This is a genomic window from Peptoniphilus sp. SGI.035 (assembly GCF_050315115.1).
Lineage (GTDB): Bacteria > Bacillota > Clostridia > Tissierellales > Peptoniphilaceae > Peptoniphilus_A.
On record NZ_JBNPOJ010000013.1, the window covers coordinates 1 to 48234 of the forward strand.

Consider the following 48234-nt stretch of genomic DNA (forward strand, 5'->3'; position numbering starts at 1 on the left):
TTACTTTTAAAACCGTCGCGAGCTTTTAAGTTGTTATCCATAATTATTCTCCTTAAAATAGGGTAATACCCCTTTTTGCAAGGGGTATTTAATATTAAATTTTAATTAAGTTCATTATTTTTCATCTTCAGAAGGTTCATAAGTTTCTAGGAATGCGTGGAAGTGACGCATTGGAAGATTCTTGCCCTTTACTATTCTAATATTAGGAATAGTAGCGCGATCTTCGTAAAGAGCTTTTACAGCTGCAATTACATAATCCATGTGTTCCTTAGAAAGTTGACTTCTGTTTATTGCAAAACGAACTACATTAGCAACTTCAGCTTGTTGTTCTGGAGTTTTTAAATCGTATTCCATAGAATAGTTTCCAAGTTCAGCAGTTCTTATTCCATATCTTCTTATTAATTCAACAGAAAAGCCTTGACCAGCAAAAGTTTCTGGAGCTCTCTTATTGTCGAAAAATTCATCCATATTGATGTATACTCCGTGACCACCAGCAGGGAGTACAACGCCCTTTACTCCAGCCTTATAGAATCCTTGTGCAAGGTATTCGCATTGTTTTACACGAGCGTCAAGGTAATCGAACTTAGCAGCTTCATAAAGTCCAGCAGCAAGTGCCATAATATCTCTACCGCTCATTCCACCATAAGAGTCGTTTCCGTAAGAAGAAATTTGTTTAACCTTTAATAAAATACCAACGTCAGTTTTTACTGAGCCATCTTCGTTAAAGTCGGAGAATTTTTTCCAAAATAGTCCTTTATCTCTGAAGGCAAGAACGCCACCCATATTTGCATGTCCATCTTTTTTAAGGGAAGCTGTGAATCCATCACAATAAGAAAACATTTCCTTTGCGATTTCAGGGATTGATTTGTCAGCGTATCCATCTTCATTTACTTTAATGAAGTAAGCATTTTCTGCCCATCTAGCAGCGTCAAACATATAAGGAATTTCATATTTGTGTGCTATTCTAGAACATTCTCTAATATTTGCCATGGAAACAGGTTGACCACATACAGTATTATTAGTAATAGTTGTGTAAATTAGAGGCACATTTTCAGGTCCTAATTTTTCAATTAATTCTTCTAATTTTACTGTGTCCATATTGCCCTTAAATGGATTCTTTTCGTAGTGACCATTTTCAGGAACTTCCCACAAAAGTTTTTTGTTGTATAAATTTCTTGGTATAGAACCCATTTGTTTAATATTTCCTTCAGTCGTGTCAAAGTGACCATTTGAAGGTATTGTGTAAGTCTTTCCAGGTTCTCTTTCGTTTAAGATTTTTTTAACTAGTTCAAATAAAACAGACTCAGCTGCACGACCTTGTTGGATGATAAAAGTATTAGGTCTTTCCATTTGTGCAGATCCACCGTTAAATAGTCCGCCTTCATATTCACAAAGATATACTTCGTCCATCATTTTTTCTACATCAGTACAATCAGTTCTTACAAGGTCGATAATTCTTTTTTGATCATCGCCTCTTTCAAAGACATCTCTAAAGGCATCTAAAAGAACATAATAGCCCTTGTTTCTTCCATAGGATTCATCACCTAAAAACATTGCAGACCATTGAACATCTGTCATAGCAGTAGTTCCAGAATCTGACAACATATCGATAGTTAACATTCCTGCAGGGAAAGCAAATTCATTGTAGTGAGTAGCTTTAAGAGCTCTTTCTCTTTGTTCAACTGTTACATTTGGTAAATTTTTAGTAACATAAGTGTAGGAATGTGGTGTAGGTACGTCTAATTGATACTTTTTCATAAAATAAAAAACCTCCATATAAATAATAATGATAATTATAGAGGAACCCCGGTCATCGACAAAAGTCGACTAGCGGACAGTATCCAAATTGAGAACCCCGGTTATCAAAAAATTGATTGCAGATTAGTAAAATTAATAAAAATTCCACTAATAAAATAAAAATTTGATGAGCGGTCAGCACTCATAGATAAGAATATTATCTATGAAATAGTTTACATTATCGAATAAATAAAGTCAATAATATTGTGTATCAACTAGTTATTTTACACTAAAAAATGAAATCGTTTTATTAAGTTAAATATTAAAATAAAAAAAAGAAAAAATAAATCTCCAAATTAATGGAGATTTAAGTAATTAATTAACTATTTTTCAACTGAAGCTGAATAATTTTTTCCTATTGATTCGTCAAGCATCTTTGTAAATTCTTCATCTGTTTGGTTGACATTAAGCCCTTCAGTTAAAGCTCTTGAGTAAGAAGCAATTATATTTTTATTTTTTCTAAGTTTTTCATTAGCTTCATCCCTTGAGTAACCGCCAGAAAGAGCGACAACTCTAATTGTTTGGTCAAAGTTGTATAAGTCTTCGTAAAGATTTTCTTTTTCAGGAAGAGTTAATTTAAACATTACATAATTTTCTTTTTCTAAGTTTTTAAGTCCTTCGATTAAATATTTTTTTAGAACTTCTTCAATTTCAGCTTTATCTTTAGCGTGTATGTCAACTTCAGGCTCGATAATTGGAACAAAACCTGCATCAGAAATTTTCTTTGCGTATTCAAATTGTTGATCTACGACTTTTTTTATTGACTTTTCATTAAGTTCCTTGATTACAGAACGCATCTTTGTGCCGAAAATATTTCTTTCTTTAGCATTTTTAAGAAGTTCATCAATATGTTTGAAAGGCTTCATAAGTTGTGCTCCATCTTTTAATTCATCAAGACCTTCGTCAATTTTTAAAAATGGAACTATACCCTTTTCTTCCCAAAGGTAGTCGCCAGTAAATTTATCGCCAACCTTTGAATTCATAGTAACTTTAAATAAAATTGCAGCTAAAATTCTATCAGATGTGAAAGCTTCATTAGTTATAATTCTCTTTCTCATTTCGTGAACTAAGTTAAACATTTCTTCATCGTTAGAATATTTGTCTTCAGTTACTCCATAATTTAAAAGTGCCTTTGGTGTTGATCCACCTGATTGGTCAAGGGCAGCAATAAAGCCCTTGCCATTTTTCATTCTATTAAATTGTTCTTTGTTCATTTTTACCTCCAAAGTCTAGACTTCTTATTACTTCTAATTATATAATAAGTAGACATAGTTGACAAATGACAAATTTTGAGGTGAATATGAATTATTACGCAGTAAGAGTTGGAAGAAACCCTGGCATATATAAAACGTGGGACGAGTGTAAAAAAGAGACCATGGGATTTAAAGGCGCAAGCTTTAAAAAATTTTCTAATCTTGAAGATGCAAAAGCATTTTTAAATGAAATAGAAGAAGAAAAGAAAGAAGAGGCTAAAAGGGATGAACTAATAGTATATGTTGACGGTTCCTATAGGAATTTTGATAAAAGCCATTCTTATGGGGTATATATGTTCAATAATGAAGAGGAATATACCTTTTCTAAGAGATTTTTCAAAGACTCAGAGATGAGAAATGTTTCTGGAGAAATTAAGGGTGCCATGAAAGCCATGGAGTATGCAGAATCTATTGGAAAGAGAAAAATTTATCTTCATTATGATTACGAGGGAATAAGATCCTGGGCGCTTGGATTTTGGAAGACAAATAAAGAAGGAACGATTTTATACAAAAAATTTTACGATGACATTAAGGACAAATTAGAAGTAAAATTTATAAAAGTAGAGGCCCATAGCGGCGTGAAGTACAATGAACTTGTTGATAAACTTGCAAAGGAGGCAAAATGAGAAAATCTTGGGATGAATATTTTATGGAGATAACTAAAATGGTTGCGACGAGATCCACTTGCGATCGCGCCTTTGTAGGCTGTGTTTTAGTAAATTCTGACAATAGAATTATTTCTACTGGATATAATGGGTCTGTAACGGGGAATCCTCATTGCGACGAAGTTGGCCATACCATGAGAGATGGACATTGTATTGCCACAATTCACGCAGAAATGAATGCACTTTTATATTGTGCAAAGGAAGGAATTTCAGTAAAGGGTGCTAAAGCCTATGTTACTCATTTTCCATGTTTAAATTGTACAAAGGCACTTATTCAAGCTGGCATCTGTGCCATATATTATCACGAAGCTTATAGAGTGGACGATTATGCCATGGAACTTCTGAATAAAAATAAAATTATTTTAAAACAAATTTAATAAAGTTAGATTGCCTATTAAGTATAACTTAATAGGTTTTTTTATTAAAATGTTGGGTATTTTATATAAATAAGAAATCCATAAAAATTAGGAGGTAGAACATGAAGGGATTCATGGAAGAATTTAGGGAATTTATTTCTAAGGGCAATGTAATGGATATGGCAGTTGGCGTTATTATAGGTGGAGCTTTTGGCAAAATCGTATCGAGCCTTGTGGAAAATATTTTAATGCCACTTATTGGAATTATTATTGGTGGAGTTAATTTTTCTGATTTAAGTGTTACTGTTGGAACTGCTGAAGTTAAATATGGCGTATTTTTGCAATCAGTTTTTGATTTTCTAATTATTGCATTTGTAATATTTATAATGATTAAACAAATTTCAAAAGTTACTAGCAAGTTTAAAAAAGAAGAAAAAGTGGAACCGACAGAAAAGATATGTCCTTTCTGCAAGTCAACTATTGCAATTGATGCAACTAGGTGTCCACACTGTACATCTGAACTTGGAAGTGTAAAATGAAAAAGTGGGGTTTGGTCCTTGAAGGTGGCGGAGCAAGAGGTGCTTATCAAGTAGGTGCTTATTTTGCTCTCGTGGAAATGGGATTTAATTTTTCTAAAATTGTCGGTACGAGTATAGGCGCTTTTAATGGAGCAATGTTTGCTCAAGGTGATGCCTACGAATGTTTTAAAGCTTGGAAAAATTTAGATTTTTCTTCTTTTGTAAATGAACTTAAAACTGAAGAAGAAGATCAAGATATTTTGACGAAAATTGTAGAAAAACTTAGGAGTCATGACATAAAAATTCCTGAATTGACAAGGTCTCCCTATCCACTTTTTAGACTAGTAGATCAGTTTATTGATGAAGACAAACTTAGAAATTCAGATATAGATTTTGGCATTTGCACAGTAAATGTATCTGATTTAAAAGTTGAGAAATTATTTAAAAGGGATATTGAGAAAGGACAAATTAAAGATTACATTATTGCATCTTGTTATCTTCCTTTCTTTAAATTAAAACCACTTCACGGTAAAATATTTTTAGATGGAGGGTTTGCATCTCCAGCTCCAATTGAAATGATTGATGATGACATAGATATTGTATTAATAAGACTTTCTGATAGTTCTATAAAAAATGAAGAGCGTGCAAAATATATTATTAAGCCAAATAAAAGACTTGGTTCAGCTCTTGGTTTTGATACAGATAGAGCTGATGAATTAATAAAAAATGGCTACTTCGATGCCTTTAGAACTGTAAAGGGACTAAAGGGAGAGGACTATTATATCTTGCCAATTAAAGAAGAGGACAGTTTAAAGTATATTTACAAAATTTTAAAGGATAAAGTCAATGAGATTAATAATAGAGTTGTAAGAAGGATATTTGAAGAGTATGCACCAAAGATTGCAGCAGAACTAGACATGCCAGAAAATTTTAAGTATGATGAACTTTTATACAAACTTTTAGAAAGGGAAGCAGAGAAAAAGAAGATAGACAGGTATAAAATTTATACAGTTGAAGAATTAATGAGGGAAATTGAAAATGGATTTTAATGCTGATTTTTACTTAATGAAAATTAGAGCTATACTTCAGAAAAAAAGTTCAATGCCCTTAGATGTTAAAAATAGGTTTTCCGTAATGGTACCTTTGATAAAGAGAAAGGGAGAAATTCATCTTTTGTATGAAAAAAGGGCACTGACTCTTAGAAATCAACCGGGAGAAATTTCTTTTCCAGGAGGTCGAATTGAGAAAGATGAAAGCCCAAGAAATACAGCTATTCGTGAAACCTGTGAGGAATTATTAATAAAAGAGAAAGATGTGGAAATATATTCAGAAGGTGATTTTTTAGTAAATCCATATTCTGCTATTATTTACACTTATATTGGCGAGATAAAGAAAGATTTTTTTGAAATTAGTCCATCAAAGGATGAGGTTGAAAAAATTTTTACAGTACCACTAAAATTTTTTATGGATACTGAGCCAAAATCCTACAAGTTAGACTTAAATGTAAATAGAAACGAAGACTTTCCCTATCATTTGATTCCAAATGGAGAAAATTACAAATTTAAAAGAGGAAGGGAAGAAGTTCTATTTTATGATTATAAAGGCATTATTATTTGGGGGTTTACTGCTAAAATAACGAGAAGATTTATAGAAAGAATAAGTCTTTGACCTTTGTTATTATTGATTTGAATTTTGCAAAAAGAAAAAATATTCTGTAAATAAATACAAAAATTATTGTTTTTCATAAAAAAATTAATAAAAAGTTAATAGCACTTGTAATATAAATGTAATATTTTATTTTAAAGCTCTAAATTTCAAGGTTTAGAGCTTTTTTTATTTTTCTTATAAAATATATATAAATAATATTAAATTTTAAATGGCTAAATTTCAAGGTTTATAAGAAGAATTACAAAATGGTTACAAAAAATTGACAAAATAGTTTTTTTTTATTATACTTTTATGAGGTTAGAAGAGGTTACAAAATTGTAACAAAATTTACAACTTTGTAACGTTATGGAGGTTATTTATTTGAATAAGAAAAATATTTTTAAAAATGCAAAATTTATCTTAATAGTTCTAGCTTTTGTGTCAGTACTTACAATGGGTTTTAGCACAGCTCTAGGAAATGATGTTGAATTAAATATTAATGGAAAGACAAAGACGGTTTTTACATATGAAAAGACTGTGGGTGCATTTTTAGAAAAAGAAGGTATAGTACTTAAAAATAAGGATGTTGTAAGTCCAAGTGTTGATCAAGAGATTAAGAAGGATATGAAGGTAATGATTACTTCACCAAAATCCTATCACATTAAAGATGGCAACAAGATTTTGATTGCTGAGGCAAATGGATACACAGTTGCTGATGTACTTGAAAATTTGAATATAAAGTTAAACAAGCTAGACAGAGTTTCTCTTCCTCTTGATGAAATTGCAAAGGAAGGAATGGAAATTCAAATCGACAGAGTAGTAGTTGAAAATATTGAAAACAAAATAGAAATTCCTTTTGAAACAGAAAATCGTGAAAACGCAGAAATGCTTGAAGGACAAAAAAATGTAATTGTTAATGGCGAAGTTGGACAAAAGGTTGAAAGTTTAAAGAACACTTATGTCAACGGAGTTCTTGAAACAACAGAAGTTTTAAAAAGCGAAATTACTAAGAATCCTGTAAAGGAAGTTGTAGAAGTTGGTACAAAAAAAGCTGTTGCAACTCCAAATGGGAAAAATGCAAAGAGAGTAATAGTAATGCAAGCCACTGCTTATGACCCAACAGCTGGTTCAAAGACAGCTATGGGAACTCGTGCAAGAGTTGGAGCAGTTGCCGTTGACCCTAGAGTTATTCCTCTTGGTTCAAAACTTTATATTGAATCAATGGATGGTTTCGCAAGTTATGGTTATGCAACAGCCGAAGATACTGGCGGAGCAATAAAGGGAAATAGAATTGATTTATTTTACAATTCAAATGCTGAGGCTAATAGATTTGGCAGAAGAAATGTAAAAGTTTATGTACTTGATTAAAAAGTCCTAGAAATAGGACTTTTTTTAATGTAAGGTTTAGAAATTTGCAATTTTCCCAATATTGAAATAAAATCTTGAGAAGAATTATAATCTAAAAATAATAAAATTAAAAAAACAAGAGTTCATCATTTAAAAAAACCTTTATTTAATTTATAATATAGATGAGGATGATTTTATGAAATTAGTAGAACATGAACTCGTCGATAGATATATTTATTATTTGCAAAGATACATCCCTTATGACAAGCAAAAAGATGCAAGGGATGATTTTTTAGAAATTTTGAGAGCTAGACTTCCAGAAATTTATACGGAAGATGATATAAAAAAAGAATTAAATAAAATTGGAAATCCCTACGAATTTGCAACAACTTATACTGAAGGAAGTAGATTTCTTTTAAGTGGAAAAAATTATGAAATTTTCGTAGCCTTTTTGAAGATGCTTTCTATATCTGCATTAATTGGAATTTTTTTATTTATTTTCAATTATTTCAAAAGATTTGCGAGTGCAAATTTATTTGATTTACTAAAGACAATCGTAATAAGCATTTTTGTCCTAAGTTTACTACCTTCTTGGATTTGTGAAAAGATTAAAACCACAAAAATTTTAAAGGCACTCACAGAAGAGTGGGATATAGAAAATCTTTACGAAACTAAGGAATTTAAAATAGAAAAATACGAGATAGCATTATTGGTATTAAATTTTTCAATGTACTTTATGCTTCAAATATATATTATTACTGCAAGCATTAATATTTCCATTGTTACTTACACTTTTATTATGATATTATTTTTTTTGAATGTATTAAGTGCGAATTTAAAATTTTCAGAAAATACCATTGTTTCAAAAGTAATGTATTTTGAATATTTTGTAGATATTTTTACATTAATTAGTTTTATAATTATGACAAATTACTTTATTCCAAGAGTATTTATCATAAAGATAATTATGCTATGTAGTGTAATTAATTTAATTTTAAATTCTTATAATATTTCTAAAAGCAAAAATATTTTGCTATCGCGAAAAAAGAGAAAGAAAAGCAAATACAAAAGAAGAAGTAAAAAGACAGAGTGAAATATAAATCACCTGTCTTTTTTGCATTTGATTAATTAAATTAGGCTACATTTTCCTTTAAATATTTTATAATGTCTAGAGATTCGTAAAGAGGCTTGTCGCCAATGAATAGACATGGCACTTGTTTTTTGCCACCCTTTTCAATTAAATATTCGCGAGCTTCTTTGTCTTCATCAATGTTTTTTATTTCTACAGAGTTAATGCCATTATCTGCCATAAAAGATTCAACTTTCTTACAGAATGGACAAATTGTGCCTACATAAAGTGTTAATTTTTCCATAATATCCCTCCAATTTTAATTTACCCAATTAATGACAAAGAAAACAAGGGCAGTATTTAAAAGGTAGCCGTTTTTTGATATAATAGCATAGATTCGAGGTGATATTGTGGGATTTTTTGACAGTCTCGATGGCAATGTTAATGAAATAATGGAAAATTTAAATTATTTGAAGAAAAAAATTGTAAGTGAATCTCAGGAAATAAAGAAAACGGCAAGGTTAAAATACGAAATTTTAAACGAAGAGAGAAAGTTATCTGAACTTTTTGAATCTCTTGGACGTCATGAATTTAATATTTTAAAGGGTGAAAAGTCAGATCTTGACGTTGATGAAACTTTAAAAGAAATCGAAAGACACACTTCAAGGATTTCTTCACTAAAAATGGGTCTTGATTTAAGCGAAAGTTCTAGTATAACTTTTCAAAAGGATATAGAAAAAAATTCAGACAAAGATCAAGATAAAAATGATTTTAGCGGACTTTATGTGGAAAAAGATTTTAATGATAATGTAAATAAAGAAGATGATAGTTGCATAATTTTTATAGAAGAAGATGAAGATGAAAATAAATAAAAATTTTATTGACATAGATGGAATAAAAACTGCATATATAAAAAGAGATGGCGGCGAAAAAATCGTTGTAATTCTTCATGGATGGGGAGCATATATTGAATCAATTATGCCAATTTTTAATGCCATCCCAGAGAATTACACAGTTTATGCTTATGATGCACCGGGTTTTGGCGACAGTGAGGAGCCAAAAGATGTAATGGGAACCTATGATTATTATAGTTTCTTGTTAAAATTTTTAGAAAAATTTAACATAAAAAAGGCTACATTTATTGGACACTCCTTTGGAGGTAAAACTCTTACAATTTTAGGCGCGAGAAATAAAGACCTAGTAGACAAGTTAGTGATTATCGACGCATCAGGAGTTATTCCAAAGAGAAAACTTTCTTATTATACAAAGGTATATTCCTTCAAAGCTGCAAAAAAATTATATATGTTAACTCATGGCAACGATGAAAAAGCTCTGACAAAATTTTATAAAAATCACGGATCCGACGACTATAAGGCGGCAGATGGAATTATGCGAAAATGCTTTGTAAAAGTTGTAAATGAATCCACAAGAGAAGAGTTTAAAAATATCGAAGCAGAGACTCTTCTCATTTGGGGCGACAAAGACGATGCAACGCCTCTTTATATGGGTAAGATTTTTGAAGAAGAGATAAAAAATTCTGGACTTGTGGTTTTAGAAGATGCTGGTCATTATTCATATCTAGATAAGTTTGGACAATTTAGTGCAGTTATTAATTCCTTTTTAGATTAGGAGATTTAGATGAAAATTTTTTTAGTGAAACTACCTATTTATATAATAGATTTATTAGTCATTTTTGTGGCGCTTTATTACTCTTTAATTAGGAGTAATTTTCCCATTCATATGCTTCAACTTGAAGGATATGACAATGACGAGTACAAGACATTTTTGAAAAACAACAAAGAAAAGATGAATAAATTAGTCTATAAATTGGAGAAAAATCAAAAAACTCCTATTGTTTGGACAGATAGAGCGAAGAGACTTTTAAAAAAGCATAAAGCTGTAAATTTTATTTTTTTCGTAATCATTGTTGTAATTTCTCTTTTATTATTTGATGTTACAAAATCTTATGTAATTTCAGCACTTTCGACTATTTTATTTTCTTTTTTGGTTTATTTTTTCCAATATAGAATTTTGATTTTGACAAATATGTGGGCAAAGCCAACTGAAGATAAAATCAACATGGGATTTTACAATTCTGCGCAAGCTAAAATTAAAAAATTTAAAGAAGAAAAGGGATTAAATGTTTTAGGAATAACGGGATCCTTTGGAAAGACATCTGTAAAATTTATATCTGATACAATTTTGTCTGAAGGACTTAGGGTTAAAAACACTCCATCTTCCTTTAACACGCCTATGGGGCTTTCAAAAATTATAAACAATGAGCTTGAAAGCGACACAGAGGTTTTTATCGCAGAACTTGGAGCCAAGATGCCGGGAGAAATTCACGAAGTAGCAGAACTTGTGCAACCTGATATTGGAATAATTACTGCAATTGGGCCAACTCATATGCATCTTTTTAAGACAATCGAAAATATTCAAAAGACTAAGTATGAATTAATCGAAGATTTGCCTGAAGATGGAATTGCAATATTTAACTACGACAACGATTATGTAAAGCCTCTTGCGGATAAAACTTTAAAGAAAACTTATAGATATGGTACAAGGGATTTTGAAAAATTAGATGTTTATGCTGATGAGATAAAAGTTAATGAAACTGGTTCTGAATTTATGCTCCACATCAAGAATGTGGGAAAAATAAAATGCGATACAAAACTTCTTGGGGCACACAATATTTCAAACTTACTTGCAGCAGCAACTGCAGCATATGTGCTTGGACTTAGCTTAGAAGATATACAAAGGGGAATAAAAAAGGTTGAGCCAGTGGAACACAGACTTTCACTTCTACCATCGACAAATGGCACAATAGTTATTGACGATGCTTTTAACTCAAACCCTGTTGGATTTAGGGCAGCACTAGATGTTCTTAAAGAATTTAAAAATCACAGAAAAATAATTATTACGCCGGGCATGGTTGAACTTGGCGATATGGAAATTTGTGAAAACAGAAAAATAGGCGAAGTAATGGCAGGTGTCCTCGACTTTGTAATTTTAGTTGGGAAAAAGAGAACACTTCCAATTTACGAAGGTTTAAAAAACAATAATTTTGATGAAGATAATATTTACAGAGTTTCTTCACTAGCAGAAGCTACTGAGGTACTAGCAAAGATTTCTTTGCCAGGAGATGTCGTTCTCTTTGAAAATGACCTTCCTGACAATTACAATGAGGAGTGAGATTATGGAAAACATAGGAGTAATTTTCGGAGGTAGATCCGTTGAACACGAAGTTTCTGTCATTACAGGGATGCAAATTATTGAAAATATGGATAAGACAAAATACAATCCTATTCCAATTTATATTACAAAGAGCGGCAAATTTCTTTCTGGTGAAAGTTTAAAAAATTTTAAATTTTACAAAAATCAGGACTTTCACGATGGAGTTGAAGTTTTTTTCAAGCCAATTTATGGCGACAAAAATCTTTATTTTGTAAAGCACAACGAAAAGAAATTATTTAAGCCAGAGTACGATTCTGTTGAAGTTTATGAAAAAATTGATGCAATATTTTTTGCCCTTCACGGAACTTTTGGCGAAGATGGATGCACTCAAGGACTTTTTGAACTTATGGGAATGCCTTACACTGGTTGTGGCGTAATGTCAGCAGCTGTTGGCATGGATAAAGTAATTATGAGAAAAGTTTTTGAATCAGAAAATATTCCAATGACAAAATATAAGTATTTTTACAAAGAAGAGCTTAAAAATTTACAAAATATTGTTGAAAAATGCAAGGATTTGAAATATCCTCTATTTGTAAAGCCGGCAAATTTAGGTTCATCTATTGGAATTTCAAGAGTAGAAAATGCCCTTGACCTCTCAAAGGCACTTGAAGTTGCAGCGCATTACGATAGAAAAATAATTGTAGAAGAAGCAGTGGTAAACCCAAGGGAAATAAATGTAGCAGTCCTTGGTTATGAAAATGACCTTAGAGTTTCTGCAGCAGAAGAACCTCTAGGATTTAAGGATCTTTTGAAGTACGAAGATAAATATGTCTCTGGTTCAAAGGGTGCAAAGTCATCACAAAAGCATCAAAACAAAAAGCTACCAGCTGAGTTGACACCAAGTCTTGAAAAAGAAATTAAAGAGCTCGCAAAGAAAAGTTTTATTGCAATTGATGGAGCTGGAGTTGCAAGGATTGACTTTTTAGTTGATGGTGAAAAGGCTTATGTAAATGAAATTAACACTCTTCCAGGTTCTATTGCCTTTTATCTTTACGAAGTAGATGGATTAAAAATTAAGGATTTAATTACAAAATTAATTGAACTTGGTAAGACTAGACATAGCGAAAGAGCAGAAAATAATTATTCCATTGATTCAAATTTATTTAATATGACAAGTTATGGAGCAAAAATTTAATGATTAAAGAAAAGATTTTAGAAATTATTAGAAATTCGAAGCCAAGGTCAAAGGATGAACTCACAAAGCTATTTAAAATTAAAAATAAAGAAAAGAAACAGTTTTTAAAAATAGTTGAGAAACTACAAAGTGAAGGACTTATTTTTGAAGACTCTAGAAAAAAATATAGAGTTGTCGATAATGACAAATTCTTTTACGGAAAACTTCAAACAAATGCAAAGGGTTTTGGATTTTTGATAACGGAAAATCTTGACGAAGATATTTATATATCAAAAAACAATCTAAATTTTGCACTTAATGGCGATGAAGTCATTGTCAGAAGGTACAAAGATTCCTCTGGCGATAGACCTGAGGGAAAAGTGCTTGCCATTATAAAGAGAGTGAACACAAAATTTGTTGGTGTTTTTCAAGAAAAGAGGGACTTTGGATTTGTAATTACAGACGAGAGTAAAATGGCAATGGATATTTACATTCCAAAGAAAAAAATTAATGGAGCGCGAAATGGTCAAAAGGTAGTTGTAAAAATTGAGAAATGGCCAGAGGAAAACAAAAAACCAGAGGGTCGCATCCTAGAAATTTTAGGTTATCCAGATGATCCTCATGTAGACATAATGTCTGTTGCGGCGTCCCTTGAACTTCCTATGGAATTTAATAAGGCGGCTATTTCTGAAGCAAAGAGTTTGCCGCAGGAGGTTAGTGCTGATGAAATAAAGGGAAGGCGAGATTTTAGAGATTTAACAATTTTTACCATTGACGGAGCGGACTCAAAGGATTTTGATGATGCAATCTCCCTAGAAATTTCTAAAAATGGAAATTACATTTTAGGTGTTCACATTGCAGATGTAGCACATTATGTCCAAGAGTTTGGGGCAATAGATGAAGAAGCTTTCAAGAGGGGCAACTCAGTTTACTTACTTAATAAAGTAATACCAATGATACCCTTTGAGCTTTCAAATGGCATATGCTCACTTAATGAGGGCGTAGATAGGCTTACTCTTTCAGTTATTGCAGAGATAAATAAAAGTGGCGATGTAGTAAAATATGAAATCTGTGAATCCGTAATAAATTCAAATAAAAGACTTGTCTACGAAAATGTATCCGATTATTTGGAAAAAAACATAGTTCATGAATCCATAGTTGGACTTGAAAAAATTTTGGACAATATGTATGAACTTTCACAAATTTTACAAAAAAAGAGAGAAGAAGGCGGAGCAATTGACTTCGACATACCAGAAGTAGTAATTGAAGTTGACGAAAATGGATGGCCACAAAATATTCACAAGAAAGACAGAAGGTCTGCCAACAAACTTATTGAAGATTTTATGTTAATGGCAAATGTCTGCGTCGCAAAGGAATATTTTTTCAAGCACATTCCATTTTTATATAGAATTCACGAAAGACCTAAGGAAGACAAAATTTCTGAACTCAATGCCTACCTTAGACCACTTGGATATATGATAAATTATGATGGAAAAGTGGAGCCAAGGGATGTGCAAAAAGTTCTCGAAAAGGCAAAGGGCACCAAAGAGGAAATGTTCATCTCCACAATGACATTGAGATCTATGACAAAGGCAAGATATTCTGAAATAAATGACATACATTTTGGATTAGCCTTTGACTATTATTCACATTTTACTTCTCCAATAAGAAGATATGCTGATCTCACAATCCACAGAATTATAAAAAGACATCTAAAGGGAACACTATCTAAGGGGATAATAAAAAATTTAAAATTAGTCCTTCCAGAGATTGCAGAGCAAGTTTCTAGGACGGAAAAAATTGCACAGGATGCAGAAAGACAAGTTGAAGACATTAAAATGGCAGAGTATATGTCTGAACGCATTGGAGAAAGATATGTTGGCAGAGTTTCAAGTATCACAAGTTTTGGAATTTTTGTAGAGCTTGATAATTTAATCGAGGGACTTGTTAGTTACAGATCCATGGACGGCTATTACGAATTTGACGTGGATAATTACAAGGCTATTGATTATGAAACAAAAGATGAATTTCACATTGGAGACCAAGTAAGAATTGAAGTTATTAATGTAGATTTAAATATGGGAAATATTGATTTTAAATTAGTAGGTGATGAAGATGAGTAAAGAAAATGATAACGCAATTGCAAACAACAAAAAAGCGAGCCACCTTTATTTTATCGAGGACACTTATGAAGCGGGCATTGAACTTTTCGGAACAGAAGTAAAATCAATAAGAAAGGGACAAGTAAATATAAAGGATTCCTATTGCGACATAAATAAGGGCGAAATTTTTGTATATGGAATGCACATTTCTCCATACGAACAGGGGAATATTTACAATGTTGACCCAATGAGAAAGAGAAAACTTTTAATGCATAAAAATGAAATTCTTCGCCTTGAAAAAGTAAAGACTCAAGATGGTTACACAATAATCCCTTTAAAAGTTTATCTAAAAAGGGGTAAGGTTAAAGTCTTAATTGCAAAAGCAAAGGGTAAAAAGCTCTGGGACAAGAGAGAAACTATGAAGAAAAAAGAAGCAGACAAGAAACTAAGACAAGCACTCAAATACTGAGTGCTTTTTATATGATGATTTTATATTTTGCGTTTATAGTATTAATTATTTTTGAATGATTAAATAGAAGATTAATCTATTTAGGAACTATCTTTGACCTAAATCGAAAGTAAAGAAAATTAAATAATTATAAGATAATATAAAGAATAAGTTTTTAATTAAGTTGACATCTATATTAGAATTTGCTAATATTCTAATATAGATGAATTTTCGAGGTGCATTGATTTTGAAAAAAGTTACTGAAGAACATAAAAGAATAATTAAAGACAGAGCAAGTTTAATAAAGGCAATGGCTCATCCAGTGAGATTATGTGTACTTGATAAATTGATTAATGAAGGAGAAAAAAATGTAACAGAAATAGTGGATTGTATGGATGTTACTCAATCAAATTTATCGCAACACTTATCAAAACTTAGAGATTTAGGAATAGTTGAAGCAAGAAAAGAAGGAAATTTAATTTATTATTCAGTAGAAAGAAAGGATGTAATTTCCATTGTAAAAGTAATAATGAGAGGTGCAGAATGAAAATAATAGTTGTTGGTGGAGTTGCAGGCGGTGCGACGGCAATAGCAAGACTTAGAAGACTTGATGAAAATGCAGAGATTCTTCTTTTAGAAAAAGGAAAATATGTAAGTTTTGCAAATTGTGGTCTTCCATATTATATTGGTGGTGCAATTGAAGAAAGGGACTCTCTTTTTGTAACTACTAAAGAATCTATTGAAGATAAGTACAACATTGAAATTAGAACAGAAAATGAAGTTCTATCAATAGATAAAGAAAATAAAAGAGTTAAAATCATAGATTACACAAGTGGAAGAGAATACGAAGAAAATTATGATAAATTACTTTTATCAACTGGATCAAGTCCTTTTATACCAAATGTAGAGGGAATTAATGAAAAGAATATTTTTAAACTTTGGACAGTTCCAGATGTTGATGCAATTTATAGTTTTATAGAAAAAGAAAAACCTAAAAAAGCGGTAGTCGTTGGAGGAGGCTTCATTGGGCTTGAAACGGCAGAGAACTTATATGAAAAGGACCTAGAAGTTACTATTGTTGAAATGTCAGATCAAGTTATGCCACCGCTAGATAGAGATATGGCAAAAATTTTAGAAAATCATTTAGAAGATAAAGGTGTGAAACTTTTACTTGGTGAAGGATTTGAAGGAACAGAAAATAAAGGAAAAGTTATAAAATTAAAATCTGGAAAAAAATTAGAAACGGATATGACAATTTTATCTATTGGAGTTAGACCTAATAGTGAAATTGCAAAAAGTGCTGGACTTGAATTAAACGAAAAGGGCGGTATAAAAGTAGATAAATTTCAAAAAACATCTGATGAAAATATTTATGCTGTTGGAGATGTAATTGAAGTTAAAGACTTTATATTAGGAACAGACACTATGATTCCCCTTGCTGGACCTGCAAATAAACAGGGAAGAGCTGTTGCTTCAAATATTTTAGGAGAAAAAGAAGAAACTTATAAAGCAACTATGGGCACAAGTGTTGCAAAGGTATTTGATATGACTGTTGCAACGGTGGGTTTAAATGAAAAGTCACTAAATAAAAAGGGATACCAGTATAAAAAGGATTATTATATTTCTTTAGTTCACCCAATGTCTCATGCGGGATATTATCCTGGGGCACTTCCTATGACTATTAAATTAATTTTTGGCAGAGATGGTAAAATTTTAGGCGCTCAAATAGTAGGTTATGATGGAGTAGATAAAAGAATAGATACAATTGCAACGACAATATATTTTAAAGGAAATGTATATGATTTAAGCAAGTTAGAGCTTGCATATGCTCCGCCATATTCAAGTGCTAAGGATCCAGTTAATTTTGCAGGATATTTGGCGACAAATATATTAGAAGGACTTACTGAACCAATTACATTACAAGAATTAAAAGATGATAAATCAAAATACACTATACTTGATGTTAGAGAAAAAATTGAGCAAGTATCAGGGATGATGGATAAAGCTATATCTATGCCACTTACTGAAATTAGAAATAGAGTAGATGAACTTGATAAAAATAAAGAGTATGCAATTTATTGTGCAGTTGGAATAAGGGGTTATATTGCTGAGAGAATATTAAAACAAAAGGGATTTAGAGCTCATAATATTTTAGGTGGTTATAGAACTTATTTAGATATAGAAGAGTCTTCAAAATACTCAGATTTGTCAACAGAACAGGATAAATTTGAAAACTTTGAAAATAAAAATGAAGATGATAATAAAAAAATAAAAACATTAAATGTATGCGGACTTTCATGTCCTGGTCCAATAGTTCAAGTATCAGAAGCAATGAATAATCTATCTCCTGGGGAAATAATAGAAGTTTTGGCAACAGATCCAGGCTTTGCTAGAGATATAAAATCATGGGCAAATAATACAGGAAATACATTAATAGAAAGCAGTGCTGATAAAGGGAAATTTTCTGCAAAAATTCAAAAGGGCAAAGGCGTAGAAAAGGCAGAAAAAAAAGCCACAAATATTAAAGAAAAGACAATGATCATATTTGACGGAGATTTAGACAAAGCAATAGCTTCTTTTATAATTGCCACAGGTGCTGCAGCAATGGGAAATAAAGTAAATATGTTTTTTACATTTTGGGGTCTAAGTATATTAAGAAAAGAAAAGGCTCCAAAGATTAAGAAAGATTTTATGTCAAATATGTTTTCAAAGATGCTTCCAAAATCTTCGAGAAAACTTGGCCTATCTAAGATGAATTTCTTTGGAATGGGATCAAAAATGATAAGAAAAGTAATGAAGGATAAGGGAGTTTCATCTTTAGAAGAACTTATATTAAATGCTCAAAAAGCAGGAGTTAAAATGACAGCTTGTCAAATGTCTATGGATGTAATGGGACTTTCAAAAGAAGAATTGATTGATGGAGTAGAAGTAGGTGGAGTTGCAACAATGCTTTCAGATAATGACAACTCTAATATGAATTTATTTATATAAATTTAATAACTAAAAAATTTGCTGAGGTTTTAGAACAAACTCTAAAGATAAATTAGTTTAATTTATAAAGAAAGCTAAAAATTGTTCAATTTTAGAGTGGATTTTTATTTTCTTCACTGTTTAGGCACTCAAATACTGAGTGCTTATTTTTATACATATATTTATTGTTTTCTTTAAAAACGAAAAACACTCAAAATGTTTTATAGCTAATAAAAATTACTATTAGAGAGCAGCCAATAATAATAGAAAAAATTGTTATTGAAACATTACATTAAATAGAAAAAATAGCATAATTGTGATTTACATTTTATTTTTTTTAAATATTATTAAAAACATAAGTAAAAAGATTGACAAAGAGAAAAAATAATGCTACTTTATATTTAGAAATACATCTAAATAGAAAGTTTGTGAGATATGAAAAAATTTTTAAAATTATTTTTGTTGGGAATGCTATGCTTTGCAATATCACAGTTGTGCCTGCGTTTACCTATTTTAAAGTTCTTAAATAATAGTCTATTAATTTATAATTTTCAAATACTATATCCATTGTTATATGGTTTTATACTATCATTAAGTGCAGGCATATTTGAAGAAGGATGTAGATTTATTTTCAAGGATAAATTTTTAAAAGACAGCAAATCTAAGCTTGATGCTATTATTTTTGGACTGGGACATGGTTTCATAGAAGTTATATATGTATTTGCAATAAGCTTTAATAGCCTTAATTTAATTACAAATTCAGAAATTTTTTTAGGTGTTTATGAAAGAATATTAGCAATGATATTTCACGTTGGAATGACGGTTTTAATATGGACTGGTTTTGTTAGAAATAAGAAATATAAATACTTAATTTTAGCAATAATGATGCATGGAATTTTTGATTATTTAATACCATTAAAACATATCTTTGATTTTAACAATTTTATGCTATATGGAATATGGACAGCTACTTGTATATTTATTTTGATTTTCATTGTCAATATTAATTTAGGAGGAATTAATAATGAGAAATTTTAAAAATTTAATTTTAATTGTGATGGCTTTATTTCTAGTTGGTTGTGGTTCAAAGAGTGAGAAAATGTCTGATGATGATTTTTCTAAGTATGAAAAACAAGCACAGACTGCAATAAGTTTAATTAATGAAAGAAAAACAGCTGAATTTATTGACTTGACAGAAAAATCTCTTGGATTTAAGAAGGAAATCTTTGAAGAAGCTTATAAAAATCTTGATGATTATGGAAAATTTGTTGAATTTGGACAAGCAAAGGGGATTTATGAGAAAGATAAAGATAAAGGAGAAACTTATTTTACGATCTTGCAGAAAGTAAAATACGATAAAAAAGACATACTTTTTAGAGTAAGTTTCAATAAAGATGATAAAATCGTCGGAATATTTTTCAAGTAAAAATATTATTGTAGGAAGATTATTTTATTACAAGTAGCGCTCAATTATGGGCGCTTTTTATTTTGAAAGCAAGTCTATGGGAGCTATATTTTTAGAAGCATTTATTATATTTGCAATTTCTATTGGGCTTTCCTTTCCGTCTCGTCTTATCCAAAGACTTATAATACTAATTATAGAGTACAAAAGCAATTCAATGGAATATTCAATTGGTATATTAGTTTTCGGAAAATTTAAGTTAGTAGAGCCGGCAAGTTTTATAAATAATAGTTTTTCTAAAATATTTCTAAGGCTTAGCATAAATTTTGATTCGCCTTCTGCAACATAAAGGGCTTTTATTAAGTCAAAGTTATCCTTTAAATATCCTATGGATTTTAATGTTATTTTATAAGAAATTAAATCCGTTAAATCCTTACCAGTTACATCGACTTCTTGAATAAAGATTTTTTCCAAATCGTTTATTATGTCGCTTTCAAGGGACTCTATTAAATCGTATTTATCTTTGTAGTGAAGATAAAAAGTTCCCCTATTTATATGTGCTTGCCTTGTAATATCTGTTATAGTTAATTTTTCAAAGCCAATATTGGAAATTAAACTTACAAAAGCGCTTTTAATTTTTTCCTTACTATTAGTTTGTCTCTTCATTTATCCTCCACTAAATCAACAAATGTAGATTGAATGATTATTGTTTTTCTTTAAATTTGATTATATAATGTTCAAATAAAAGAATCAACACTATGTTCATTTAGTGATAAATGAATTTTAGTTTATATTAAAAGGATGGTATTATGGCTTTTATTGAAGTTAAAAATCTCTCAAAGGTTTATAAAGTTGGAGAGAGAGCTATGATGGCAAATAATAAATTAAATTTTGAAATAGAAAAAAATGAATTTGCAATAATTTTAGGTGCGAGTGGCGCTGGAAAATCAACTTTTTTAAATATTTTAGGTGGAATGGACACGGCTTCAAGCGGTGAACTTTTAGTTGATGGCAAAAATATTGCAAATTACAACGAGAGAGAACTTACAACTTATAGAAGATACGATATGGGTTTTGTTTTTCAATTTTATAATCTCATTCCAAATCTTACTGCGCTGGAAAATGTTGAGCTTGCGACACAAATTGTAAAGCACGCAAAAGATCCTGTTGAGGTTTTAAAATCTGTGGGTCTTGGCGAAAGAATGGATAATTTTCCATCGCAATTATCTGGTGGCGAACAACAAAGAGTTTCAATCGCAAGGGCAATTGCAAAAAACCCTAAATTACTTCTTTGTGATGAGCCGACAGGTGCTCTTGACTATAATACAGGCAAGCAAATTTTAAAATTATTGCAAGATTTAACTAGAACAACAGATACAACAGTGGTTTTAATTACTCACAATTCTGCGATAAAAAATAGTGCCGATAGATTAATTGAAATTGCTGATGCAAAGGTGAAAGATGTTTTCATCAATGAAAATCCTAAAGATATTATGGAAATAGAATGGTAGGTGCAGCGTGAAAGCTCGCGATAAAGATAATTTTAGAGAGATAAAAAATTCTCTTCCAAGATTTATTTCAATTTTAATAATTATCTTTTTAGGTGTTTTTGTATTAATTGGACTAATTTCTACGGGAAAAGTTATGCGAAACACAATTGATGACAAGATAAAAAAATTAAATCAAGAGGACATAAAAATTTCTGTACCCATAGGTCTTGAAGACAAAGATAGAGAAATTATTGAAGGAGAAGATGACATTTCAGAACTTGAATATGGCTACGATAAAGATGTTTTTTTGGAGGGGGACTCTATTGTCATCAAAGTTTTAAATATGCCCTATGAAATTTCTAAACCTGAAATTGTTGAGGGAAGAAACATAAAAAATCCTGACGAAATTGTCCTCGATTCAAGAATGAAAAGGGAAGGTAAAAAGATTGGTGACATTATTTCTTTCCAAGAAGATAATGATGACGATAAAGATAATGATTTAAAGAGGCTTAGCTACAAGATTGTTGGTTTTGCAAATTCATTGGATTTCCTTGAAGATAAAAAAGGGACTTATTCTGAAAGAGGATATGGAAAAATTTCCTATTTTGCCTATATTGATGACGGAAATTTCTCAGGTGAACCAACCCTTGCAAAATTAAAATTTTTGGGAACAGAAGGTCTAATGACTTCCGACAAAGATTATGTGGAATACATGGACAAAAAAACTCGGGAAATAAAAATTGATCTTAAAAACAGACCTAAAGAGAGATTTATTTCTATTCAAAATGAAATTTCTGGAAAGATAAATGATGCTGAAGATAAAATTTCAGATACAGAGGAAAAGCTAACTGATGCAAAAGATAAACTTGTAAAGGGTCGTGAGGATCTCAACAAGGGAAAAGAGGATTATAAAGAAGGTCTTGACAAGTACAATAAAGAAAAAACTGACGCAGAGTCTGAAATTTCAAAAAATAGAAATAAATTATATAAAGCATCTGTGGAAATTAATGATGGAGAGAGAAAACTTATTGACGGTTATGAAAAGTTAAGTGAAGGAAAGAAAAAACTTAATGACGCAAAAAGTGAGTTAAATTCTGGACAAAAAGAACTTGTCGAAGGTAAGGAAAAATACCAAAAAGGACTTGGCGAAGCAGAAGCTTCAGAAAAGGCTTTAAAGCAAGGTGAAGATCAACTTATTGAAGGCAGAAAAAAGTTAGATGATGGTTGGCAAAAAATTGAAGAATCAAAAGCTAAGCTCTCTGAAGGTATAAAAAAATATGAAGATGGCGAAAAAGAATACGACAGCGGAAAATTACAACTTGACGCTGGAAAGGCAAAGCTTGTAAAAGAAATGGGTGCAAGTTCTTATGAAGATGCCGTTGAAAAGATTTATGCCATTGATAAAATTTTAGATAGTACAGAAGAAATTTTAAGCAAACTTCCTACAATCGAAGATGAAATAGCAAGCACAAAGGAACAAATTAACCAAGTAGATGCAGGAATTTCAAAAATTGATGACGAAATTGCTAATATAAACTTAAAACTTCAAGATCCGAATTTGTCAGAAGATGAAAAGGCAAAACTTAGTGCTGAATTTGCAGGATTAAATGCGCAAAAGAGTAGACTTCAAAAAAATAAAGATGATTTAAGTAAAAAATTAGAATTTTTAAACAATTCTAAGAAAGAAATAGATAATGCACTTGAAGAAATAAATAAAAAAGTTCCAGGTGGAATTTCTGGAAATTTAAATGATTTAAAAGCTAAAGTAAAAGAAGGTAAAGCAGGAATTCAGCAAATTGACGAAAACGAAAAAAAATTAGTATCGGCGAGAGCAACCTTAGATGCCAGCAAGAAACAAATTGAAGAAGGTAAAGAACAACTTGAAGAAGGAATTGCTGAAGCAGAAAAGGGCGAAGAAGAATTTGCAAAAAATAAAGAGGAAATAGAAAAAAATAAAAAGAAATTACAGGACGCGAAACTTGAATTAGCAAAAGCAAAAAATAAATTAGATGAGTCCGAGGAAAAATTAAATAAAGGCAATGCTGACTACGAAAGTGGAAAAAGAGAACTCGATGAAAAAGAGAGTGAATATCTTGAAGGCAGAGAAAAACTTTCAAGAGCAAAAGAAAAATATTTATCTGGCACTGATGAATTAAAAAGAGGAGAAGAAAAGCTAGATAAAGAGTTAAAAAGTGGAAAAAATAAATTAGATGACGCCAAGGGAAAACTCTATAAGGCAGAGAAAGACTTGAAAAAGGGTGAAAGTGAATACAATGATAAATCCAAAGAAGCAGAAGGGAAAATTTCTGATGCAAGAGGAAAAATTGCCGATGGAAGAAAATATTTGAGCCTAATAAAGCAACCTAGATACAGAATCACACCTAGACATTTGTCTGGCGACATCAACACTTATATAGACTATGCAAAAAGAGTTGACGGGCTTTCCTTTATCTTTCCAATATTTTTCTTTGCAATAGCGCTATTAGTTTGTTTTACAACAATGACTAGAATGGTGGACGAAAATCGAGTTGTAATTGGAACATACAAGGCATTGGGTTACGCAAATAGAGAAATTGGGCGAAAATTTTTCTTGTATGGATCACTTGCATCAATAATTGGCGGAACTTTAGGAGCTATAAGTGGATCTTATATTTTAACTTATATTATTGGAAATGCTTACTCCACAAAGACAATTTTTGAGAACCATTTGATAATAAATGTATTTCCACTGAGAATAATATTTGCCATTGCTATTGGATTTTTATTTACAACTGTTGCGGCAATAATAACAGTTAATAAAAATTTAGAGGAAAAAACAGCTTATCTTCTAAGAAGCAAAGCACCTTCAAAGGGAAATAGAATTTTAATAGAAAGAATTCCCTTTATTTGGAACAATTTGAGTTTCTTATCAAAAGTAACTGCAAGAAATTTATTTTTGTCGAAAAAGAGAATGTTTATGACAGTAGTCGGCGTCATGGGTTGTGCAGCATTACTTGTACTTGGTTTTGGACTTTCAGAATCTGTTAAAAATGTAGAAAAATTACAGTTTAAAGACATTTTAAAATACGATATCTCGGTTTTATACGACAGCAAATTTGACGAAGAATCCTATAAAAATTATAGAAAGAGTATTGAAGATAAAAATTTAGCTTACACAAAGACATATGAAGAATTATTCACCATGGATTATGATGAGATAGACCAAAATGTAAATGTAATTGTGCCAAGTGATAATGAAAAGTTTAAAGACTATATATCTCTAAGGGATAAAGACAGTGGAGAAGAACTTGATCTTTCAAAGAGAGGTGCAATAATCACAGAAAAACTTTCTAAACTTAAAAAAATAAAAGTTGGGGACCCTTTAAAGCTTCGTGATGTATATGGAAATGAATTTGAAGTAGAAGTTTCAGGCATCACAGAATTCTACATTGGACATAATGTCTACATGAACAAAGATTATTTTGAAAAGGTAACAGGGTCAGAATTTGTTCCAAATACAGATTTAATAAAGTTGCCAAAAAATTTTGATAAAGATAAATTTACAAAAACTACAATAGAAAATAAATCTGTTTTTAACATTGCAGATGTTGACGACATGAAGGATATATTAAACCAATTTTTATATTCAATAACAAAAGTTGAAATAATAATATTAATTGTAACGACAATTTTGGAAGTAGTAGTTCTCTATAATCTAACAAATATAAACATCGAAGAGCGAATAAGAGAAGTTTCAACTATAAAAGTTTTAGGATTTTATCCAAAAGAAACGACGGCATATATTTACAAGGAAACTTATATCCTTGCAATAATTGGAATATTAATAGGGCTTGTGGTTGGTAAAATTTTACACTACTCTGTGTTACAAATAGTTGTGCCTTTAATGTCAATGCTACCAGAAAAATTGACTGCAAAATCTTTTATACTGGCGGGAATAATAACAGTATCTGTAAACACAGTTATAATGATAATATTCCATTTTAGAATAAAAAAGATAAATGCAATAGATGCACTAAAATCAAACGAATAAGAGGACCGAAGTTTAAAGACTTCGGTTTTTTATTTTTCAAAAAGATAATCATGTAGATTTATGTTTTTTATATTATTAAAATGCTCTATTATTAATGACTGAAAAAATCTTGAATAGGAATTCATATACCTTTCTTTTTGGGTTATCAGTGAAATTGGTCTACGTACTGCAACTCCATTATGAAATAATGGAAATATATTCATATCGCTTGTTACATCTTCTTTTAAACAAATAAGTGTTGCATGGCTCACAAAGCAAGCTGATAAAGATTTCGAGCAAAAAGGCAAAATAAGTTGAGAATAGGTACTAGAAAAGTTTATTTTAGGTTCTAAGTTTTTTTCAATGAAGAAGCTTTCTATTCTATTCCCCAATCTATTTGACAGCATTGAAAAAGGAAGTAATTTAAAATCTTCAACATATGCTCCATTTTTTGATTTTTCTTTTATTTTTTCAAAATCATTTGGATAATATTCTTTTAATAACTTATCGGTAACACATAGGTATATTTGATCATCCATTAGCTTCAAGGATTTAATTTTTAGTCCAGGTCTTTCACTTATTACTATTGCAAAATCCAGCTCGTTGTTAACTATTAAAGGTTCTAAATTTTTTGAAATATCATCTATATAATTTATTTGAACATTAGGGTATTTTTGTGTAAACACCGGAAATATTTTTGGAAGAGATATTGTAGCTCTTGATATGCTGGCACCGAATTTTAAAGAGCCAGATAAATCTTCGTTAATATCTGAAAACATATCTTCAAGATCTCTATTCTTTATTAATAATTCTTTCGCAAATGCTAAAAGTTTTTCTCCAGCGTAAGTTAGAGTAACTTTTGGTTTTCTATTAATAAGCTTTATATTGTAATAACTTTCAAGAGATTTTATATTATTACTCAAGGTTTGTTGAGAAATAAACAACCTCTCAGAAGTTTTAGTAAAGTGCAAATCTTTAGATAATTCTACAAAATAGTATAAACTTAAAAAATTCATAATTACCTCCACAAGATAAACTTGTCAAAAAATGAAAAAAATCAAAATTGTCTTTAACATAGGTAAATGTTATCATAAATTTAAAGAAAAAACAATTGGAGGAAGATAAAGTATGAATGTTGGATTTGCTGGATTTGGCGAAGCATCTTATAGTTTGGCTAAAGGATTTATTAGTGAAGGGCTAAATAATATAAAAGCCTATGATGTTAATGTTTTCAATGACGAATATAATTCATTAATAAAAAAGAGAGCTGAAGAATTAAAAATTGAAGTAACGGATTCATATGAAGGGTTTTTTGATGATATAGATTATGTATTTGTTGCTGTTCCTGCTTTCGTAGCCTTAGACGTTTGTAAAGTAATAAGTAATTACATAAAAGAAAGTTGTTTATACGTTGATGTTAGTGCAAGTTCACCAGCAATAAAAAGTGAATGTAAAAAAATTTTAGAGAAAAACAATGTACATTATTTAGACGCATCTATGTTAGGATCATTACCAAAATTAAAACATAAAGTACCATTTTATGTTAGTGGTAAAAAAGCAAAAAAATTTATTGATGATTTTAAAAAATATGGGATGAATATTACTTATGTTAACGAACAGCCTGGTTCTGCAACTTCAATCAAATTGATAAGAAGTATATTTATGAAAGGATTATCTGCATTAATGACTGAATTAGTTATGGCTTCTGACAGTTATGATGTTTCAAAATATGTTCTAAATTCAATCAGTGACAGTATGGATGGAACAAGTTTTATTAGTCATTTAAATAGATTAGTAACGGGTTCAGCAATTCATGCTAAAAGGCGTGCTTTTGAATTAGGTGGAAGTATAGAAATGCTAGAAGAAAAAAATCTAAATTCATTAATGAGCGAGGCAACCAAGAAAAAACTTGAAATTTTAGCTGCCTATGATTTTTCAAAGGTTGCTGAAAAAGATAAAAAGACTTGGATTGATGTAGTAAACGTTTTAAAGGAGGAAAACAAATAAAATGTCAGTAGGAAAGAGAATTTTTTTAAAAAGAAATTTGCCAGATAAAGAATTAATTGAAGAATTTAAAAAAATCCCAGCATCTAATACTGGAGATGTAATGGGAAGAAATTCTGCAATGAACCCAAGAATTAAGTTAGTTAGTAGTCCTAAGGCGCAGATGATGTGTGGACCAGCATTAACAGTTAAATGTAGAGCAGGAGATAATTTAGCACTTCACGCAGCACTAAATATTTGTGAAGAAGGAGATGTACTTGTTGTTTCTAATGAAGAAGATAATACCAGAGCATTAATGGGAGAAGTTATGATGGCATATCTCTACGAGATAAAAAAGGTTGCAGGAATAGTTTTAGATGGTCCAATAAGAGATATTGATGAAATTGGTCACTGGGATTTTCCAGTATACTGTACAGGAACAACACCAGGAGGACCTTATAAAGAAGGACCAGGAGAAATAAATGTTCCAATCTCTTGTGGCGGTATTTCAGTAAATCCAGGAGATATAATTCTAGCCGATCCAGATGGAGTAGTTGTAATTCCTAAAAATGATGCGGAGTTTATTCTTGAAGATGCAAAGGAATTTAAAGCAAAAGATGAAATAAAATTAGTAAAGACTAGAAATCATGATATTAATAGAGATTGGGTGGATAAATTACTTGATGATAAAGAGTTTGAAATCATAAAAGACGTTTATAGTTTTTAAATAAATTTACATGATTAGGAGAATAAAATGTTAAATATTAAAAAGTCAAAAATTAAATCATTAGCCTGTTTGTTACTAGCTCCTTTACTTTTTACAGCTTGTAGTAGTGGAGGAAAAACAAAAGATGTTCAAGGCAAGGTTGGTAGTGATTATCCTAATAAACCAATAACAATGATAGTGCCATATTCAGCAGGTGGATCTTCTGATATAGGAACTAGAATGATGGCAAAAAGATTAGAAAAAGAACTTGGACAAACTATTGTTGTTGAAAATTATTCAGGGGCAGGTGGGTATGTAGGATGGAATAAATTATTAAAAGCAAAACCAGATGGATATACATTATCAATGATGGCACTTCCATATATTTCTGGATATTTAAATCCCGATAATAAAAAAGATGTTTCATTAGATGATATTACTCCATTAGTAAACCACGTTTGGGATACTACAGCGTGGGCAGTTAATAAAGATTCTAAATTTAAAGATTTAAATTCACTTTTAGAATATGTTAAGTCACATCCAGGCGAAGTTAAAGTAGGAACATCAGGAGCTTATACACAACATCATATTGCATTAATCGAACTTGAAAAACTTGGATATAAAATGGAAGCGGTACACACTGGCGGATTATCAGATTCTATATCAATGGCATTAGGAGGACATATTGATGTAGTATCAATGGGAGCTGGAGATGTAAAAAAACAAGTCGATGAAGGAGCGATGATACCATTAGCAGTTTTAGATAACGAAAAGTCGGAATATTTACCTGATGTTCCAACATTTAAGGAAGCATCTGGATTAGATATTAAAGCTTATGCTGCAAGAGGTTATGCAGGTCCTAAAGGAATGCCAGAGGATATAGTGAAAAAATTAGATGATGCATTTGAAAAAATAATTAATGATCCAGAACATGTTAAGGAAATGAAAGATCTTGGTCTTTCTGTTAAATACATGGATCATGAAGAATATATTAACTTTTTGAAAGATGTGGAAAAACAATATAAAGAAACTTTAGGGTGGTAAAATGAAAAAATATTTAAAATTAGATACCATTATATCTTTTATTTTAATATTAATTGCTACTATATTGTTAAATATCACTAGGGAATTTCCTGAGCGATCAGCTTTATTTCCTAGACTAATATTGATTTCAATGATTATTTTTAGTGTTCTTGTTATAATAGAGTCTATTATTAAAGATACGCATATTAAAAAAATAGGAAAAGAAAAATTCAAAAACGTAGTTATAATTACCATTTTGATTATTGGATATTATATTATTTCGAAAATTTTAGGTTTAATAATAGGGACTCTTTTATTTATATTGGTATCAACTAAATTTTTAGGGGAGAATAAATTTTTGAGAGCATTATTAATTGGTATTGCTTTTAATGTCATGATTTATTTGGTGTTTGTAAAATTTTTAAGTGTTCCAATACCATATAGACCTATATTTATGTGAAAGGAGATGAACTATGAGTTTGTTAACTGTAATGATGTCAATTTTCTCATTTAAAAATATGCTGATTATGTGCGGTGGTATTTTAATAGGGATTATAGGTGGAGCATTACCTGGAATAAGTTCAACTATGTGTGTTTCTTTATTGCTACCATTCACTTTTGCAATGAGTCCAGAAACTGGAATATTAATGCTAATGGCAATTTACACTTCAGCAGTTTATGGCGGTAGTATATCTGCAATATTGATTAATACTCCAGGTACGGGATCATCTGCTGCAACAGCATTAGATGGCTATCCTTTAACGAGTCAAGGTAGAGGTGGACAGGCATTAAGAATCTCTACATTAGCATCTGCAATAGGTGGAGTTGTAAGTGGTATAGCATTATTAATTTTAGCTCCGCCACTTTCACAAATATCTTTACTATTTGGTCCAAGTGAGTATATGCTGTTAGCTATAATAGGTCTTACGGCTGTTGTTACTTTAGCAGCAGATTCAGTTTTAAAAGGCATATTATCGGCTATATTTGGATTATTGTTGACTACTGTTGGTGTAGATTTTTCCATAGGATATCCTAGATTTACTTTTGGAATATTAGAACTCGATTCAGGGATATCTTTTATCCCAGCCTTAATTGGATTGTTTGCTCTTTCAGAAGTTTTAAAATTATGCGAAAATCCAAAAGAAAAAGGAGCAAGTGTTGCTGATTTTGAAGCTGACAGAATATTCCCTAATAGAGAAGACACAAAGGGACTATGGGGAACTATAAGTAGAAGTTCAATAATAGGTGTAATAATAGGAATACTTCCTGGTGCAGGTGCTGAAATTGGATCTTGGATTTCCTATAATACAGCAAAATCTTTATCAAAAGAGAAGGAAAAATTTGGCAAAGGAAGTTTAGAAGGGGTAGCGGCTTCTGAGACAGCTAACAATGCTGTTACTGGTGGAGCTTTAATTCCTTTGTTGACACTTGGAATTCCCGGAAGTTCAGTAGCTGCTGTCATATTAGGTGGATTATTAATTCATGGGCTTGTTCCTGGAAGAGAACTTTTTACAACTCATGCTCAAATGACTTATACAGTAATAATTGGATTTATTATAGCAAATATTTTAGTTGGATTATTTGGACTTGTATTAGTCAAACCATTTTCTCAAGTAGCAAAATTACCTAAAAAATATTTAACACCAATGATAGTTATATTCTGTTTTGTAGGATCATTTGCTTTAAATAATAGTATGTTTGACATTGTCATAATGATAATATTTGGAGTTTTAGGATATATAATACAAAAAGCAGGATTTCATCCAGCTCCAATTGTGTTAGCAATGGTATTAGGAGAGATGCTTGAATCTAGATATTTACAAACTTTCACAGTAAGTAACGGGAATGTACTGTCTTACATGTTTAGTAGACCTATTAGTATAGTCTTAATAGTAATAGCTATTATATTTCTAATTTCACCAATATTTTTTAAGAATGTAGAGCAGGGTTAAATATGGATATAAAAATAATAAATGGAAAAATAATTGATCCAAAAAATAATATAAACACAAAAAAAGACTTATTAATCGATAATGGGAAAATTATCGATATAGGAGACTTTAAAAATATTGAAACATTTAAAACAGTAGATGCTAAAGATTGTTATGTTGTACCTGGTTTAATTGATTATCATATACATCTCCAACCATTTTGTGAAATAGGGGTTCCTCCAGAAATTATTTGCTTTTCTTCAGGAGTTACCACAGCAGTAGATGCTGGAAGCAGTGGTTGCTCAAACTATGAGTCTTATAGACCTGCCATAGAAGCAAGTAATGTTAGAATTAAAGCCTATCTAAATGTTTGTTCTGGCGGAATGGTAACAAGTAGCTATGGGGAAAACATAGATCCTAGTAAATTTAATGAGAAAAAGATTGTAAAATTATTTGAAAAATATAATGAGGATCTTGTTGCTTTAAAAATTAGATTAGATAAAAGCCTTGTGCAAAACATGGGAATGGAACCTTTAAAAGCTGCAAAAAGAATTTCTGAAAAAATAGGGAAAAGACTTGTTGTTCATACGACTAATTCACCAATGAGTCAAATTGAAATAGCAAATGAACTAGGAAAAGGTGATGTTTTTACACATATGTATCATGATTTTGGAAACACAATTATTAATAATAAAGGTAAAATTTTTAAAGAAATCATTGATGCAAGGAAAAGAGGAGTAATATTTGATGCTGCAAATGCTCGTTTTCATTTTTCATTCAAAATAGCAAATAAAGCTTTCGAAAATAATTTTTTACCTGATATTATAAGTACGGACTTGACCAAAAAGAGTATTTATAAAAAGCCCCAAATTTTTAATATGATGTTTCTAATTTCTAAGTATTTAAACATGGGACTAAGCATGAGTGAAATAATTGAAAAATCGTCATACAATCCAGCTAAATTAATAAATATGGATGATAAAATAGGCAGTATTAGCAAAGGTTATTGTGCTGATATTGCTATAATAAAGGAAATTGATAAAGATGTTATTTATGAGGATTGGTCAGGTGGAAAGCTTAAAGGAAAAAAACTTTTAAAAAATATGATGACAATAAGAGAAGGAGAAATAGTTTTTCAAGACATTGAATTTTAATAGAATTTTCATAAAATAAATCTTTCATAAAAAAGTACAAGAATAGAACTAAGATAACCACGCAAAGTTGGACATAAATAACAATTTGGGAGGTTAGTTCAACATCTTGTGCTTTTTGTTTTTAAAAAAATTTTGAGGGTATATTAGGGATGAAGACTATTGTTATAAAGTGTTAAAGGAATGATATTATGAAAGGTAATGAACTAAAAAGAAAAGAACATGAAGCCGTAAGATGTGGTGTTGGTTATTATGATTTCACTCACCAAATTTTAGATGTCAAGGGTAAAGATGCAGCAACTTTTTTAGACAAAGTTTTTGTAAATGACATAAAAAATATGAAAAAGGGTCACGCACTTTATACTACAATGCTAAACGAAGATGGAAAAATCATTGACGATGTAATTGTTTTTAGGTTGGAAGAAGATAAATATTTGATTTCAACTCTATACATTGACAAGATGATTAAGTGGTTTGACAAGTTTAAAGATGGATGCGACCTTGATTACAAGGATATTACTTCAAGAGTTACAATGTTTGCTATTCAAGGACCAAAGTCAAGAGATCTTGTAAATAAAATTGTTGATGAAGACATTTCTAATTTAAAATTCTTTACTATCGAAGATAATTCTGTTGGCGACTTAGACATTATGGTTGCAAGGGCAGGTTTTACTGGTGAACTTGGATACGAACTTTATGTTGAAAGTGGCAAGAAAGAAAAGCTAGAAGAAAAAATTAAAGAATGTGGCAAAGAGTTTGGGCTTATTAATATTACAACGGATGTAATTATTGGAAGTTTGCCAGGAGAAAAGGGATATGTACTAATGAGTGACCTTAAAGGTACAAATCCACTTGAAGTTGGGTATGACTGGACAGTTCATTGGGACAGCGATTTTATTGGAAAAGATGCACTTCTTAAAGAAAAAGATAATGTAAAAAGGGATTTGTTAGGCTTTGAACTTTTTGAGGAAGGCGAAGTTGAAGCAGGGGATGCAGTTCTACTAGATGGTCGAGAAATTGGAAAAGTTACAAAATTTACCTATGGCTACACAGTTGAAAAGTTTATTGGCTACTGCTTAATTGAAAAAGAATGTGCAATAGAAGGTAAAGAAGTTGAAATTAAAACTAAAGATGGCGATATAAAAGCAAAATTATGCGACAGGGTTTTCTACGACAAAGAAAATAAAAGAGTAAGAGGATAAAATTTGGAGTCAGTTATCTGGCTCTTTTTTTATTGCATTTTTAAGCAACAATGGCGATCTATATCTAAACTTTACATAGTTTCACTATTATTTCACAGCTTGTAAAAGATTTTACACAAAATTTACAATAGTAATCTTTCAAATTTACAATATTTTTCTATAATGGCAGCGAAAGTAAAAATTATATTTGAAAGGAAGATAATAATGGAAATTAAAAAAATTGGCAAGGTTGGAATGATTCTTGCATTGGCAGCGTCTTTAGTTGCTTGTGGGGGAAACAAGAAGGAAGAAGCAGCTAATACTCCTAAAGAAAATGCTAAACAAGAAGAAAAGGGATCTAATGCGGCTGATCTTGGAACTATTAATGTAATTTCAAGAGAGCAAGGTTCAGGTACTAGATCTGCTTTTATTGAATTAACTGGTGTTCTTGTTAAAGATGGCGACAAAGAAGTTGACAACACTTATGCTGAAGCAGCAGTTCAATCTTCTACTGATGCAGTTCTTACAACTGTACAAAATGATAAGGCATCTATTGGCTATATTTCTCTTGGTTCTTTAAATGATACTGTTAAGGCAGTTAAAGTTGAAGGTGTTGAAGCTACTCCTGAAAATATAAAATCTGGAAGTTATAAACTTTCTAGACCATTTAATGTTGCTTACAAAGCTGACGTAGATGCAAAAGATAAAGACTTAATCACATTCATTATGTCAGATGAGGGACAAAAGATTTGTGAAGAAGAAGGTTATGTTGGAGATGCAAAAGGTGCTAAATACGAAGCAATTGACAATGATGCACATATTACAATTGCTGGTTCTACTTCAGTTTCTCCTCTAATGGAAAAACTTGCTGAAGCTTATAAAGCTAAAAACCCTAAGGTTCAAATTGACATTCAGTCTAATGGTTCTTCTGCTGGTATGACTGCAGCAATGGAAGGTACAGCACAACTTGGAATGGCTTCTAGAGAACTTAAAGATGAAGAAAAGAAGGCTCTTGAATTTACAGTAATCGCAAGAGATGGTATTGCAGTAATTGTTAATAAGGAAAATAGTTGCGAAAATCTAACAGTGGATCAACTTCAAAAAATCTTTACAGGTCAATTAACTGAATGGGCTGAAGCAGCTAAATAATTAGGTACAAGGAATGAATAGAATGGAAGATACTAATAAAAAAGTACTCCATAAAGAAAACCAAAGAAAAGCATTCACTAAGGAAGAGGTATTTAAATACTTCTTCCTAGTTTGTTCTGTATTGTCAATTTTCTTTTTGTTATTGATATGTATATTTATCTTCAAAGACTCTCTTGGTTTTATTGGAAAAATTGGAGTAGGAAAATTTATCCTTAACGACAGTTGGGCACCAATGAATGTGCCAGCAAGTTATGGAATTCTACCTATGATAATTGGTTCTATAATGATCACTGCTTTATCATGTATTGCAGCAGTTCCAGTTTCAATTATGGTAGCTTGTTATTTGGCATTTGATTGTCCAAAAAACATTTATAGAGTTTTAAAGCCTGCACTAAACTTAATGACAGGTATACCTTCAATTGTATATGGTTTTTTTGCCTTAACAGTTATAGTGCCAATTAATAGATCGCTTTTTGGTGGTACAGGCATGAATATGTTATCTGCATCAATATTGCTTCTGATTATGGTTTTGCCAACAATAATATCTATGGCAGAAGCATCTCTAAGAACTGTTCCACAATCTTTTTATCAGGGCTCACTTTCTCTTGGTGCAACTCACGATGAAACTATTACAAGAGTAATGATACCTGCTGCAAAATCTGGTATTTTTGCTGGAATAATTTTAGGGGTTGGTCGTGCAATTGGCGAAACAATGGCAGTAATATTAGTTGCAGGAAATCAAACTAGATTGACCTTAAATCCTCTAAAAGGAATTAGAACTATGACGACTAACATAGTGCTTGAAATGGCTTATGCAGCTGGAGAACACAGACAAGCTCTTATAGCAACTGCAGCTGTACTTTTTATTTTTATTTTGATTATCAATATTGGATTTTTTATAGTAAAGAGTAGGAGCGAAAACAATGGTTAAATTTATTACAATAGGAATATTATTATTTTTTGTCGCTCTAGTTTTTGGACTTCACTTTATAAAGGGATTATCTTTTTATAGGATAACTACTAGACTTTTCTCAGGAATGACTTTTGCAATTTTAGTTTTTATCGTTGCATTTGTAGTTTTTAAAGGAGCACTTTCCTTTAGACCAGATATGCTTTCGCTAAATTATACTTCAGAAAATGTATCCATGGGACCTGCGATTATCACAACACTTCTTACAGTTGTCCTTGCAATATTATTTGCATCACCAATTGGAATTTTTACTGCAATATTTTTAGTTGAATACACAGATGTTGAAAACAAACTTGTTAAGGCAATTAGACTTGCAACAGAAACTCTAGCAGGTATTCCGTCAATTGTATATGGGTTATTTGGTATGCTATTCTTTGGTCTAAAGTTAAAGATGGGCTTTTCAGTAATTTCTGGTGTATTGACAGTATCTATTATGATTCTTCCAATTATAATGAGAGCCACAGAAGAAGCACTAAAATCAGTTCACCCGTCAATTAGACAAGGTTCTTTTGCACTTGGAGCAGGTAAACTTAGAACAATTTTTAAAGTTGTACTACCAGTTGCTATCCCAGGAATTTTATCTGGAATAATTTTATCTATTGGACGTGTAGTTGGTGAAACAGCTGCACTTATGTACACACTAGGTACAGCAACATCACTTCCAACATCACTTAAATCATCTTCAAGGACATTAGCTTTACACATGTATGTGCTTTCATCTGAAGGTAAACATGTTGGAGAAGCTTATGCAACGGGAATGGTGCTTTTGTTACTTGTTCTTTTAATCAACTGGTCTTCTACTAAGCTTGCAGAAAAACTAAAGGAGGTAGAATAATGCAATCAAAGATGAATGTCAAGGATCTCGATTTATATTATGGAGATTTTAAAGCACTTCACAATATAAATTTAGAAATAAGGGAAAATGAAATTTTATCATTTATTGGACCTTCTGGCTGTGGTAAGTCAACACTATTAAAATGTTTAAATAGAATGAATGACCTAGTAGTGGGTTGTAGAATAGAGGGAGAGATAACTTTAGATGGCGAAGATATTTACGCCAAGAATTACGATGTAAACAAGCTTAGAAAAAGGGTGGGAATGGTATTTCAACAGCCAAACCCCTTTCCAATGAGCATTTACGAAAATATTGCCTATGGTCCAAAGACTCATGGCATAAAAAATAAAGCAGAGTTAGATGAAATTGTGGAGTCATCGCTTAAGCAAGCAGCAATTTGGGATGAAGTAAAGGACGATTTAAAAAAGTCTGCACTTTCAATTTCCGGAGGGCAACAACAAAGACTTTGTATTGCAAGAGCAATAGCAGTAAATCCTGAAGTAATTTTAATGGACGAACCAACATCTGCTCTTGACCCAATTTCTACAGGAAAAATTGAAGATTTAGCACAAGAATTAAAGGAGCAGTACACAATAGTTATGGTTACTCACAATATGCAACAAGCTTCAAGAATTTCTGACAAGACAGCATTTTTCCTTCAAGGAGTAATTGTTGAATATGGAAACACAATTGACATATTTACAAATCCAAGGGAAGAAAAAACAGAATTATATGTAACAGGAAGGTTCGGCTAATGAGAAAGAAATTTGATGAAGAATTAAGACATCTAAATAATTTACTTTTAGAAATGGCAATGCTAAATGAAACTGCAATTAAAAAATCAATTTCATTATTAGATAAAAAAGACGAAGCTATTGCAGAAGAAGTTTCAAATTATGAAGAAAGAACTGATGTCTATGAAGGCATTATTCAAAAACAATGTTTAAAAATTTTCGTTGAACAACAACCAGCAGCAAGTGATCTTAGAAGAGTATCTTCTGCCTTAAAAATGATTACCGACATGGAAAGAATTGGCGATAATGCTAGGGACATCGCAGAAATTTGTATGATGTTACCCGATGACTATGCCTCAGATAAATTTCCTCTAGTAAAACAAATGGCAGAAGCGACTATTACACTTTTAAATAAGTCCATAGATTCCTTTGTAAACATGGATATTGATTCTGCAAATAAAATTGACGACGAAGATGATGTTGTAGATAATTATTTTGTGATGATAAGAGATGAATTAATTGATATAATTAAATCAGATTTTGATCCCGCAGCTGCAATTGATATTATAATGATTGCAAAATACCTAGAGAGAATATCAGATCACGCTGTAAATATTGCTAAGTGGGTAATATTTTCTATAAAAGGATGATTTAATGTTAATTTATGTAGTAGAAGATGATACATCGATTTTAAAATTAATTGAATATTCATTGAGAAGCAAGGGTTACGATGTCTACTGCTTTGAAAATGGCAATGATTTTTTTGAAAAGCTTAGTGAAAAAAAACCGGATATTGTGCTTCTTGACATAATGCTTCCAGATATTGATGGAACAGAAATTTTAACTAAGCTAAAGGAAAAAGACGACACTAAAAATATTTGGGTAATGATGATTACAGCAAAGACTTCTGAGTACGATATTATTTCAGCACTAGATGGTGGTGCTGACGATTATATTAAAAAGCCTTTTTCTGTAATGGAACTTTTATCAAGAGTTGGTGCCATAGCTAGACGTGTAGGCACTTCTGAAAAAGATAAAAATATTTTAGAATTTAACGGCATTGTCATGAATAATTTAAAGAGAACTGTTACAATTGACGGCGAGCAAGTGGATTTTACTTTTAAAGAATATGAACTTTTAAAATACTTGATTTTAAATAAGGAAATAGTCATCTCTCGTGAAAAACTTCTAACTTATATCTGGGGTTACGATTATGAAGGCGAAACAAGAACTGTGGATATGCACATAAAACTTCTTCGCGATAAATTACAGGAAAAAAGAAATTATATAAAGACAATTAGAGGCGTGGGCTATATGCTTTCAACGAAGGATTGACATGAAAAATAGATTTTTTAGATATTTACTTGGAATATCGCTTCTCACGCTTTTTCTCTCAACTATTACTTCCATGTTTATCTATTATTATGTCTATGTAGATAGATCAAATAGAGACCTTTCAAATATAGTCATCACCATGGGCGAAACTTTAAATAAAATTGATGATGACGAAAATTATCTAGTTGACGTGGCGAAAAAGAAAAGAGATTTTAGAATTACTTTAATAAAAGAAGATGGAAATGTAGTTTACGATTCAGCTGAGGATGCAAAGTTTCTTCCTACGCACAAGGATAGACCAGAAGTTATTAAGGCACAAAAAGATGGCTTTGCACAAATTGAAAGATTTTCAACGACTCTTTCCAAGGATGTTTATTATGTAAGCTTAAAACTTGAAGACGGAAGTATTTTAAGAGTGTCAAGAGAGATGGAAAACCTCCTTGGCACCTTTACAAAAGTTCTTCCCATAGATATTTTAATGTCGCTTCTTGTATTTGGCATTGCAATAGTAGTTTCAGGTAGACTTACGAAAAAAACCTTTGAACCTTTAAATAATTTAAATGAGGATTTACTTACAATTGACACAAATAAAGTTCCAGAGATAAGTCCCTTTATTCAAAAAATTAATAAGCAAAACAAGACTATAAAGGAGAATTTCAAGGAGATTAGTCGAGAAAGGGACACCATTGAAACCATTTTGAAAAATATGAAAGAGTCGCTTATTATAATCGATGAAAATAAAAACTTGCTCTCTGTGAACAATTCTGCGAGGGAACTTTTTAATTCAAAAAGAAAACTCATTGGAGAAAATATTTTAAATTTAATAAGAGATGATGATCTATTAAAATTAATTGACGACGCCTTAAAGGGTTCTAGCGTAGAATCTGTTACTAATATTGGAGATAGGGAATTTAAATTTTATGTCAATCCAGTATTTGAAGACAAAAAAGTTAGAGGCGTGGTAATTTTATTTATCGATGAAACTGAAGAGATTAGAGCATTAAGATTAAGAGAAGAATTTTCATCTAATGTAAGTCATGAGCTGAAGACACCACTTACATCAATATGTGGCTTTTCAGAACTTTTAGTGAATGGAATGGTAGACGACGACAACAAGGAAGAGTTTTACAAATTAATTTATGACGATTCAAAAAGACTTTTAAATTTAATCGAAGACATTATGAAAATTTCTGGGATTGAAACCGCAGAATCTTTCTCTCGTGAAGAGATAAAATTGAAGAATCTTATAAGTGACATTTTAAGAGCTCAAAGAAATTTAATTGACGAGAAAAATATTACCGTTACTTTAGAAGGCGATGGGCTTGTATTTGAAAACAAAACTATGATGTGGGAACTCTTTGCAAACATTATAAATAATGGACTAAAATACAATAAAGATGGCGGAAAGCTTGACATAAAAATCACTGAGGATGAAAAAAATCAAGAAATTTTTATTACAGACACAGGCATAGGCATTCCATCAAAGAATCTAGCAAGAATTTTTGAAAGATTTTATCGCGTAGATAAATCAAGGTCTAGAAAAATTGGCGGGACAGGTCTTGGACTTTCCATAGTAAAGCATGTTTTGCAATCCATTGACGGAAAGCTAGAGATAAGTTCAAAACTTGGAATAGGAACTCAATTTAAAGTAATTTTAAAAAAAGATAGAATAGAAAATAAATAAATAAAATAATAAATTTTAATAACTCCTAAAGACTTGCTCAATGAGTCAGTTTTTTTAACATTTTTTAAAAATATTAATTTATTCTAAGTGAATATTTTTAATTATTAAAAAAATTAAATGATAATATTATCTTAAAAAAGAGGAGGCTATTATGAAAAAGAAATTAATTAATTTAGGATTAGGTTTTGTTGCAGGAGCTATTGGTGGAAAAATTCTTTCATCAAAAACTGCAAAAAGAATTGCAGTAACAACAGTTGCTGAAGGACTTAAAATTAAAGAAGGAATTGACAAGGGTGTTGAAAGTGTAAAAGTTTCAACTGAAGACATTGTTGCTGAAGCAAAAGTCAAAAAAGCTGAAGACGAAAGAAAAGAAGCTGAAAGAAAAGCGAACTTAGATATTGAAAAAGTTGCTAAGGAAGGCGAAGAAACTTCAGAAGAAGCTGAAGTAGAAGAGTAATATGATTGCAACTATTGCCAGTAGAACTCTAGGCAGGAGTCGTTTTTTATACGATGATGTGCTTAGAGACTGCGATGTAAATAAATTAAAATACAAAATTGAAGAACTATCTGGCGTTAAATCTTGTAAGATTTCTCCTCTCGCAAATTCAATTACGGTAAATTATGAAGAAAAATATTTGCCGAAAATTGCAAAGTTTATTTTAGAATTTAATTTAGAAGATCTAAAAGATTTTGAAATTGATGATGTAGATTTTGTACCTCAAGAGGATAGAGAACTTTTCCACATTCTTCGAGATGCTATGTATAGGAGAATTTTCTTTGCGCATATTTTGCCAATGCCTCTTAGACCAATTGGAATTTTAATAAAGGCGATACCTTATATTAAAGCTGGGTTAAGAAGTATAAGAAATAGAAAATTAGACGTGGCAATTTTAGATGCAACAGCTATTGGAATTTCTATACTTGACGGAGAATTTGGAGACGCAGGAAATATTATGTTTCTACTTGGACTTGGTGAAGAGTTAGAAGAATATACTTTAAAAAAATCAAAGGAAGATCTTGCTCAATCATTAAAGTTAAATGTAGAAAAAGTTTTTGTAGTTGATGGCGACAAAAAATATTTAAAAAAATTAGAAGAAGTAAATATTTCCGAAGTCGTAGAAGTGAATATGGGCTCTACTATACCTGTTGACGGTGAAATAGTTAAGGGTTTTGGCATGGTAAATGAATCTTCACTTACTGGAGAATCCCTTGCAGTGAAAAAAACTGAAGGAAAAACTGTATTTGCAGGTACAGTCTTAGAAGAGGGAGCAATTCTCGTTAAAACTACTAAAAAATACGATGAGTCGAGAATAAATCACATAATTGAATTAATTGGAGAGAGTGAAAAAAATAAATCTCTTGCAGAGAAAAAGGCAGAGTCTATAGCTGATTCAATTGTAAAATACTCATTTTTAGGAGCAGGAATAACTTATTTATTAACGAGAAATTTCATCAAAGCAAAATCCTTTTTGATGGTAGATTTTTCATGTGCATTAAAACTTACAATACCAATTGCAACTATGAAGGCAATTTCATCTGCATCAGAAAGAGAAATTCTTGTAAAGGGCGGAAGGTATTTAGAAAAACTTGCTCAAGCGGATTCAATTATTTTTGATAAGACGGGAACTCTCACAAAGTCAGAGCCAAAAGTTGAAAAGGTAATTGCATTTTACGACAATGACGAAGATGAATGTTTAAGGATAGCAGCTTGTCTTGAAGAACATTTTCCACATTCAATAGCTAATGCAGTGGTAAAAGCCGCAAAAGAAAAAAATTTGAATCACGAAGAAATGCATTCAAAGCCTGAGTATATTGTGGCACATGGAATAAAATCAAAAATTGGCGACAAAGAAGCTCTAATTGGTTCAGCTCATTTTATTTTAGAAGATGAGAAAATAAAAATTGATGAAGAGCAAAGAAACAAAATTGATGAACTAAAAGAAGATTATTCCCTATTGTATCTTGCTTTTGATGAAAAATTAATTGCAGTAATTTGCATAGATGACCCAATTCGTGAAGACGCAAAATATACAATTGATTCTCTTAGAAAACTTGGATTTACAAGAATTGCAATGCTAACAGGAGATGCAGAAAATTCTGCAAGAGCTGTTGCGGAAAAACTAGACCTTGATTATTATAAAGCCCAAGTCTTGCCAGAGGATAAAAAAGAATATGTAGATAGTGAAAAAGAAAGTGGAAGAACAGTTGTCATGATTGGCGACGGAATTAATGATTCCATTGCACTTTCATCTGCAGATGTTGGCATTTCAATGCACGAAGGAGCAGATATTGCAAAGGAAATTGCAGATATATCAATAAAATCAGACTCCCTAAAAGAACTTATTGATGTAATAAAAATTGCAAAGGAATTGGAAAAAAGAGTCCACAGAAGTTACAGGAATATTGTGTCCTTTAACGGAGCCCTAATTGCACTTGGAGTAACAGGATATTTGACAAATACAAACTCAGCTTTTCTTCACAACGCATCCACAGTTGCCATTGCTGGAAGAAATATGAGGGAATATAGAGTTTAAATTTTAAATTAAAAAATAAGGCCAGCTTAGGCTTTATTTTTTTACTTTAGATTTAGTAAATCAAAAAATTTAATAAAAAAAAGAACCCGAAGGTTCTAATTCTTATCTTTTGTCAATAATTTTAATATTTCAGAATAAATATTTTCTGCATTCTTTTTAAAGTTTGCAGATATTTTTTTTGCCATTAATAAATCGGCTACTTCGATTTTTAAATCTAAGACATCAATTTCATCGTCTTTAATATTTAGATGGGCATAACTTGTGCCCTTTTCTTCATAAATTTCTGATGTTATTGAATTTTGAAGTAGCAATTCATGGCGATATTTTTTCATTTTTTCGTCTAAAAACTTTATATTTTCCTTTGGAATTTTCTCGTAAAAAATATTTAGAGTCTTAACGCCATCATCAGATAGATAATATTTTTTATCTCCATCAAAGAGGACTAAGCCCGTTGATTCCAATTCCTTTAAATACTGTTTGAAGTAAAAGTAATTAAAGAGTTCAATATCTAATACAAAATAGCTAAGGTCATTTTCCTTTAGTTTGTGGTTGAAGTTATCTATTATGTATAGAATTAATAATTTATTTAATGCAAGTTCAAAAGAACTTTTTTTCATAAAATCACCTTCTCTTAAATTATACCAGAGATATTGCGATAATGGCAATTAAAGATGAATTTTTGCCATTTTTTGATATAATGTAAGTGGAGGAATTATGGAAAGACAAATATTATTTTCTCGCGAAGAGATAAGAGAAAAAGTAAAAAGCCTTGGCAAAAAAATTAGTGCCGACTTCGATGACGATTTCGTAGTCATTTCTCTTTTGAGAGGAAGCTTTATTTTTGCGGCAGATTTAGTTAGAGAGATTGATAAATTAGTTGAAATAGATTTTCTAACAACTTCAAGTTATGGACATAGTGAAAGTTATAGCGGAGAAGTGAGGTTTTTGACAGATTTACGCACAAATATTGAGAACAGAAATGTTTTAGTTGTAGACGATATTTTAGACACTGGCAACACTCTTTACGCAGTGAAAGAAAAACTTTTGACTTACAATCCAAAGAGTTTAAAGACTTGCGTGCTTTTAGATAAGCCTTCAAGACGAGAAGCAGATGTGAGTGCTGACTATGTTGGTTTTGAAATAGAAGATATTTTTATAGTTGGTTATGGTTTAAACTATGGCGATTATTATAGAAATGTGCCATATATCTATACTTATAAGGAAAAAAATGAGAAATTTTAAAAAGAAAAATCTAAATGTCATGAGCGTCAACACATTGACTCTAGTGCTGGCAATTATTTTCTTAACAGTTGGTTTTAACATTCAGGAAAAACTTAGCTTTTGGGGTACATTTATTACGGAAATTTTTATAATTTTACTTCTTGCAATTTTAATTTCTTCTACGGGAGATATTAGAGAAGTTTTAAAAATTAAAAAAATTTCTTTTGAAAGCATTTTAAAGACAATTTTACTTGTAATTTTGGCATACCCTGTCATTCTTCTATTAAATGGAATTTTTTTGTCGCTTTTATCAAATTTTATTGAGTACAAAAATTTTCCTATGGAGATAATGTTACAAAATGTCCCAATTTTTAATTATTTAATATTTATGTGTCTTGTGCCGGCGATTTGCGAAGAAGTTTTCTTCAGAGGTACCCTTACAAATGCTTATAATGTCTATGGCGAGAGGTTTGCCATAATTGTATCAGCTTTAGTTTTTGCACTATTTCACTTTGACATACAAAATTTTATTGCGCCTTTCTTGTTGGGACTTTTGTTTTCAAGTTTAATTGAAGTTACAGGCTCAATTATTCCTGCAATATTGGCTCACTTTGTCAATAATGTAATTGCAGTTTTGACTGCTAGATATGTCAACGAAAGGCTTTTTGAATTTTTGAGAAAGACGAAGTTATCTCGCGAGATTGGTTCTCTTGAGCTTTTAATAATTATTATATTAATTGTAATTTCAATTTTTTCAGTAATTTTAATTAGGTATATTTTAAAAAGTTTAAAAGAAGAAAATAATAAGGACAAAGAAATAAAAATTAGATATAGAGATGTGGAAGGCATTGATTTATTTAACTTTGTGCCAATAATTGCCCTTGTTATTTTGTATTTCATCTATCACTACATTGTTTTTTAGGAGGTAGGAAATGGATAAGATAAAAGAAGCAGCTAATTTAATTTTAAAGTCAAAAAAAGTTTTCGCACTAACTGGTGCTGGCATTTCTACTGACTCAGGCATCCCTGACTTTAGATCTTCCACAGGGTATTATTCAAAGATGGATCCAACCCTTGCACTTTCAAAGGACAGACTGTTAAACCATCCAGAAATTTTTTATAAGGAAGGTTACAAAATTTTGGAAGATTTAAATGACCAAGAACCAAATGGCGGTCATAAAGCTCTTGCAAAATTAGAAGAATTAGGATATTTATCAGGGATTATCACGCAAAATATAGACAACCTTCACGCAAAGGCTGGTTCAAAAAATATTTACGAAGTTCATGGCGAAACTCGTGGCACACATTGCATGAATTGTGGCAAGGAATATCCCTTTGCAGTGATGCGTGAAAAAGTGGAAAAAGGAGAAATACCACCTAAATGCGACAAATGCGGCGGAACAATTAGACCAAATGTAGTTATGTTTGGCGACATGATGCCCGACGATTTTGAAAGGGGAGCGAGGGAGCTTGACGACACTGACACTCTAATAGTAGTTGGTTCATCCCTTACAGTTTCTCCAGTAAATTTTTTGCCAAACTATGTTGACCACTTGATTATAATAAATAATGATCCAACGCCTATGGATCACAGAGCAGATGTAGTCATCCACGAAAATTCTACAATTGTTTTACAAGAAATTTTAAAGGAGATTGAAAGCAGAAGATGATGTACGAAGATTTCGCATATTTTTACGACAAACTCATGTACGATCTTGACTATGAAAAAATCTATAAATTTATTAAAGAGGTTCTAGGGAAAAAGTCTCTAGAACCTATGTTAGTTTTAGAAATGGCTTGTGGAACAGGTGCCCTTACAGAGAAGATTACAAGGGATTATAAGGTTCACGCCTTTGATTTATCTGAAGATATGCTTAGCGTATGTGAAAATAAAATAAGAAATAAAAATTTAAAATTATTTAAACAAAATATGGCGGGGTTTTCTGCACCTTCAAATTATGATGCAATATTTTCCGTTGGCGACAGTTTAAATTATGTAACTGATGAAAAAGATTTTGAATCTGCCTTAAAATCTAGCTACCAACACTTAAATGAAGATGGAATTTTTATTTTTGACTTAAACACAGAATACAAATTTAAAAATATTCCGCCAGTTACAGTGGACGAAGTGGATGATGTCCTATACATTTGGGAAAATATTTACGATGACGGAAAAAAATTAAATACCTATGGAGTTAATTTTTTTAGAAATATAAAGGACAATGATTATAAAAGATTTTACGAGGAGCATTTTGAGAGAGCCTACGACTTATCTTTTGTAAAAAACTTATTAGAAGAAATTGGATTTTGTGAAATAGAAGTTTATGACGACTACGAATTTAAAGATGTGAAGGAGACAACTTCAAGATACACAATTATTGCAAGGAGGTAATATGGGATATATTTTAAGAGCAATTGACGAAACTGAAACAATAAAAATTTCTGCTGCCATAACTACTGATGTGGTAGAAGAGGCAACTAAAATTCATAAATTATCAAAGACTACAAGTGCTGCACTAGGTAGAGTTTTAACTGCGGCATCAATTATTGGTTCTTGGCAAAAAAATGAAAAGGACTCAATAACTCTTTCTATTAATGGCGATGGACCTGCGGGAAGAATTGTCGCAACTTGTAAAAACGACGGCTTCGTAAAGGGTTATGTTACAAATCCAACAGTAGATCTTCCAATAAGGGAAAGCGACGGCAAGATAGACGTGTCTGGAATTGTAGGCAAGGGGAATTTAACTCTTGTCATGGATACTGGAATGAAAAAACCTTATACGGGAACAGTAAACTTAACTACGGGAGAGATTGCCGAAGACCTTGCAGTTTATTTTCTTCAATCTGACCAAGTTCCATCTGCAGTTGGTCTTGGAGTATTAGTTGACGTAGACTATTCAATAAAAGCTGCAGGCGGATTTATTATTCAGTTAATGCCCGATGCAACTGAGGAGCAAATTTCAAAACTAGAGGAAAATTTAAAAAATCTTCCAAGTGTTACTTCAATTTTAGATGAATATCACGACGCAGAAAAATTAATTGAAATTTTAATGAAAGACATAAATTTTAAAATTCTTGAAAAGAGAGAAATCACTTATAAATGTAATTGCTCTCGAGAAAAAGTTGAAGACGCAATTATATCTGTTGGTCCAAAAGAAATTGAAGAGATTTTGCGCGAAGACAAAAAAGCTGAAGTTAGCTGTTATTTTTGCGACAAAGTTTATAATTTTGATGAAAGTGATTTAGAGAGAATGTTAAAAAAAGCCAAGGACATAAATAAAAATCGCGATGTAATTATTCAAGATAATTTTTAATGCCAATGTGCAAATTTTTACTTTAAAATATAAAAATCTTAGCTAGTCTTAATAGATTTTTAATTATAGATAAAGTAGAAGCTTATCCTATTGGAACTTTTAAAATGGGGATAAATAGCTTAGAAGTTACAAAGACAGAAGAAGGACTTTTCAAAGTCTAATCAGTAAAGTGAGGTAGAAGAGGATGTCAGATTTAACAAAGGAGAACAAGGAAACAATACAGAGAGTAGAACTTCATAGAAAAATTTGGGCAATCGCCGATGACGTTCGTGGGGCAGTAGACGGATGGGATTTCAAACAATATATACTAGGAATTTTATTTTATAGATTTATTTCCGAAAATATTACTGAATTTTTTAATTCTGCCGAGCACGAAGCTGGGGACTTAGACTTTGATTATGCCGAAATTTCTGATGAAGAAGCAGAGTGCGATTTTAGACCAAATACTGTTGAAGATAAAGGTTTTTTTATATTGCCCAGCCAATTATTTAAAAATGTTGTTAAAACTGCTAGAGATAACGAAAATTTAAATACAGATTTAGCTAATATATTTAAATCAATTGAAGGCAGTGCAGTAGGCTTTGCATCAGAAGATGATATCAAAGGCTTGTTTGAAGATGTAGATACAACAAGTAATCGTCTAGGAGGAACAGTAGCAGAAAAAAATAAAAGACTAGCGGATATATTGACAGGCATAGCAGAAATAAATTTTGGCAACTTTCAAGATAATGATATAGACGCCTTTGGAGATGCCTATGAGTATTTGATTTCAAATTATGCCAGCAACGCAGGTAAATCCGGCGGCGAGTTCTTCACTCCACAAACAGTATCAAAACTTTTGGCAAGGCTCGTAATGGATGGAAAAACAAACATTAATAAAGTATACGACCCTACTTGCGGGTTTCGTGTCATAATAGTGATAGAGGCAAATAGTTATGTAAATATAAGGAGTTCAAGACTTCTACCAAAGTTTAAAACTCAAAAAATAAATAGTTGGTGTGCTGCTTAGAGTATCCATTTTAATAATGAATATTGTAAATAGCATACCAATAGAACTAAAGA

Annotated in this window: 47 protein-coding genes; 41 read left to right on the forward strand and 6 right to left on the reverse strand. The window is 31.0% G+C overall.

Translation table 11 applies throughout. The features are described 5' to 3' along the window. Positions 1 to 114: 114 nt before the first annotated feature. Both ACQRC6_RS06805 and ACQRC6_RS06810 read right to left on the reverse strand, forming a co-directional pair. A complete protein-coding gene (locus ACQRC6_RS06805) occupies positions 115 to 1758 on the reverse strand; it encodes a tryptophanase (RefSeq protein WP_427848294.1) in 1644 nt (547 codons plus the stop codon). 362 nt (positions 1759 to 2120) lie between these two features. Next, positions 2121 to 3011: a fructose bisphosphate aldolase gene (locus ACQRC6_RS06810; protein WP_427848295.1), complete on the reverse strand. Its 891-nt coding sequence runs from the start codon at positions 3009 to 3011 to the stop codon at positions 2121 to 2123. 86 nt (positions 3012 to 3097) lie between these two features. Between ACQRC6_RS06810 and ACQRC6_RS06815 the strand changes: the two genes are divergently transcribed. The 7 genes from ACQRC6_RS06815 to ACQRC6_RS06845 all read left to right on the forward strand — a co-directional run bounded on the left by ACQRC6_RS06815 (position 3098) and on the right by ACQRC6_RS06845 (position 8676). Further along, complete coding sequence (locus ACQRC6_RS06815) at positions 3098 to 3676, forward strand: viroplasmin family protein (RefSeq protein ID WP_427848296.1); 579 nt, start codon at positions 3098 to 3100, stop codon at positions 3674 to 3676. Beyond that, positions 3673 to 4092, forward strand: coding sequence for a deoxycytidylate deaminase (locus ACQRC6_RS06820; RefSeq protein WP_293559518.1), 420 nt, complete (start codon positions 3673 to 3675; stop codon positions 4090 to 4092). Before ACQRC6_RS06815 ends, ACQRC6_RS06820 begins: the two co-directional genes overlap by 4 nt. A gap of 101 nt (positions 4093 to 4193) precedes the next feature. Next, entirely contained in the window at positions 4194 to 4610 is a 417-nt protein-coding gene (mscL, locus tag ACQRC6_RS06825) for a large conductance mechanosensitive channel protein MscL (protein ID WP_427848297.1), read from the forward strand. Then, positions 4607 to 5638, forward strand: a complete 1032-nt coding sequence (locus ACQRC6_RS06830) for a patatin-like phospholipase family protein (protein WP_427848298.1) — start codon at positions 4607 to 4609, stop codon at positions 5636 to 5638. The genes mscL and ACQRC6_RS06830 overlap by 4 nt, the downstream gene beginning before the upstream one ends. Then, complete coding sequence (locus ACQRC6_RS06835; RefSeq protein ID WP_427848334.1) at positions 5628 to 6257, forward strand: NUDIX hydrolase; 630 nt, start codon at positions 5628 to 5630, stop codon at positions 6255 to 6257. Before ACQRC6_RS06830 ends, ACQRC6_RS06835 begins: the two co-directional genes overlap by 11 nt. Before the next feature lie 360 nt (positions 6258 to 6617). Next, on the forward strand, positions 6618 to 7604 hold the full coding sequence (locus ACQRC6_RS06840; RefSeq protein WP_427848299.1) for a 3D domain-containing protein: 987 nt from the start codon (positions 6618 to 6620) through the stop codon (positions 7602 to 7604). 175 nt (positions 7605 to 7779) lie between these two features. Next, positions 7780 to 8676 (forward strand): hypothetical protein, encoded by an 897-nt coding sequence (locus ACQRC6_RS06845; RefSeq protein WP_427848300.1) that lies wholly within the window; start codon positions 7780 to 7782, stop codon positions 8674 to 8676. A gap of 40 nt (positions 8677 to 8716) precedes the next feature. On the opposite strand, the gene ACQRC6_RS06850 is transcribed toward ACQRC6_RS06845, so the two are convergent. Further along, positions 8717 to 8956: a glutaredoxin family protein gene (locus ACQRC6_RS06850; protein ID WP_427848301.1), complete on the reverse strand. Its 240-nt coding sequence runs from the start codon at positions 8954 to 8956 to the stop codon at positions 8717 to 8719. A gap of 106 nt (positions 8957 to 9062) precedes the next feature. On the opposite strand from ACQRC6_RS06850, the gene ACQRC6_RS06855 reads away from it, so the two are divergent. From ACQRC6_RS06855 to ACQRC6_RS06900, 10 genes are all read left to right on the forward strand, one after another. After that, positions 9063 to 9524 carry a hypothetical protein gene (locus ACQRC6_RS06855; RefSeq protein WP_427848302.1) on the forward strand — a complete coding sequence of 154 codons (462 nt, stop codon included), beginning with the start codon at positions 9063 to 9065 and terminating at the stop codon, positions 9522 to 9524. After that, on the forward strand, positions 9511 to 10281 hold the full coding sequence (locus tag ACQRC6_RS06860; RefSeq protein WP_427848303.1) for an alpha/beta fold hydrolase: 771 nt from the start codon (positions 9511 to 9513) through the stop codon (positions 10279 to 10281). The genes ACQRC6_RS06855 and ACQRC6_RS06860 overlap by 14 nt, the downstream gene beginning before the upstream one ends. Positions 10282 to 10290: 9 nt before the next feature. Continuing rightward, the gene (locus ACQRC6_RS06865) at positions 10291 to 11844 is read left to right on the forward strand and encodes a UDP-N-acetylmuramoyl-tripeptide--D-alanyl-D-alanine ligase (protein ID WP_427848304.1); all 1554 of its coding nucleotides are present in this window, start codon (positions 10291 to 10293) and stop codon (positions 11842 to 11844) included. Positions 11845 to 11848: 4 nt separating this feature from the next. Next, the gene (locus tag ACQRC6_RS06870) at positions 11849 to 13021 is read left to right on the forward strand and encodes a D-alanine--D-alanine ligase family protein (RefSeq protein WP_427848305.1); all 1173 of its coding nucleotides are present in this window, start codon (positions 11849 to 11851) and stop codon (positions 13019 to 13021) included. Next, positions 13021 to 15123, forward strand: coding sequence for a ribonuclease R (gene rnr, locus ACQRC6_RS06875; RefSeq protein ID WP_427848306.1), 2103 nt, complete (start codon positions 13021 to 13023; stop codon positions 15121 to 15123). The genes ACQRC6_RS06870 and rnr overlap by 1 nt, the downstream gene beginning before the upstream one ends. Beyond that, positions 15116 to 15571 carry an SsrA-binding protein SmpB gene (gene smpB, locus ACQRC6_RS06880; RefSeq protein WP_293558961.1) on the forward strand — a complete coding sequence of 152 codons (456 nt, stop codon included), beginning with the start codon at positions 15116 to 15118 and terminating at the stop codon, positions 15569 to 15571. The genes rnr and smpB overlap by 8 nt, the downstream gene beginning before the upstream one ends. A gap of 226 nt (positions 15572 to 15797) precedes the next feature. Next, positions 15798 to 16097, forward strand: coding sequence for an ArsR/SmtB family transcription factor (locus ACQRC6_RS06885; RefSeq protein ID WP_293558963.1), 300 nt, complete (start codon positions 15798 to 15800; stop codon positions 16095 to 16097). After that, complete coding sequence (locus ACQRC6_RS06890; protein WP_427848307.1) at positions 16094 to 18541, forward strand: FAD-dependent oxidoreductase; 2448 nt, start codon at positions 16094 to 16096, stop codon at positions 18539 to 18541. Before ACQRC6_RS06885 ends, ACQRC6_RS06890 begins: the two co-directional genes overlap by 4 nt. Before the next feature lie 414 nt (positions 18542 to 18955). Then, on the forward strand, positions 18956 to 19558 hold the full coding sequence (locus tag ACQRC6_RS06895) for a YhfC family glutamic-type intramembrane protease (protein ID WP_427848308.1): 603 nt from the start codon (positions 18956 to 18958) through the stop codon (positions 19556 to 19558). Further along, entirely contained in the window at positions 19545 to 19946 is a 402-nt protein-coding gene (locus ACQRC6_RS06900) for a hypothetical protein (RefSeq protein WP_427848309.1), read from the forward strand. Before ACQRC6_RS06895 ends, ACQRC6_RS06900 begins: the two co-directional genes overlap by 14 nt. Positions 19947 to 20003: 57 nt before the next feature. On the opposite strand, the gene ACQRC6_RS06905 is transcribed toward ACQRC6_RS06900, so the two are convergent. Further along, positions 20004 to 20588: a TetR/AcrR family transcriptional regulator gene (locus ACQRC6_RS06905; protein WP_427848310.1), complete on the reverse strand. Its 585-nt coding sequence runs from the start codon at positions 20586 to 20588 to the stop codon at positions 20004 to 20006. Positions 20589 to 20731: 143 nt separating this feature from the next. Between ACQRC6_RS06905 and ACQRC6_RS06910 the strand changes: the two genes are divergently transcribed. Together ACQRC6_RS06910 and ACQRC6_RS06915 are read left to right on the forward strand one after the other, a co-directional pair. Further along, positions 20732 to 21433 carry an ABC transporter ATP-binding protein gene (locus ACQRC6_RS06910; protein WP_427848311.1) on the forward strand — a complete coding sequence of 234 codons (702 nt, stop codon included), beginning with the start codon at positions 20732 to 20734 and terminating at the stop codon, positions 21431 to 21433. 7 nt (positions 21434 to 21440) lie between these two features. Further along, positions 21441 to 25442: an FtsX-like permease family protein gene (locus ACQRC6_RS06915; RefSeq protein WP_427848312.1), complete on the forward strand. Its 4002-nt coding sequence runs from the start codon at positions 21441 to 21443 to the stop codon at positions 25440 to 25442. A gap of 29 nt (positions 25443 to 25471) precedes the next feature. Here ACQRC6_RS06915 and ACQRC6_RS06920 read toward each other — a convergent pair whose 3' ends face one another. Then, complete coding sequence (locus ACQRC6_RS06920; protein WP_427848313.1) at positions 25472 to 26437, reverse strand: LysR family transcriptional regulator; 966 nt, start codon at positions 26435 to 26437, stop codon at positions 25472 to 25474. 112 nt (positions 26438 to 26549) lie between these two features. On the opposite strand from ACQRC6_RS06920, the gene ACQRC6_RS06925 reads away from it, so the two are divergent. The 16 genes from ACQRC6_RS06925 (at position 26550) to ACQRC6_RS07000 (ending at position 42637) form a co-directional block, all read left to right on the forward strand. Beyond that, entirely contained in the window at positions 26550 to 27428 is an 879-nt protein-coding gene (locus ACQRC6_RS06925; protein WP_427848314.1) for a DUF1932 domain-containing protein, read from the forward strand. Between the two features lies 1 nt (position 27429). After that, the gene (locus tag ACQRC6_RS06930) at positions 27430 to 28131 is read left to right on the forward strand and encodes an RraA family protein (RefSeq protein ID WP_427848315.1); all 702 of its coding nucleotides are present in this window, start codon (positions 27430 to 27432) and stop codon (positions 28129 to 28131) included. A gap of 27 nt (positions 28132 to 28158) precedes the next feature. Continuing rightward, positions 28159 to 29154: a tripartite tricarboxylate transporter substrate binding protein gene (locus tag ACQRC6_RS06935; protein WP_427848316.1), complete on the forward strand. Its 996-nt coding sequence runs from the start codon at positions 28159 to 28161 to the stop codon at positions 29152 to 29154. Between the two features lies 1 nt (position 29155). Beyond that, positions 29156 to 29593 (forward strand): tripartite tricarboxylate transporter TctB family protein, encoded by a 438-nt coding sequence (locus ACQRC6_RS06940; protein ID WP_427848317.1) that lies wholly within the window; start codon positions 29156 to 29158, stop codon positions 29591 to 29593. A 13-nt stretch (positions 29594 to 29606) separates the two neighbouring features. Further along, on the forward strand, positions 29607 to 31085 hold the full coding sequence (locus tag ACQRC6_RS06945) for a tripartite tricarboxylate transporter permease (protein WP_427848318.1): 1479 nt from the start codon (positions 29607 to 29609) through the stop codon (positions 31083 to 31085). 2 nt (positions 31086 to 31087) lie between these two features. Then, on the forward strand, positions 31088 to 32218 hold the full coding sequence (locus ACQRC6_RS06950; protein WP_427848319.1) for an amidohydrolase family protein: 1131 nt from the start codon (positions 31088 to 31090) through the stop codon (positions 32216 to 32218). A gap of 188 nt (positions 32219 to 32406) precedes the next feature. Beyond that, the gene (locus ACQRC6_RS06955; protein WP_427848320.1) at positions 32407 to 33417 is read left to right on the forward strand and encodes an aminomethyltransferase family protein; all 1011 of its coding nucleotides are present in this window, start codon (positions 32407 to 32409) and stop codon (positions 33415 to 33417) included. A gap of 204 nt (positions 33418 to 33621) precedes the next feature. Then, positions 33622 to 34545 carry a substrate-binding domain-containing protein gene (locus tag ACQRC6_RS06960; RefSeq protein ID WP_427848321.1) on the forward strand — a complete coding sequence of 308 codons (924 nt, stop codon included), beginning with the start codon at positions 33622 to 33624 and terminating at the stop codon, positions 34543 to 34545. A gap of 22 nt (positions 34546 to 34567) precedes the next feature. Next, complete coding sequence (pstC, locus tag ACQRC6_RS06965) at positions 34568 to 35476, forward strand: phosphate ABC transporter permease subunit PstC (RefSeq protein ID WP_427848335.1); 909 nt, start codon at positions 34568 to 34570, stop codon at positions 35474 to 35476. Next, entirely contained in the window at positions 35469 to 36350 is an 882-nt protein-coding gene (pstA, locus tag ACQRC6_RS06970) for a phosphate ABC transporter permease PstA (protein ID WP_427848322.1), read from the forward strand. The genes pstC and pstA overlap by 8 nt, the downstream gene beginning before the upstream one ends. Continuing rightward, the gene (pstB, locus tag ACQRC6_RS06975; protein WP_427848323.1) at positions 36350 to 37105 is read left to right on the forward strand and encodes a phosphate ABC transporter ATP-binding protein PstB; all 756 of its coding nucleotides are present in this window, start codon (positions 36350 to 36352) and stop codon (positions 37103 to 37105) included. Before pstA ends, pstB begins: the two co-directional genes overlap by 1 nt. Then, complete coding sequence (phoU, locus tag ACQRC6_RS06980; RefSeq protein ID WP_427848324.1) at positions 37105 to 37734, forward strand: phosphate signaling complex protein PhoU; 630 nt, start codon at positions 37105 to 37107, stop codon at positions 37732 to 37734. The genes pstB and phoU overlap by 1 nt, the downstream gene beginning before the upstream one ends. Before the next feature lie 4 nt (positions 37735 to 37738). Next, positions 37739 to 38419 carry a response regulator transcription factor gene (locus tag ACQRC6_RS06985; protein ID WP_293558584.1) on the forward strand — a complete coding sequence of 227 codons (681 nt, stop codon included), beginning with the start codon at positions 37739 to 37741 and terminating at the stop codon, positions 38417 to 38419. A 1-nt stretch (position 38420) separates the two neighbouring features. Next, complete coding sequence (locus ACQRC6_RS06990; protein WP_427848325.1) at positions 38421 to 40103, forward strand: ATP-binding protein; 1683 nt, start codon at positions 38421 to 38423, stop codon at positions 40101 to 40103. A gap of 151 nt (positions 40104 to 40254) precedes the next feature. Further along, on the forward strand, positions 40255 to 40560 hold the full coding sequence (locus tag ACQRC6_RS06995) for a DUF6110 family protein (protein ID WP_427848326.1): 306 nt from the start codon (positions 40255 to 40257) through the stop codon (positions 40558 to 40560). A 1-nt stretch (position 40561) separates the two neighbouring features. After that, a complete protein-coding gene (locus ACQRC6_RS07000; protein ID WP_427848327.1) occupies positions 40562 to 42637 on the forward strand; it encodes a heavy metal translocating P-type ATPase in 2076 nt (691 codons plus the stop codon). A gap of 95 nt (positions 42638 to 42732) precedes the next feature. On the opposite strand, the gene ACQRC6_RS07005 is transcribed toward ACQRC6_RS07000, so the two are convergent. After that, the gene (locus ACQRC6_RS07005; RefSeq protein ID WP_427848328.1) at positions 42733 to 43254 is read right to left on the reverse strand and encodes a DUF4364 family protein; all 522 of its coding nucleotides are present in this window, start codon (positions 43252 to 43254) and stop codon (positions 42733 to 42735) included. Positions 43255 to 43351: 97 nt separating this feature from the next. Between ACQRC6_RS07005 and hpt the strand changes: the two genes are divergently transcribed. The 6 genes from hpt (at position 43352) to ACQRC6_RS07035 (ending at position 48181) form a co-directional block, all read left to right on the forward strand. Beyond that, positions 43352 to 43879 (forward strand): hypoxanthine phosphoribosyltransferase, encoded by a 528-nt coding sequence (gene hpt / locus ACQRC6_RS07010; RefSeq protein ID WP_293558578.1) that lies wholly within the window; start codon positions 43352 to 43354, stop codon positions 43877 to 43879. Beyond that, on the forward strand, positions 43866 to 44780 hold the full coding sequence (locus ACQRC6_RS07015; RefSeq protein WP_427848329.1) for a CPBP family glutamic-type intramembrane protease: 915 nt from the start codon (positions 43866 to 43868) through the stop codon (positions 44778 to 44780). The genes hpt and ACQRC6_RS07015 overlap by 14 nt, the downstream gene beginning before the upstream one ends. Positions 44781 to 44790: 10 nt before the next feature. Further along, the gene (locus ACQRC6_RS07020; protein ID WP_427848330.1) at positions 44791 to 45528 is read left to right on the forward strand and encodes an SIR2 family NAD-dependent protein deacylase; all 738 of its coding nucleotides are present in this window, start codon (positions 44791 to 44793) and stop codon (positions 45526 to 45528) included. After that, on the forward strand, positions 45525 to 46250 hold the full coding sequence (locus tag ACQRC6_RS07025) for a class I SAM-dependent DNA methyltransferase (RefSeq protein WP_427848331.1): 726 nt from the start codon (positions 45525 to 45527) through the stop codon (positions 46248 to 46250). The genes ACQRC6_RS07020 and ACQRC6_RS07025 overlap by 4 nt, the downstream gene beginning before the upstream one ends. A 1-nt stretch (position 46251) precedes the next feature. Continuing rightward, positions 46252 to 47172, forward strand: coding sequence for an Hsp33 family molecular chaperone HslO (gene hslO / locus ACQRC6_RS07030; RefSeq protein ID WP_427848332.1), 921 nt, complete (start codon positions 46252 to 46254; stop codon positions 47170 to 47172). A 184-nt stretch (positions 47173 to 47356) separates the two neighbouring features. Further along, positions 47357 to 48181 carry a type I restriction-modification system subunit M gene (locus ACQRC6_RS07035; RefSeq protein ID WP_427848333.1) on the forward strand — a complete coding sequence of 275 codons (825 nt, stop codon included), beginning with the start codon at positions 47357 to 47359 and terminating at the stop codon, positions 48179 to 48181. Positions 48182 to 48234 lie beyond the last annotated feature (53 nt).

What these genes read in the sequence shown, in the direction of transcription:
- ACQRC6_RS06990 (WP_427848325.1), top strand. Translation starts at nt 38,421, where the DNA reads ATGAAAAATAGATTTTTTAGATATTTACTTGGAATATCGCTTCTCACG.
- ACQRC6_RS06950 (WP_427848319.1), top strand. Translation starts at nt 31,088, where the DNA reads ATGGATATAAAAATAATAAATGGAAAAATAATTGATCCAAAAAATAAT.
- ACQRC6_RS07020 (WP_427848330.1), top strand. Translation starts at nt 44,791, where the DNA reads ATGGATAAGATAAAAGAAGCAGCTAATTTAATTTTAAAGTCAAAAAAA.
- ACQRC6_RS07015 (WP_427848329.1), top strand. Translation starts at nt 43,866, where the DNA reads ATGAGAAATTTTAAAAAGAAAAATCTAAATGTCATGAGCGTCAACACA.
- ACQRC6_RS06845 (WP_427848300.1), top strand. Translation starts at nt 7,780, where the DNA reads ATGAAATTAGTAGAACATGAACTCGTCGATAGATATATTTATTATTTG.
- ACQRC6_RS06935 (WP_427848316.1), top strand. Translation starts at nt 28,159, where the DNA reads ATGTTAAATATTAAAAAGTCAAAAATTAAATCATTAGCCTGTTTGTTA.
- phoU (WP_427848324.1), top strand. Translation starts at nt 37,105, where the DNA reads ATGAGAAAGAAATTTGATGAAGAATTAAGACATCTAAATAATTTACTT.
- ACQRC6_RS06985 (WP_293558584.1), top strand. Translation starts at nt 37,739, where the DNA reads ATGTTAATTTATGTAGTAGAAGATGATACATCGATTTTAAAATTAATT.
- ACQRC6_RS06860 (WP_427848303.1), top strand. Translation starts at nt 9,511, where the DNA reads ATGAAAATAAATAAAAATTTTATTGACATAGATGGAATAAAAACTGCA.
- ACQRC6_RS06955 (WP_427848320.1), top strand. Translation starts at nt 32,407, where the DNA reads ATGAAAGGTAATGAACTAAAAAGAAAAGAACATGAAGCCGTAAGATGT.
- hslO (WP_427848332.1), top strand. Translation starts at nt 46,252, where the DNA reads ATGGGATATATTTTAAGAGCAATTGACGAAACTGAAACAATAAAAATT.
- smpB (WP_293558961.1), top strand. Translation starts at nt 15,116, where the DNA reads ATGAGTAAAGAAAATGATAACGCAATTGCAAACAACAAAAAAGCGAGC.
- ACQRC6_RS06865 (WP_427848304.1), top strand. Translation starts at nt 10,291, where the DNA reads ATGAAAATTTTTTTAGTGAAACTACCTATTTATATAATAGATTTATTA.
- ACQRC6_RS06810 (WP_427848295.1), bottom strand. Translation starts at nt 3,011, where the DNA reads ATGAACAAAGAACAATTTAATAGAATGAAAAATGGCAAGGGCTTTATT.
- ACQRC6_RS06890 (WP_427848307.1), top strand. Translation starts at nt 16,094, where the DNA reads ATGAAAATAATAGTTGTTGGTGGAGTTGCAGGCGGTGCGACGGCAATA.
- ACQRC6_RS06940 (WP_427848317.1), top strand. Translation starts at nt 29,156, where the DNA reads ATGAAAAAATATTTAAAATTAGATACCATTATATCTTTTATTTTAATA.
- pstA (WP_427848322.1), top strand. Translation starts at nt 35,469, where the DNA reads ATGGTTAAATTTATTACAATAGGAATATTATTATTTTTTGTCGCTCTA.
- ACQRC6_RS06900 (WP_427848309.1), top strand. Translation starts at nt 19,545, where the DNA reads ATGAGAAATTTTAAAAATTTAATTTTAATTGTGATGGCTTTATTTCTA.
- ACQRC6_RS06960 (WP_427848321.1), top strand. Translation starts at nt 33,622, where the DNA reads ATGGAAATTAAAAAAATTGGCAAGGTTGGAATGATTCTTGCATTGGCA.
- ACQRC6_RS06920 (WP_427848313.1), bottom strand. Translation starts at nt 26,437, where the DNA reads ATGAATTTTTTAAGTTTATACTATTTTGTAGAATTATCTAAAGATTTG.
- ACQRC6_RS06945 (WP_427848318.1), top strand. Translation starts at nt 29,607, where the DNA reads ATGAGTTTGTTAACTGTAATGATGTCAATTTTCTCATTTAAAAATATG.
- ACQRC6_RS06870 (WP_427848305.1), top strand. Translation starts at nt 11,849, where the DNA reads ATGGAAAACATAGGAGTAATTTTCGGAGGTAGATCCGTTGAACACGAA.
- ACQRC6_RS07035 (WP_427848333.1), top strand. Translation starts at nt 47,357, where the DNA reads ATGTCAGATTTAACAAAGGAGAACAAGGAAACAATACAGAGAGTAGAA.
- ACQRC6_RS07000 (WP_427848327.1), top strand. Translation starts at nt 40,562, where the DNA reads ATGATTGCAACTATTGCCAGTAGAACTCTAGGCAGGAGTCGTTTTTTA.
- ACQRC6_RS06930 (WP_427848315.1), top strand. Translation starts at nt 27,430, where the DNA reads ATGTCAGTAGGAAAGAGAATTTTTTTAAAAAGAAATTTGCCAGATAAA.
- ACQRC6_RS06850 (WP_427848301.1), bottom strand. Translation starts at nt 8,956, where the DNA reads ATGGAAAAATTAACACTTTATGTAGGCACAATTTGTCCATTCTGTAAG.
- ACQRC6_RS06805 (WP_427848294.1), bottom strand. Translation starts at nt 1,758, where the DNA reads ATGAAAAAGTATCAATTAGACGTACCTACACCACATTCCTACACTTAT.
- ACQRC6_RS06910 (WP_427848311.1), top strand. Translation starts at nt 20,732, where the DNA reads ATGGCTTTTATTGAAGTTAAAAATCTCTCAAAGGTTTATAAAGTTGGA.
- ACQRC6_RS06995 (WP_427848326.1), top strand. Translation starts at nt 40,255, where the DNA reads ATGAAAAAGAAATTAATTAATTTAGGATTAGGTTTTGTTGCAGGAGCT.
- ACQRC6_RS06820 (WP_293559518.1), top strand. Translation starts at nt 3,673, where the DNA reads ATGAGAAAATCTTGGGATGAATATTTTATGGAGATAACTAAAATGGTT.
- rnr (WP_427848306.1), top strand. Translation starts at nt 13,021, where the DNA reads ATGATTAAAGAAAAGATTTTAGAAATTATTAGAAATTCGAAGCCAAGG.
- ACQRC6_RS07005 (WP_427848328.1), bottom strand. Translation starts at nt 43,254, where the DNA reads ATGAAAAAAAGTTCTTTTGAACTTGCATTAAATAAATTATTAATTCTA.
- ACQRC6_RS06895 (WP_427848308.1), top strand. Translation starts at nt 18,956, where the DNA reads ATGAAAAAATTTTTAAAATTATTTTTGTTGGGAATGCTATGCTTTGCA.
- ACQRC6_RS06830 (WP_427848298.1), top strand. Translation starts at nt 4,607, where the DNA reads ATGAAAAAGTGGGGTTTGGTCCTTGAAGGTGGCGGAGCAAGAGGTGCT.
- ACQRC6_RS06925 (WP_427848314.1), top strand. Translation starts at nt 26,550, where the DNA reads ATGAATGTTGGATTTGCTGGATTTGGCGAAGCATCTTATAGTTTGGCT.
- pstC (WP_427848335.1), top strand. Translation starts at nt 34,568, where the DNA reads ATGGAAGATACTAATAAAAAAGTACTCCATAAAGAAAACCAAAGAAAA.
- ACQRC6_RS07025 (WP_427848331.1), top strand. Translation starts at nt 45,525, where the DNA reads ATGATGTACGAAGATTTCGCATATTTTTACGACAAACTCATGTACGAT.
- ACQRC6_RS06905 (WP_427848310.1), bottom strand. Translation starts at nt 20,588, where the DNA reads ATGAAGAGACAAACTAATAGTAAGGAAAAAATTAAAAGCGCTTTTGTA.
- hpt (WP_293558578.1), top strand. Translation starts at nt 43,352, where the DNA reads ATGGAAAGACAAATATTATTTTCTCGCGAAGAGATAAGAGAAAAAGTA.
- ACQRC6_RS06815 (WP_427848296.1), top strand. Translation starts at nt 3,098, where the DNA reads ATGAATTATTACGCAGTAAGAGTTGGAAGAAACCCTGGCATATATAAA.
- ACQRC6_RS06835 (WP_427848334.1), top strand. Translation starts at nt 5,628, where the DNA reads ATGGATTTTAATGCTGATTTTTACTTAATGAAAATTAGAGCTATACTT.
- pstB (WP_427848323.1), top strand. Translation starts at nt 36,350, where the DNA reads ATGCAATCAAAGATGAATGTCAAGGATCTCGATTTATATTATGGAGAT.
- mscL (WP_427848297.1), top strand. Translation starts at nt 4,194, where the DNA reads ATGAAGGGATTCATGGAAGAATTTAGGGAATTTATTTCTAAGGGCAAT.